Consider the following 57,671-nt stretch of genomic DNA (forward strand, 5'->3'; position numbering starts at 1 on the left):
GGAGCAGGAGCGGTTGAACAAGGAGATCGAGGAGCTGACCCGCATCCTGGAGTCGGACGCGGAGCTGCGCAAGCTGGTCTCGGCCGAACTGGCCGCGGTGGCCAAGAAGTTCGGCAACGACCGCCGCACGGTCCTGCTGGACGCGTCCGCCGCCCCGGTCGCCGCCGTGCCGCTTCAGGTGGCGGACGACCCGTGCCGGGTGCTGCTGTCCGACACGGGCCTGCTCGCCCGTACGGCGAACGCGGAGCCGTTCCCCGAGGGCGCGCACGCCAAGCGGGTCAAGCACGACTTGATCGTCTCGGCGGTACCGGCCACGGCCCGCGGCGAGGTGGGGGTGGTCACCTCGGCGGGGCGCCTGCTGCGGGTGAACGTCATCGACCTCCCACAGCTGCCGGAGTCGATGCCGACCCCGAACCTCTCGGGTGGGGCGCCGATTTCGGAGTTCGTCTCCCTGGAGGACGGCGAGCGGGTGGTCTGTCTGACGACGCTCGACGAGTCGTCGCCGGGCCTCGCTCTCGGTACGGAGCAGGGCGTCGTCAAGCGGGTGGTGCCCGACTACCCCTCCAACAAGGAGGAGCTGGAGGTCATCACCCTCAAGGAGGGCGACCGGATCGTCGGCGCCGTCGAACTGCGCACGGGTGAGGAGGACCTGGTCTTCATCACGGACGACGCTCAACTGCTGCGTTATCAGGCCGCGCAGGTCCGTCCGCAGGGCCGCCCCGCCGGCGGTATGGCGGGCATCAAGCTCGCGGAAGGCGCGAAGGTCATCGTCTTCACGGCGGTCGATCCGGCGGTGGACGCGGTGGTGTTCACGGTCGCGGGCTCACGCGGCACGCTGGACGACTCCGTCCAGACGACGGCCAAGCTGACCCCGCTCGACCAGTATCCGCGCAAGGGCCGGGCCACCGGCGGGGTGCGCTGCCAGCGGTTCCTCAAGGGCGAGGACTGCCTGTCCCTGGCCTGGGCCGGTCCCGCTCCGGCCCGCGCTTCGCAGAAGAACGGCGCTCCGGTCGACCTGCCGGAACCCGACCCGCGCCGCGACGGCTCGGGAGTGCCCATGCCGAAGACGGTGGCGGTGGTGGCGGGACCGGCCTGACCCCGCCGACCGGCACCGGCGGGGTGTCCTAACCCCGCTGGTCGTCGGGCTCCTGCACATAGCGCAGAACGCCCCACATGCCCTGCTCGTCGGCGTGCGGGACGTCGGCGACGCAGGCCTCCAGCTCCTTGCGGAGCGTGACGGCGTCGATGCCGGTCCCGATGAGCACCAGCTGCGTCAGCCGCTCCGCGCCGGCCGGCCAGGCTTCCGGGTAGAACCGCAGGAACCGGCCGACGGCGTGCACGGCGTACCGGTTCCCGGTGTCGTACGGCCCGAAGTCGAGGTACCCCTTGATCCGGTAGAGCCCCTCCGGCCGGCTGTCGAGGAACCGGATCAGCCGCCGGGGGTCGAGGGACGCGGCGGAGACGAAGGACAGGCTGTCGTACGCGGCGTGCAGGTGCCCGGTGTGCTCGTCGGCGTCGGCGGGCCCGTGCCGGGGCAGGTCGTCGAAGGAGAGCTGCCCGACGCGTTCCTCACTGGGCCTGCAGTCGAAGAGGAACTCCGGATCGACACGGCCGTGCGTGGCGGGAACGACGGCGGCGCGGTCGACGAGCGACCGCACGACGTCGAGCACGCGCTCCGCGTCCGCCGCCCGGTCGAGTTTGTTCACCACTACCAGATCGGCCAGGCCCAGATGCCGGTCGATCTCGGGGTGCCTGGCGCGTGTCCGCGCGAACTCGGCGGCGTCCACGACCTCGACGAGCCCGCCGTACACGATGCCGGGGTGCTCGCTGGCGAGCACCATCCGTACGAGCTCCTGCGGCTCGGCGAGACCGCTGGCCTCGATGACGATGACGTCGATCCCGGCGGACGGCCGTGCCAGCCGCTCGAGATAGACGTCCAGCTCACTGCCGTCGACGGCGCAGCACAGACACCCGTTTCCGAGCGAGAGGGTCGAGTCGCCGAGCGCGCCGGCCACGGCCATGGCGTCGATCTCGATGGCACCGAAGTCGTTGACGACGGCCCCGATACGGCTGCCGCCGCTGTGGTGGAGGAGGTGGTTGAGCAGGGTGGTCTTTCCGGATCCGAGAAACCCGGCCAGGACGACGACGGGAATCTGCCGACCGCTGCTGCGCTCCACTCCGCGACCCCTCTCACACCCTCGCGCACACCGGCTCGCGCCTCGGGCCGTGTCCGCGAACCGACTGACCCGCCAGGATATGCGCGGCCGGCCGCCCCCTGCTCTGCCGCTGCCGGAACGGGGTACCCGTGAGCCGGAAAGCCACCTCGGAACAGCTCAGGTTAGGCTCACCTCTGTGAGTACGTGCTCAACCGTGTCCCGCGAGCTCGACGAGCCCGTCGCGGGAACCGCGGCCATCGCTAGGACCTGGCTCCTGCTGGAGCAGCCCGGCCCGTGGGGCGCCAAGGCTCTCACGTCGAGCCACCTCGACCCCGCTCTGGGCCGCGCCCTGGAGGCCGCCACGAAGGGCACCGGAGTGCGGATCGCCCTCATCCGGCACCCGGGACGACACGCGGACCCCCGGACGCCCGCCACCCGCCGGGTGTACGCGGCCCACACCGTTCCGGGCAACACGTGGCTGCACGCCGCCGCGACCACGGACCCCGAGCGGCTGCTCGACCTCGACTTCGCCGCTCTCGGCAAGGGGCAGAGCGACACCTTCGACGCGGCGCTCGGCGGACGGCCGCACGGCGGGGACCCGCTCGCCCTCGTCTGCACCAACGGCAAACGCGATCGCTGCTGCGCGCTCCTCGGACGGCCCCTGGCGGCCGAACTCACCGCCTCCGGGGTCCAGGACGTCTGGGAGGTCACCCATCTGGGCGGACACCGGTTCGCGCCGACGGTGCTCGTGCTGCCCCACGGCTACGCGTACGGCAGGGCCGGGGCGCATGCCGTCAAGGAGGCGCTGCACGGCGCGCGGGAGGGCCGGATCGTCGTGGAGGGGTGCCGCGGGAGCTCCGCCTGGGAGCGCCCCGGCCAGGCGGCCGAGCTGGCCGTGCGTACCGAGGTGGGCGAGTACGCCGCCGAGGCACTGACCGTCGTACGGACGGACGGCGCGGCACCACGCTGGCAGGTGCTCGTCGCGCACGTCGACGGGCGTCGATGGCGGGTGGAGGTGGCGCAGGGCGCGTCCCTGCCGCCCCGCGCGGAGAGCTGTGGCACGTCGGTGCTGGGCTCACCCGCGCGGATGGACGTGGTGGCGGTGCGCGAGGTGACCGTGACGGCACTCGCGAGCTGACCGGCCGCGCGCGATCGTTCACGGACGACGGCCCCTCCTCGCAGGGGCGACGGCCCCTCCTCGCGGGGGCAGCGGCCCCTCCTCGCAGGTGCGAGGCGATCCGCGCCACATCCGCGCAGCCCCGGTGCCCGCCCACGTACCGTCATGGACATGCGTACCACCCCCCTCACCCGCCGCCTGCGCCTCGGCCTGCCCCGGCGGGTCTTCTCGCAGGTCCTGCTGATGCAGTTGGCGATCGCCGCGGGAGTCGCGGTGCTCGCGACCGGGCTGTTCCTGGCGCCGCTCGGTGCCCAGCTGGACGACCAGGCGATGCGCCGCGCGCTTGCCATCGCCCAGACCACCGCCCAGCAGTCACAGGTCGCGCGGGACCTGCGGAGCACGTCGCCCACGCCGGACGGACCGGTGCAGCAGGAGGCGGAACGGATCCGGAAGGCCACCGGCGCCGAGTACGTGGTGGTGCTGGACCGCCGGGGCGTGCGCTGGTCGCACACCGACCCCCGCAGGATCGGCGCCCCGGTCTCGACCGATCCCGGCGAGGCCCTGGCGGGGCGTGAGGTCATGGAGATCGACAACGGCACGCTGGGGCGCTCCGCACGCGGCAAGGTCCCGCTGCGCGACGACGACGGCGAGATCATCGGGGCGGTCTCGGTCGGCATCGCCTACGACAGTGTCCGGGCCCGGCTGATCCACGCGATCCCGGGGCTCTTCGCGTACGCGGGCGGGGCGCTGGCCGTGGGCGCGCTCGCGGCCTGGCTCGTCTCCCGGCGGGTGCAGCGGCAGACCAGGGACCTGGCCTTCTCCGACATCGCGGCGCTGCTCGCGGAACGCGAGGCGATGCTGCACGGCATCCGGGAGGGCGTCGTCGCCCTCGACCCCACCGGCCGTGTCCGCCTCCTCAACGACGAGGCCCGGCGCCTGCTGGACCTCGGTGACGAGGCCGTGGGCCGCTCCCCCGACGAGGCGCTCGGCACCGGCCGGACGGCCGACGTGCTGGCCGGCCGGGTGACCGGCACCGACCTGCTCACCGTCCGCGGGCAGCGCGTCCTGGTCGCCAACCGTATGCCGACCGGCGACGGCGGCGCCGTGGCCACCCTCCGCGACCGTACGGAGCTGGACCGGCTCGGCCGGGAACTGGACTCCACGCGCGGGCTGATCGACGCGCTGCGCGCCCAGGACCACGAACACGCCAACCGCATGCACACCCTGCTCGGGCTGCTCGAACTCGAGATGTACGACGACGCCGTGGAGTTCGTCGGCGAGGTCGTCGGCGATCACCGGGCGACGGCGGAGCAGGTCACCGAGAAGATCCGCGACCCGCTGCTCGCCGCCCTGCTGGTGGGCAAGGCGACGGTCGCGGCCGAGCGGGGCGTGGCCCTGTGGATCTCGGACCGGACCCGGCTGCCGGACCGGCTGATCGACCCCAGGGGCCTGGTCACCGTCGTCGGGAACCTGGTGGACAACGCGCTCGACGCCGTCGCGGGCGCACCGCACGCGCGCGTGGAGGTCGAACTGCGCGCCGAGGGACGTACGGCGGTGCTCGGCGTACGCGACACCGGGCCTGGAATTCCCGCGGAGCAACGCGAGTTGATCTTCACTGAGGGTTGGTCCACCAAGAAGCCGCCGGACCACCGCGAGCGGGGCATCGGGCTCTCCCTCGTCCGCCGGCTCGCCGAACGCCAGGGTGGCACCGCGACCGTGGACGAGGCGGACGGCGGGGGAGCGGAGTTCACCGTGATCCTGCCCGAGGCACTGACCGAGCCGGGCCCGCAGGCAGCCCTCACCGGGGCGTCCGTCCCCGTGTCCGTCCCGCTGGCCGCCCCGCAGACCATCAAGGAGGAGCCATGATGATCGAGGTCCTGGTCGTGGACGACGACGTCCGGGTCGCACACGTCAACGCCGCCTACGTCGAGAAGGTGCCCGGTTTCCACGTGGCCGGCCAGGCGCACAGTGCGGCCGAGGCGCTCACCCTGCTGGAGACGCTCCCCCGGCTGGATCTGGTGCTCCTGGACCACTGTCTGCCCGACCGGACGGGCCTCGAAATCGTCCAGGAGATGCGCGGGCGCGGCCACCAGACCGACGTGATCATGGTGACGGCGGCGCGCGACGTGTCCACCGTGCAGGCGGCGATGCGGCAGGGCGTACTGCAGTACCTGGTCAAGCCGTTCGCCTTCGCCGGGCTGCGCACCAAGCTGGAGGCCTACGCGGAACTGCGCCGCACCCTGGACGGCGGCGGCGAGGCGGAACAGGCCGAAGTGGACCGCATCTTCAGCATCCCGTCGGCCTCGGCGTCGGCGTCGGCGGAGCCCGGCCTGCCCAAGGGGCACTCCCCCACCACCGCGGAACTGGTACGCCAGAACCTGATGAACGCCGACGGCCCGCTGTCGGCCCAGGAACTCGCCGACCGCACAGGGGTGAGCCGCCAGACCGCGCAGCGCTATCTCAAGCTCTTGGAGCGCACGGGGCGGGCCACGCTGACCCTCAAGTACGGCGACGCGGGCCGCCCGGAGCACCGTTACGTGTGGGCGGGCCGCACCTGAGGGCGCGGGAGCCCCCGGCGCCCGGGCGTCACACCGCCCCCGCGCCGGTCAGCGACCGCACCTCGGTCTCCGCGTGCTTGGCCTCGTCGGGGGCCTCGGCCGAGGTGACCGTGCCGAGCCAGCCCGCCAGGAAGCCCAGCGGGATGGAGACCAGGCCGGGGTTCTGGAGCGGGAAGAGCTGGAAATCGACACCGGGGAACAGGGAATCGGGGCTGCCGGAGACCACCGGCGACAGCAGCACCAGCACCACGGCCGGGACCAGGCCGCCGTAGACGGCCCACACGGCACCACTGGTGGTGAACCCCCGCCAGAACAGGGAGTAGAGCAGCACGGGCAGGTTGGAGGAGGCGGCCACGGCGAAGGCCAGCCCGACGAGGAAGGCGACGTTGAGGTCACGGGCCAGCAGGCCGAGCGCGATCGCGAGCACGCCGATGCCGACGGCGGCCACCCGGGCCACGGCCACCTCACTGTGCGGCTTCCCGCGACGGCGCAGGGACGCGTACAGGTCGTGGGCGACGGACGCCGAGGAGGCGAGCGTGATCCCGGCGACGACGGCGAGGATCGTGGCGAAGGCGACCGCTGCGACGATCGCGAACAGCACTGTTCCACCGGTGGAGTCGGCGCCGCCGCCGAGGTCGAGCGCCAGCAGGGGGACCGCCGTGTTTCCGGCCGCGTTGGACCCGCGCACGGCATCCGGTCCGACGACGGCGGCCGCGCCGAACCCGAGGACGATCGTCATCAGGTAGAACCCGCCGATGAGCCCGATCGACCAGACGACCGAGCGCCGTGCCGCCCGCGCGGTCGGGACGGTGTAGAAGCGGGACAGGATGTGCGGCAGCCCCGCCGTACCCAGCACCAGGGCGAGCCCCAGACTGACGAAGTCGAACCGGGAGGTCCAGTCCCCGCCGTAGGCGAGCCCGGGGGCCAGGAACGCCTCCCCGTGACCACTGCGCTCGGCCGCCGTGAGCAGCAGGCGGTTGAAGTCGCCGTGGAACCGGAGCAGGACGAGGACGGTCAGCGCGATGGTGCCGCCGAGCAGCAGGACCGCCTTGACGATCTGGATCCAGGTGGTGGCCCGCATCCCTCCCATCGAGACGTAGACCACCATGAGCGCGCCGACCCCGACCACGGTCCAGGCCTGCGCCGCCTCGCTCCGGCCGCCGAGCAGCAGTGCGACCAGGCTGCCCGCACCCACCATCTGCGCCACCAGGTACAGAACGGACACGGTGACCGACGAAGTTCCCGCGGCGATACGCACGGGCCGTTCCCGCATCCGTGCCGCCACCACGTCGGCGAGGGTGAACCGCCCGCAGTTGCGCACCAGTTCCGCGACCAGGAACAGGACCACGAGCCAGGCCACCAGGAAGCCCACCGAGTACAGCATCCCGTCGTAGCCGAAGAGCGCGATCAGTCCGGAGATGCCGAGGAAGGAGGCGGCCGACATGTAGTCGCCCGCGATGGCAAAACCATTCTCCATCGGTGAGAAGAGCCGGCCACCGGCGTAGAACTCCTCGGCCGATCCCTGCCGCCGGCGGCTCACCCAGGTGGTGATCCCCAGTGTGACCGCGACGAACGCGCTGAACAGCAGCAGCGCCAGCGCCTGGTGATCCTCCGTCACGAGACACCGCCTCGCTCCCGCGCCAACTCCTGGGTGTCCCAACGGAGTTCCAACGCTGCCCGGTCCCTGCGCAGCCGCGCGTGCCGGGTGTAGGCCCAGGTGAGCAGGAAGGTGGTCAGGAACTGGCCGAGCCCGGCGAGCAGCCCCACGTTCACGGCGCCGGCCACCGGTCGGGCCATGAGGTCCGGCGCGGCCGTGGCGGTGACGACGTACGCCACGTACCAGGCGCAGAAGACGAAGACCGCCGGGACCACGAACCTCCGGTAGCGGCTGCGCACTTCCTGGAACGCCGCGCTGCGCTGCACCTGGAGGTACACGTCGGCCGCGGACGCGGCCCCCTCCTGCCGGCGTGCCGCCGGTTCCTCCGTCGGCCTCACCGCCGGAAGCGCCGGGTGCACCGCCGTCGGCACTCCGGTGCCGGCCGACTCACCCCAGCCCGAGGCGAGGGCGTCGTACCAGGGATCGTCGTACCCCACGTCTGCGGGACCGCCTCCACCCGGGTGGGGACGATCATTGCTTTGCTGCATGCCCAAGGATGGACAGAACGGGAAGATCCCCGACTCTTCTTCCCGTTCCACTTCACCCCATCAGGTGATGGTGTGCCCGCTACGCGTCGATGCGCGACCGGTCGAGCGTCGCCGCCGAGTTGGAGATGAACTCCTTGCGCGGAGCGACGTCGTTGCCCATGAGCAGATCGAAGATCTGCTCGGCGGACTCCAGATCGGTGAGGTTGATCCGGCGCAGGGTGCGGTGGCGCGGGTCCATGGTGGTCTCGGCCAGCTGGTCGGCGTCCATCTCACCGAGGCCCTTGTAGCGCTGGATCGAGTCCTTGTAGCGGATGCCCTTGGCCTGGAAGTCCATCAGCTTGTCGCGCAGTTCGCGGTCCGAGTACGTGTAGACGTACTTCTCCTGCCCCTTCTTGGGCTGGACGAGTTCGATGCGGTGCAGCGGGGGCACCGCGGCGAACACCCGGCCGGACTCGACCATGGGCCGCATGTAGCGGTGGAACAGCGTCAGGAGCAGGGTGCGGATGTGGGAGCCGTCCACATCGGCGTCGGTCATCATGATGATCTTGCCGTAGCGGGCCGCGTCGATGTCGAAGGTCCGCCCCGATCCAGCCCCTATGACCTGGATGATCGCACCGCACTCCGCGTTCTTCAGCATGTCCGTCACGGACGACTTCTGAACGTTGAGGATCTTGCCGCGGATCGGCAGCAGCGCCTGGAACTCGGAGTTCCGGGCGAGCTTGGCCGTACCGAGCGCGGAGTCCCCCTCGACGATGAACAGCTCACTGCGCTCGACGTCGTCGCTGCGGCAGTCGGCCAGCTTCGCGGGCAGGGAGGAGGTTTCCAACGCGGTCTTGCGGCGCTGGGCGTCCTTGTGCTGGCGGGCGGCGATACGGGTACGGGCCGCGGCGACGGCCTTCTCCAGGACGACCCGGGCCTGCTGGGCGTCGTCGCGCTTGGTGGAGGTCAGGAAGGCCTTGAGCTCCCGGGAGATCACCGTGTTCACGATGCGGCGGGCCGCCGAGGTGCCGAGGACCTCCTTGGTCTGGCCCTCGAACTGCGGCTCGGCCAGGCGGACGGTGACGACGGCCGTGAGGCCCTCCAGGGCGTCGTCCTTGACGATGTCGTCCTCGGCCACGCGCAGCAGCTTCTTCGTGCGCAGCACCTCGTTCACGGTCTTGGCGACGGCCTGCTCGAAACCGGCGACATGGGTGCCCCCCTTGGGGGTGGCGATGATGTTGACGAACGACCGGAGCGTCGTGTCGTAGCCGGTCCCCCAGCGCATCGCGACGTCGACACCGAGTTCACGGGTCATCTCGGTGGGTGTCATCTGGCCGTGCTCGTCCAGAACCGGGACCGTCTCCTTGAAGGTGCCCTGGCCCGTGAAACGGAGGGTGTCGCAGACGGCCTTGTCGGTGGCCAGGAACTCGCAGAACTCGCTGATGCCGCCGTCGAAGCGGAAGGACTCCTCGCCTTTGCTGTCGCCGTCGCCGAGCCCGTACTCGTCACGGACGACGATGGTCAGGCCGGGCACCAGGAAAGCGGTCTGGCGGGCACGCTGGTGCAGGGTCTCCAGGGTGAGCCTGGCGTCCTTGAGGAAGATCTGGCGGTCGGCCCAGTAGCGCACGCGGGTGCCGCTGCGGGTCTTGGGGATCTTCTTGGCCTTGCGCAGTCCGCTCCCGGCTTCGAACTTCGCGTCGGGGCCCGCGGCGGCGAAGGCGCCGGGGACCCCACGGCGGAAGCTGATCGCGTGGGTGTGCCCGCCGCGGTCCACCTCGACGTCCAGCCGCGCGGACAGCGCGTTGACGACGGATGCGCCGACACCGTGCAGTCCGCCGGACGCGGCGTACGAGCCGCCGCCGAACTTGCCGCCGGCGTGCAGCTTGGTCATGACGACCTCGACGCCGGAGAGGCCGGTCTTGGGTTCCACGTCGACCGGGATGCCGCGGCCGTTGTCCCGGACCTCCACCGAGCCGTCGTCGTGGAGGACCACCTCGATGTGGTCGCAGTGGCCCCCGAGGGCCTCGTCCACCGAGTTGTCGATGATCTCCCACAAGCAGTGCATCAGACCGCGGCTGTCGGTCGATCCGATGTACATCCCGGGGCGTTTCCGCACGGCCTCGAGCCCCTCGAGGACGAGCAGGTGCCGCGCGGTGTAGTTGGAACCGTCCCGGTCTGCTCCTGCCAGCAGCGCTGTGGACGGCACGGACGTCTCGGCGGTCACGCGGTTCGCTCCTCGCTGAATTTCAGATGGGGCCCTCACGGGTAAGGGCACGTCACTTGTCACCGGTGAGAGGGTACCGAGGCCTGGTAGAGCCGTTGTAACGCCACCCTCGTCTGAAACGTAGACTAGTCGAGAGTCGTATACCTGTTCGATCTCTCGATGGAGTGAAGCACACATCACGTTCCCTTCCAGGCATGAACCATTTAGGCTCCGGGCACGTCCTCAAGAACAACCGGCAACCCAGCCGGGAGGGCCGACCACCACCGATCCGACGCGAATCCGTACGACGACACAGCCACGCGATACGGCACATTCGCCCCCAACCGGCAACACCCAGCCACCTCGGAAAGAATTTTTCGAGAAGAAGCCACGAGCGGGAACGTTTTGGGGCTGGTTGGATGTTGACCCTGGTACGACAGCTCGTCGAGCTAGAGAAGAGGCGACGTGACTACTGTTCTGACCCCCGCGAGCCCGCTGACGGCCGCCGATCGCTGCGACCGCTGCGGCGCCCAGGCATACCTGCGCGTCGTCCTGCTGAGCGGCGGAGAACTGCTCTTCTGCGCCCACCACGGCCGCAAGTTCGAGCCGGAACTCAAGAAGATCGCCGCCGAGATACAGGACGAGACGGAGCGGCTCACCTCGCCTTCGGCGAGTGCCGCCGAGGAAGAGCGCTGACGCCTCGCGCACCACGACGGGCCGGCCCCTCACGGGTCGGCAGGGAGGGCGGCCGTCCCCGAAACGGAAGCGGCCGCCCTCCCTGTACACGAGAAGTATCGCGAGGAGCACCCGGTAAGCACCCGAGGACCGCTCCCCGCGAGCCGTCCGGGGCCGGCCTCAGGGCCTTCCAGGCGCCTTGGGGCGCCTTTTCAGGATTGTCATGTTCACGACCTTCATGCCGACGCTCAGCCGAGAGTCCGCACGACCTCGGACACACGCGTGTAGACCCCCGGGCGGCCCTCCCAGCCGCAGCCGCTCCCCCAGGACACCAGGCCTATCAGCCGTCCCCGGGCCACCAGCGGCCCCCCGCTGTCCCCCTGGCAGGCGTCCGGCCCGCCGGCCTTCTCACCGGCGCACAGCATGGCCCCCGTGCGGTACTCGCCTTCGTCACCACCCGGGTACGCGTTCTCGCACAGGGCGTCGCGCAGGACGCGCACACGTGCCGCGTGCAGGCTGCCGGCGAAGGAACCGGCGCCCGTGGTGTCGCCCCAGCCGTAGACGGTCGCGGCCGTGCCGACCTGGTACCCGGGGTCACCCGCGGCGGCCATGCCTATGACCGACTCCGAGGGCAGCGCTGCGGCCAGGGTGAGTACGGCGAAGTCGCCGGAGTTGCTGGCCGGGTCGTAGTCCGGGTTCACCCAGGTCTTCCGGACGGCTATCTCCTCCCCCCGGTCCGAGAGCAGGTCCGTACGGCCCGAGATCACCCTGAGGTCGGGCACCCGGTCCGGCGCAGCCCCCAGGATCTCCTTGTCCATGCAGTGGGCAGCGGTGAGCACGGTGGTCCGGCCGACGGCCACACCGCCGCAGAACTGTCCCGCCCGGGTACCTCCGAACCGGTCACGGCTGGCCAGTGCCACCGTCCACGGACTCTCGGAGACATCGACCGGGAATCCTCCGACGACGACACCGCCCGGGACCGCTGGAGCCGCCGGAGCGGCCGCTGCCAGCGGTATCGCGGTCGCTGCGGCGGCGAGGGCCAGTGGTCGGGCCAGAATCCGAGCTAGGCGACGACGCATGCGCACTCCTCACACTGGGGCGTTGATGGGACACCCAGAGTGATCCAGCTCGTCGCACCACGCACCCTCGGAACACCGCTGAGGCCCGGTCCCGAGAACGGGACCGGGCCTCAGCGGACACGTGGCTCGACGCCCGGGCGGACGGCCTTCCCCGGCTGCCCGCCCGGGCGCGACGACCGTCCGGGCGGCCTGGGCGACCTAGTCGAGGTAGTCGCGCAGCACCTGGGAACGGGACGGATGGCGCAGCTTCGACATGGTCTTGGACTCGATCTGGCGGATGCGCTCGCGTGTGACGCCGTACACCTTGCCGATCTCGTCGAGGGTCTTCGGCTGACCGTCGGTGAGACCGAAGCGCATGGAGACGACGCCCGCCTCGCGCTCGGACAGGGTGTCCAGGACGGAGTGCAGCTGCTCCTGCAGAAGCGTGAAGCTGACCGCGTCGGCCGGGACGACCGCCTCGGAGTCCTCGATGAGGTCGCCGAACTCGCTGTCGCCGTCCTCGCCCAGCGGGGTGTGCAGGGAGATGGGCTCGCGACCGTACTTCTGGACCTCGATGACCTTTTCCGGGGTCATGTCGAGTTCCTTGGCCAGCTCCTCCGGGGTGGGCTCACGGCCCAGGTCCTGGAGCATCTGGCGCTGCACGCGCGCGAGCTTGTTGATGACCTCGACCATGTGCACCGGGATACGGATGGTGCGGGCCTGGTCGGCCATCGCGCGGGTGATCGCCTGACGGATCCACCAGGTGGCATAGGTGGAGAACTTGTAGCCCTTGGTGTAGTCGAACTTCTCCACCGCGCGGATCAGACCGAGGTTGCCCTCCTGGATGAGGTCCAGGAAGAGCATGCCGCGGCCGGTGTAGCGCTTGGCCAGGGAGACCACCAGACGGAGGTTGGCCTCCAGGAGGTGGTTCTTGGCACGGCGCCCGTCCTCGGCGATGATCTCCAGCTCGCGCTTGAGCTTCGGTGCCAGCTTGTCGGAGTTGGCCAGCTTGTCCTCGGCGAACAGACCGGCTTCGATCCGCTTGGCGAGCTCGACCTCCTGCTCGGCGTTGAGCAGGGGCACCTTGCCGATCTGCTTGAGGTAGTCCTTGACCGGGTCGGCGGTGGCACCGGCGGCAGCGACCTGCTGGGCGGGCGCGTCGTCCTCGTCCTCGTCGGACAGGACGAAACCGGCGCTCTCCGTGCCCTCCGGCTCCTCCGTCGCCTTGGTCTCCTCGACGGACTCTTCGTCCGTCGCCTCGATGTCGTCCTTCTTGGCCGCGGTCTTCTTGGCGGCCGCCTTCTTGGCGGTGGTCTTCTTGGCGGCCGCCTTCTTGGCGGTGGTCTTCTTGGCGGCCGCCTTCTTGGCGGGCGCCTCCTCCTCGGCGACGGCGTCCGCGGCGGGTGTGGCTGAGGCGCTGGCCTTCCGGGTGGTCGTCGCCTTCGTCGCGACCGTCTTGGTGGCGGTGCGCTTGGCGGGACTCTTCGCTGCGACGCTCTTTCGGGTGCGCTTGGGCTCCGCGGCACTGACCATCAGCGTCACACCCTCTTCCTCGAGGATCTGGTTGAGGCTGCGCAGTACGTTCTTCCACTGAGTGGCCGGAATCTGGTCAGCTTCGAAGGCCCGACGCACGTCATCGCCGGCGATCTGCCCCTCAGCCTTTCCCCGCTCGATGAGCGCCATGACAGAGACGGATTCGGCGATCTCCGGCGGGAGCGTACGGGATGTGCTGGCCGACACGAACAACCTCTCGGAACGTTGAATAACGGCTTCCGGCCCCGTCCACGACGGACAGGAGCCGACCGCCGACTTGGGGATGGGCCGACGGTGCGGGCGGGAGCCGGGGAGGTGCACAGCGCCGTGAACGGCGTCCGTATTCCCTCCGCGACTGCCACCTCTTAGGTCATCGCGTTCTTTCCAGGAGTGTTACGCCCAATCCGCGTGGCCCGAGTCACACCCCGTAAGTGTCCAGAATCGATCAGACCGGGACAGAAACGGTCGCTCGGGGTGACAGCGGCACGGTGCCGGACCTTACGGCCCCTTCACCACTGTAGGACCCCGCGGGATCAAAGGTGATCCCGCGGGGTCCGGCAGGAGACGGCTCGCCGATCGGACGCTGCCACAGGAGGGGGGTGGCACGCCGGACCCGGCCGCCTCCGGAACGCGGTCAGTGCTCGCGCGGGGGCGTTCGGTGCGCGGGGGTTTCAGTGCTCGCGCGGGGCGGGCACCACGGGGTGGACCATCAGCAGCTGGCTCATGGCGGCCTCGGCCGCCTCGCCGTCACCACCGGCGAGGGCGTCGACGATCTGGCCGTGGTGTGCGAGCGATGTCTCGTTGGGCCGCTCACAGCCCGTGGCCGGCCCACCCGAGACCTGCAGCGCGGCGGACACGATCCCGGAGAGGTGCTCCAGCATGCGGTTGCCGGCGACCTGGATGAGCAGCGAATGGAACTCGGAGTCGGCCCGGGCGAAGGTCAGCGCGTCACCCTGCCCCATCGCGTGGCCCATGATCTCCACCATGTCGGACAGACGCTGCTGAACGTCCTCACGTCCGTGCCCGGCGGCGAGGCGGGCGGCCAGCGGCTCGATCGTCCAGCGCAGCTCGCAGAGCTCACGGCGCTGGTCGTCCCGCTGGGGGCCGAAGGCCCGCCACTCGATGATGTCCGGATCGAGGAGATTCCAGTCGCTGACCGGGCGCACGCGCGTACCGACGTTCGGGCGGGCGCTGACCAGGCCCTTGGCCTCCAGGACACGGAGCGATTCACGGACGACGGTGCGGGAGACCTCGAAACGCTGGCCGATCTCCTCGGGAACCAGGGGGCGGTCGGCTCCCAGATCACCCGAAACGATCATCTGACCCAGCTGCTGGACGAGTTGGCCGTGCAGCCCGCGTCCGCGGCTGCCCGCGGCGCGGCGGCCCGTGCGGCCCAGTTCGGACTCGGTGTCCCAGGCAGGCGCCCCGGCACGGCCGCCGACGGGCGTGTCGGCATAGGGGTAGCGGTCGATTTCACCCGGGTTCGCGAGGCCGGAGTCTGCGGAGCGGGCGGTGGTCATCATGGTGTGCGCAAGGGTACTCACGCATCTTTTGTCGGCGCTGTTGCCAACTCCCTTGAGGAGTTTGGTGAAAAGCACACGAAAGGGTGATCGCTCACCCCGTCGCAATTGACGCCTTATCGGAAAGAAGTGGGCTCCCTCCGGGGAGTTGTCGGCACGAACGGACCCATTGAGTCACGGTCGGTCGTCAACGGGCCCTGTTCCGCAAGGATGTGAGCAGATACGCGCAGAGCAGCACCACCAGCGACAGCGCCAGGGCGCCGCCCACAGGTTGGGCGAGCATCCGCAACGCGCCCTCCAGGTACCGCTCGCTCCCGAAGGGCCACTGGAACGGGAACATTTCACGCAGCCGCAGCGTCAACCCCGCCGCGCTCCGTACCGACGGCCCGCTCACCGCCTCCCGCACCAGGGGCACGACGAGGAGGGGCACGGCGACGACCACGGCGAGCCCGGCGGTGGTGGACCGGAAGACCCCCGCCGCCAGCACCCCGGTCCAGGCGCACCCGATCGCGAGTCCGAGCCAACTCACCCCGAGCGGGAACCAGTCGCCGGGGACTTCGACGAGCTCCCGCCCGTACACGAGATAGAGCACTTCGGCGTCGCACCCGATCGTCAGCACGGCCAGCACCAGCGCGGTGGCCGAGGCGACGAGGAGTTTCGCGGTCAGCAGCCCCAGACGCCGGGGCACGCTGCCCCGGTCCGCCGCCAGAGCGGGGTGGCGGAACTCGTCGCCGGAGGCCAGCGCGCCGAGCAGCCCCGCCCCGAGGGCCGCGGGCGGCAGGGGCAACTCCCTGGGCCACGCTGCGAGCAGCCGCGGCTGCGGGGTGTGCCCGGTGCGGGCCAGCAGTACCGCGGTGAGCATGGACAGCGCGAGCACGACGGCGCCGACGAGAAACCCGGTACCGACGCCGGTGACCCGACGGATCTCGTAGCGCACCGGACGGAGGGGGCGGGGAGCGGGACGGACGGAGATGGGAGGCGGCAGACCGACCGAGGACTCCGGGAGACGGTCTCCGCCACCGGCGCGGGGCCCGGCCAAGTTCTCGGCGGCGGAGGGCAGCGGGTCAAAGGACGGTCCGACGGCGGGGGGCGGCTCGACGGCAGGGGGCGGCGTGGCTGCAGGGGTAGGCGTGGCGGCGGAGGGCGGCTCGCCCGAGAGGGCCGACGGCTGCTCGGCGTGCGGCGCACCCGCGCCGGGCCCCATCTCCCCTACCTCGTCCGCGAGTTGGTGTACGACGACGCCGTTCCGGAACGCGATCTCACCCACGTCGGCACAGGTACTGCCGTAGACGGAGATGCGGTTGCCGCCCTCCTGAGCCACCTCCACGGAACGCCGGTCGGCACGGGCCTCCTTGGCAAGCAGCGCGGACAGACGGGCGGCATGCGGTGTGCGGACGGCGACGCGGGGGCGAAGCCGGGTACGCGAGAAGTCCGCGGCCGGCTGGTCGGCCACGACCCGGCCCAGCTCGAGGGTGACCACCCGGTCCGCGAGGCGCGCCGCTTCCTTGGGGTCGGCCGTCGCACTCAGGACGGTGCCGCCCCGGGCCGCGTAGGCCCGGAGCATGCCGTGGAGCCAGCGGTTCTCACCGGCGGAGAGCCCGCGGGCGGGTTCGTCGAGCACGAGGGTGTGCGGGTCCGCCAGCAGCGCGCAGGCCAGCCCGAGGTGTCGGTCCATACCGCGCGAGAGCGTGCCGAGACGTTCCTCGCACAGGCTCACCAGCCCGACGGCTTCGAGGACTTCGTCGGCCCGGCGGACCGGGACTCCCGCGGCGGCGCACAGCATGCGCAGGTGTCCGCGGACCGTGCGTGCGGGGTGACCCGGCACTTCACCCAGCAGCACGCCGACTTCACGGGACGGGTGGCCGATGCGGTGCAGGGGACGGCCCCTGAAGTAGGTGACCCCACGGCCCGGTTGGAGTTCGAGCATGAGTCTGAGCACCGTCGTCTTGCCTGCGCCCGGTGCTCCGAGCAACGCGGTGACATGGCCTGCGTGTGCTTCGAAGGAGACGTCGTCGACGGCGGGCGGAAGCTCTTTGCGAGGGTTGCTGGTCAGTCCGAAGGCCTGGATCACCCGAAGCAAGATAGCGCGCCATATCGGGTTTTTCGGGCATCACCAGGCCTGCCGGGGACGGGGAATCAGCCGTGCGGGATGCGTGCCGTGCCCCCCTGTGTCACACCTCGGGGCGCAGCATCGGCGGATTGAGCAGGGTGGCTCCACCGGCTCGGAAGAGCTGAGCGGGGCGACCGCCCTGCCGGGTGGTCGTGCCGCCCGTCGGAACCAGAAAGCCCGGTGTTCCCGTCACCTTGCGGTGGAAGTTGCGCGGGTCCAGCGCCACCCCCCACACAGCCTCGTAGACGCGGCGCAGCTCACCGACGGTGAACTCGGGCGGACAGAAGGCCGTGGCCAGCGACGAGTACTCGATCTTGGAGCGGGCGCGCTCCACTCCGTCCGCCAGGATCCGGGTGTGGTCGAAGGCGAGAGGCACCACCGGCTCGTCGCCTCTGCCGTACCCCGCCTGTTGCAGCAGTTCCTCGACCGGGGCCCAACGTGCGTTGCTGGCGTCGCCGCCCGCCCTGGGTGCGGGCAGGTCCGGAGCGAGCGCGAGGTGCGCGACACTGACGACACGCATCCGGGGGTCGCGCTCGGGATCGCCGTAGGTGGCGAGCTGTTCCAGGTGCGCGCCGTCGGCCTGGGCGGGGGCAGCGGGGTCGTGCACCCGCAGCCCGGTCTCCTCCGCCAGTTCACGCGCCGCGGCCTGGGAGAGGTCCTCGTCGGCCCGCACAAAACCGCCCGGCAGCGCCCAACGCCCCTGAAACGGGGGTTCGCCCCTGCGCACCGCCAGCGCGCACAGGGCATGGCGGCGCACGGTCAGCACGACCAGGTCCACGGTGACGGCGAAGGGCGGAAAGGCTGACGGATCGTAGGACATGCGGCGATCATAGTCGTCTCCTTGACGATAAGCACTCTCTTCACCAACTCGTCGGCTCGCCGACCCACCCGCTCACCTGCGCGGCGGGGCTCGGAGGGCGCACCGCCCGCCGACGGCATCGCCCTCCCCCGCTCAGTCGCTGAGCTCGGTCACTTTGCTCCCGCACTCCCCCGGCCACGAGGCCGCGCACCTTCCGGCGAGGCCGTGCGACGAGAACGCGTGGTGCCCGGCCCTTTGTGCCCGGTGCGCGCCCCACCCGGACGCGTGCCACCGATCGCGGTACGGGGATCACGGAAATTACGCGGATTGCGGGGATCGCGCGGATCACGGGGCTCGCGGAGATACGGAATCCGCGCGCTCGGCCGGTGCCCGTCCGAACGCGGCCGGCTCGGGGACCCGCCACCGGTACCGGAGACATGCGTGCGCCGTCGGCGACGCGGGGACGTCTCGTGCCGTACGGATGTCGCCTCCGCGGAAGGCGTGGCCCCCTCTCCGGCGTCCGGCACCCGTACGCCCGGCGCTCCGGCGCCCTCCCCCACGCCGGTTCCGGCGGCCGGGTCGGTGGCGGGAGCGGTCGGAGGAGCGGCGGCCGGACCGCCGTGGCCCGTCTTCCCGTGGTTCTCACGTTCCGCCCGCAGGCATCGGCGGATCGATTCCGGGTCGAGGCCCTCGTTGCAGGCCTGGTGCAGAAGACGGGCGAAGAGGTAGTCGGGATCGGCTCCCAGGGCCATGGCAAGGGCCTCCCTGGCTTCCAGTTCGTCGCCGGTGGACCACGCGACCCAGCCGGCGAGCGTCAGGGGCGCCGCGGCGTGTTCGCCGTACGAACCGACACAGCGGCGCGCCAGGGCCCGCCACAGCCGGAGCGCGGGACCTGCTTCCTCGCCCTCCATCCACGCGGCCGCGCGGTCCCGGGTCGTCCGGTCCTGCAGACCGAGGATCAGCGTCGCCGCCTCGTCGTGCCGGAGCAGTTCGTCGTCCCGCAGATCCGCCGGGAGCATTCCGGGCACGGGCGGGACGCCGGCGAGCCGGCCCATGATCTGCTCGGCCAGTTCCAGCGTCCTTTCAGCGACCTGGCATCGGCCCGCCACATCGAGGATCCGGGGGATCAGCGCCTTGCTGGCGGCGTCCAGGGCGGTTTCCTGTTCGAGGGCGGCGGCGTTCTCCCGCGGGAGGAACCTCGCCCTCAGCTCCCGCAGCGTGCCCCGGACCTGAAGCCCGGCGTAGGTCGCGGCGGCGGCCAGCACCGAGGTGCCGGGCAGCCCCATCGGCGTCCCCTCCGGCGGACAGCATGCCTCGTCGTCACAGCAGTACGACCAGAAGCGGCCGTCCGACAGACACAGGGCCTCCACCACGGGAACGTCGAGGGCACCGCACTCGACGCGCAGCGCGTGAGCGAGCGGGCCCAACCGCTCCTTGACCTGCGCTCCGGGTCCGCGGCCGCCCGGTTCCTGGCAGAGGAAGACAACCATCTGCTCGGGCTTGGCGCCTCGGCGCTCGCTGCCCGTCACCAGCCCCTGGGCCAGTTGCCGGGCGGCCGCGGGCCAGTCGTCCTCGTTCGCGGGGATACCGAGCCTGGCACGACCGCCGAACCGGCTCCGCCCGTCCTTGTCGTACAGGGCGACCAGGACGATGCTGTCCTCGGGCCGGTAGCCGAGGAGGTAGGGCAGTGCGTCGGCGAGTTCGGCGGGGGTGCGCAGCGTGACCTGCTGTGCGTCACCGTGGTTTCCGTAGGCGGTGCAGGCGATGTCCTTTGTGCGCCGTGGGTGCGTGTACTCGCCGTCGTGTGTCCTCTGCGGTGGGAGCCCGGTGGGGTGGGCGACGCCCTCGGGGTCCGGAAGGCCGGCGTGAGCGTCCTGCTTCCGCCCGGCGATGCCGTCATTTTCGGGGGATCCGTTCGTTTCGCTGCGGTTCGTCATGAGAAGAAGATTTCGCGGATCGGGAAACTCCGCTCGCCCTGTGGACAACTTCCGCCGGGGACACGTCACGCACCCTCCTGACCTGCGCTTTCGCTTCCACTGCGACCCGATTACCACACAAGGCCCACCCTCTCACCGCCCCGCACCGCCACCCGGCTGTCCTTGCCGTCCTGTTGTATGGGACTCATGGAGCACACGAACAACGCGGATCTCCGGACAGCGGCGGACGCCGTCCTCGCCCGGCTCGTCGGGGACGCCTCGGGAGAGGCCCGGCTGCGCGAGGACCAGTGGCGAGCGATCGAGGCGCTGGTCGCCGACAAGCGCCGGGCCCTGGTCGTCCAGCGCACGGGCTGGGGCAAGTCCGCGGTCTACTTCGTGGCCACATCTCTGCTACGGGCCCGGGGCAGCGGCCCCACAGTGATCGTCTCCCCCCTCCTGGCGCTGATGCGCAACCAGGTCGAGGCCGCGGCCAGAGCCGGTATCCACGCCCGCACCATCAACTCCTCCAACAGCGAGGAATGGGACACCATCCAGACCGAGGTCGCCGCGGGCACGGTCGATGTCCTGCTGGTGAGTCCGGAGCGGCTGAACAACCCCGATTTCCGTGACCACGTGCTGCCCAAACTCTCCGCCGCGACCGGACTCCTCGTGGTGGACGAGGCGCACTGCATCTCCGACTGGGGCCACGACTTCCGCCCCGACTACCGACGGCTGCGCACCATGCTCACCGATCTCCCACCCGGCGTGCCCGTCCTGGCCACCACCGCCACCGCCAACGCCCGGGTGACCGCCGACGTCGCGGAGCAACTCGGCACGGGAGGCACCTCGGACGCCCTGGTGCTGCGGGGGCCGCTGGACCGGGAAAGCCTGAGCCTGAGTGTGCTGCGCCTGCCGGACGCCGCACACCGGATGGCCTGGCTCGCCGATCACCTCGACGAACTGCCGGGCTCCGGGATCGTCTACACCCTCACCGTGGCAGCCGCCGAGGAGGTGACCGCCTTCCTGCGGCAGCGCGGCCACACCGTCGCCTCGTACACCGGCAAGACGGAGAACGCGGAACGGCAACAGGCGGAGGAGGACCTGCTCGCCAACAAGGTGAAGGCCCTGGTCGCCACCTCCGCCCTCGGTATGGGCTTCGACAAGCCGGACCTGGGATTCGTGGTCCACCTCGGCTCACCGTCCTCTCCCATCTCCTACTACCAGCAGGTCGGCCGCGCCGGCCGTGGTGTGCGCCACGCCGAAGTCCTGCTCCTCCCGGGCAAGGAGGACGAGGCGATCTGGACGTACTTCGCGTCCCTCGCCTTCCCCCCGGAGGAGCTGGTGCGCCGCACACTCGACGTCCTCGCCCGTGCGGACCGGCCCATGTCGTTGCCCGCCCTCGAACCCCTGGTCGAGCTGCGCCGCTCCCGGCTGGAGACCATGCTCAAGGTCCTCGATGTGGACGGGGCGGTGCGACGGGTCAAGGGGGGCTGGATCGCGACCGGTCAGCCATGGACGTACGACGCCGAGCGGTACGCGTGGGTGGCCCGCCAGAGGGGGGCCGAACAGCAGGCGATGCGCGAGTACGCGACGACCGCGGACTGCCGGATGGAGTTCCTCCAGCACCAGCTGGACGACGCGGGCGCGAAGCCCTGTGGCCGCTGCGACAACTGCGCGGGCGCGCGCTACCTCCCCGAGGCCTCTCCCACGGCGCTCGAGGCGGCCCGCGTGGATCTCGACCGGGCAGGGGTGGAGGTGGAACCGCGGCGCATGTGGCCCACCGGGCTTCCGGCGATCGGCATGAACCTCAAGGGACGTATCCCGGCCGGGGAACAGAGCGCTCAGGGCCGGGCGTTGGGGCGCCTGTCGGACATCGGCTGGGGCAACCGGCTGCGTCCGATGTTCGCGCCCCAGGCCCCGGACGGGCCCGTGCCCGACGACGTGGCGAAGGCCGTGGTGGATGTGCTGGCCGACTGGGCCAAGGGGCCCGGCGGCTGGGCGTCGGGAGCGCCGGACGCCCAGCCCCGGCCGGTCGGTGTGGTCACCCTCCCCTCCCGCACCCGCCCCGCCCTGATCCACTCGCTGGGAGCGCACATCGCGGAGGTCGGACGCCTGCCCCTGCTGGGTTCCGTGCAGTACACGGACGAGGCCCGGCCGGCCTCCCGGAGCAACAGCGCGCAGCGTCTGAAGGCCCTCGACGGGGCACTGGCCGTCCCCTCCTCTCTCGCCGAGGCCCTCGCCGAGGCCCGGGGGCCGGTGCTTCTGGTGGACGACCACACGGAGACGGGCTGGACCCTCGCGGTCACGGCACGCCTGCTCCGGCGGGCCGGCGCCGGGGGGGTGCTGCCCCTGGTACTGGCCGTACAGGGCTGACGCTCCGCGGGGACCGCACCCGGCCCACCGGGCAGGGATATAAGCCGCTGATCATGAGATACCGGTCCCCTCGTGTGATTGCTCGTTGCCGCATCCAGGTTCGACGGGAAGAATTGAGGTCCGCACCCGCACGGTTCTTCCGCCGATCAGGTTGGGCTCTGTTGCGTGCGCGCTCCCCGAAATCCGCCCCCGCCCGCAGTCCGGGCGTAGCCGAAGGGAGGACCGTGACCTTCGGATTCGCTTCGTCCTCGGCCGCATCACTGTCGACGCCCGCCACTCGCGTGCTCGAACCCGCGGAGTGGGCCGCCGCGGGAATTCCGCTGCTGCGCAACCCGCGTGAGGTCGTCAGCGGTCTGCACGCCCGGCATCGCCCCGGGCCGACGACCGCGGTCGTCGCCGTACTCGACCCGGACGAACGACTGCGGGCGAGCGCTTCGTTCACCCGCCGCCCCGCCCCGGCGGACGGCTGGATGTTCCGCAACGCGCTGCTGTCCCAGTTGCGCCGGATCATCCCGCACGATCTGCGGCGCCGCACCCCGGTGCGTACCGCCGTGCTGCTCTACTGCCGTGACGGCGACGCGCGTTGGACCGAGGAGGACGGCGCGTGGATGTGGGGGCTGCGGGACGCCTGCACGTTGCACGGGCTGCGCTGCGGGGCGTACATCACGCTGACCCGTGACGGCTGGCAGGTGCTCGGCGAAGGGCGCGGGGGGCGCCGGCCCACCGCCGACTCGGCTCCGGAGCCGTTCGCCACGGCCGAGGCACCACCGCGGATACCGCGCACCGGCGGTGTCGCGTCCGAGGTCCTGCGCCGCGCGGCGGCACGCTGAGGGCCGACGGCGCTCCCCGGAACCGGGACCTGGCGCCCGTACCGACGGGCGCCAGGGCGTCGGCTCAGACGCCCGCGGTCATCACCGAGTTGATCCGCTTCGGGTCGCCGCAGACGATCAGCAGAGCGGTGGCCTTGGCATGGGCGACGGACAGGGCCGACGCGGCCACCGACTCGGAACCGCCGTTGACGGCGACCACGACGACGGGCCGCACCCCGGCACGCTCCGCACCGGCGACGTCCGTGTGGAAGACGTCGTCACCGGCGTCGTGCAGAGCCCAGTAGGACGCTTCACCGAAGGACAGCTCGTGGGCTGCCCACGGGTGCGGCTCGCCGGTGGTGATCACCAGCACGTCGCCCGGGGAACGGCCCGAGTCCAGCAGCAGGTCCACGGCTTCCTCGGCGGCGTCAAGCGCCCCCTGGACCGAGGCCGGAATGAGCTGGATCTGGGTGCCGTCCGCGGCAGCGGCGGCCGGCTTCGGAGGGACGGGTTTGGCCGCCGCAGTGGCATCGCGCGGCGTGCGCTGCGCCGGGGGCGCCGGCCGGGCCGGGCCGGGACGACCGGGACGCGGCGGAGCCGCAGGACGGGGACCGGGTACGGGGCGGGGGGTCGGCGCGGTACGGCTGCTGGCCGAAGTGGCGCGGGGACCCTGGGCACTCTCGTGAATCTGAGGCTCCTCGGGAATGAGAGGCATGGGCTGATTTTTATCAAACATTGGCACGGCTCGCGCCGCCGGGGGGCACATGAGTGCGAACGGAACCGTCAGAAGTCGAAGCCGAGCTGACCCTCGACCTCCGGAACGCTTCCGTCCGCCCAGCCGCGGACCTTCTTGAGATGCCGCCACTGGGGCAGCGCATCAAGATACGCCCACGACAAACGGTGGTAGGGGGTGGGTCCCCGGACCTCCAGCGCGGCCCTGTGTACGGGTGACGGATACCCGGCGTTGTCCGCAAAACCGAAGTCTGCATGGTCGGCACCCAGTTCGGCCATCATTTTGTCGCGGTGCACCTTGGCGATCACCGAGGCCGCCGCGACCGCCACGCACGACTGATCACCCTTGATCACGGTTCGGACCCGCCAGGGCGCCCCGAGATAGTCGTGCTTGCCGTCGAGTATCACCGCGTCGGGCCGGGCCGGCAGCGCCTCGAGCGCGCGTACCGCCGCCAACCGCAGCGCGGCCGTCATCCCCAGCTGATCGATCTCCTCGTGGGACGCGTGCCCCAGGGCGTACGACGTCACCCAACTCCTCAGCGTCCGGTCGAGTTCGGCGCGCCGCTTGACGGTGAGGAGCTTGGAGTCGGTGAGACCTTCAGGGGGCCGACGCAGTCCGGTGATCGCCGCACAGACGGTGACGGGACCGGCCCAGGCGCCGCGCCCCACCTCGTCGACACCTGCGACGATCTTCGCCCCGGTCGTGGCGCGGAGAGAGCGCTCGACGGTGTGAGTTGGTGGTTCGTACGGCATGGCGCCCTTAGCGTACGCCGCCCCGAACGGCCCGCGACACCCAGGTTCCCCGAACGATGTCACGGTCCACGACGACCCGGCCCAGGAGCCGCTCGGCCCGCGTGGAATCGCATTCGTGAATCACTGGGCGTGAGGCACCCAACTCGGCAGCGCCTCGACTCGCTCGGTCCACCCGGAAGGCGGCACCCCGGCCTTCCCCGCCGCGACCACCCCGCCCACGATGGCGCACGTCGTGTCCACGTCTCCGCCCGCCTGGGCCGTCGTCCAGAACGCCTGCTCGTAGTCGCCCAGGGACCGCGCGGCCGACCACAGCGCGAAGGGCACGGTGTCGTGGGCCGTCGTACGCCGTCCGCAACCGAGGACGGCGGCGACGGTGGCCACATCGCCGAAGTCGAGCATGTCCCGGGCCCTGCGCAGCCCCGCACCGACCGCGCTCCTCTTGGGCACCAGTGCGACGACCCCGTCGAGGAGGGCTTCCGGAGCGGGCGTCCCCCCGGGGGCGGCGACGAGCGCGGCTGCCGCGGCGACGGCCATCGCACCGACCACGGCCTCACGATGCTGGTGGGTGGGGTAGGCCGAGATCTCGGCCTGGTGGACGGCCTGCTCCGGATCGTCCGCGTACCAGGCACCCAGCGGTGCGATGCGCATCGCCGCCCCGTTGCCCCAGGAACCCTGACCGTTGAAGAGCCCGGCGGCGAGTTCCCGCCAGTCGCCGCCCTCACGGACCAGCCGCAGCAGCCGGCCGACCGCAGGCCCGTAGCCCCTGTCGAAGTCGTGGTGCCCGGCGAAGGACTGCGCGAGGGCCTCCTGGTCGACCCGCCGGTGAGCGGCCAGGACGGCGACGACCGAGCAGGCCATCTCCGTGTCGTCCGTCCACTGCCAGCGGCCTGGGGGCAGCTCACGGCACATGAGCAGCGGATAGTTCCCGGGGACGAAGAACTGCGAGCCCAGCGCGTCCCCCACCGACAGTCCGCGCAGGCTGGCCAGGGCGCGGTCCAGGCGCCCGGCAAAGGAGAAGTCAGCGGTCATCGCCCTGCCACTCTATCCGGTGGATCCCATACGGTTCCGGCTCACGCCAGCGTTCGAAGGGCCGGTCGAGCGTGTACTTGCCGTCCTCGCCCAGAACGAGCATCCGTGTCTCGGCGTTCCCCGGGTTCGACAGGGATTCGAACTCCGCCACGGTCCAGTGGAACCACCGCATGCAGAACAGCCGCATGGCCAGACCGTGCGTCACGATGAGGACGTTCGGCGGATGGTCGGGGGCGTCGAAACTGCGGAAGAGGCTCTCCAGGAAGCCGTCGACCCGGTCGTAGACGTCGGCCCCGGACTCTCCCTGGGCGAAGCGGAAGAAGAAGTGGCCGTACGCGTCCCGGCGTTCCTTCTGCAGGCGTACGTCCTTCTGGTCCTGCCAGTTTCCCCAGTCCTGCTCGCGCAGTCTCGGCTCCTCACGCACACGTATGAGCCCCGGGTCGAGCCCGAAGGCGTCCAGCGTCTGGTGCGTACGGCGGTAGGGGGACACGTACACGCTGACGCGCTCGCGGCCGAACAGGTCGCGCAACCGCTTACCCGTCTCCTCCGCCTGCCGCCGGCCCCGCTCGGTCAGGGCCAGCGCGTGATCGGGTTCGCGTTCATAAACGGAGTCGTCAACATTGCCCGTTGATTCACCGTGCCGGACAAGGATGATGCGCCGTGGTCGTGCCATGCCGAAACCCTAGAACGGGGGACGACCGGCCGAGCACCCGTACGCACCCCGTACGGCACAGGTCACACACTTCTTGCACCACGGACAGTGCCACGACCCACGCCCCACGGGGCACACAAGCCACATGGGTCGCACACGCCACATAAAGGGCGACGCTCTCGGTGCACGTGGTCGTCAGACCGTCCAGACCGGCTCCATGTCGACGACGTCCCCCGTCAGGGCCGCTATGTCGGCCTCCGTCTGCGCCCTCAGGGCGAGACGTTCCACGCGCTCGGTGCGGTACTTGCCGTGCTCGGCCGCCGACCACCACATCGACAGCACCAGGAACTCGTTGCCGGGAGCCTCACCGAACAGACCTCGCACCATGCCGGGCGAGCCCGCCATCGCCGGGTTCCAGACTTTCTCGTGCATCAGCACGAAGTGCTCCGCCCGCTCCTCGTGGACCCGGCACAGCGCCACTCTCAGCAGGTCCACGTCCGTGAAACGCGGTTCGAAGCCCGTCTTCACGTCGAAGCGGTGGTCGAAGAGCCGGACCTGGGCGTCCTTGAAGGTGCCCGCCTGAGCCGAGGCGAGCCGATCATGGGAACGCGCCATGAACGAGTCGTAGAAGGCGCGGCTCTCCCAGAAGGAGAAGACGTGCGCCACATCCTGCCGTGCACGGCTCCATCCTCCGCCCTGTCCACGAAATCCCGGCTCCCCCAGAAGCCCCGCCCACTTCCGCTGTCCCCGTTCGAACCCCCGGCGGTCCACCACGGTGCAGCGAATCCACTTGACCAGCACCGCGCCATCGTAAGGCCGCGGAGCGTGGCGTCGGTCACCCTCGCCCGGACTGCTTCACCGCACTTACCCGGCCGAGCATGACAGGATGGACAACCTGCCGGAGTTGCCCGGCAGTTGGGCGGAAAGGGCAGGATGGTCGCGCAGGGAAGGGGAAATGGGTGAACGGCGTCAACAAGGGCATCGACAAGGTCGAGATCGCGCTGAGGTGGGACCCGAGTCCCGCGGGACAACCGTCCACCGATCTCGATCTCGTCGCCGCGCCCTACCCGGCAAGCGATCCACACGGCGATCCCTCCTATGTGGTGCACTTCGACAGCCGCTCCCCCGACGGCACCATCACACTGAACCGGGACAGCAGGGACGGCTTGGGCTTCGGCTTCGACGAGGTCATGACGCTGGAGCTGAACCGGCTCGACGCGCGGTACGCGCGCGTGGTGGTCGGTGTCGTCATCCAGCAGCATCAGACGCGGCGGACCTTCTCCGGCGTGGCTCACCCCGGTCTGCGCATCCGCCAGGGGTACACCGTCCTGGCCGAGGACGACTTCGGCGGTGTCCCGGGAGCCACGGCGGCCGTCGTCGCCGAGTTCACCCGGGGCGACACCGGCGCATGGGACTTCCGCCCCGGTGTCGAGGGCTTCCTGGACGACCCGGTGACGTTCACCCGCGCGATGGGGGCGATCCGCCGGGCGTGACCCGACCCCTCAGCGGCTCGGTCGCCCCGGGGCTCGGGAACCATCGGGAGAAGAGACAAGAAAAGACAAGAAGAGACAGAGGAGTGGGGCACCAGTCCATGGACTGGTGCCCCACTCCCGCACTCCGCACCACTCAGTCACCGGACGGACGCACCGGTGCCGGCGGTGTCAGGCCCTGTCTCAGCTGCACCCGCTGGTCGAGCCGCAGCCCTCGCAGATGTAGCAGGAGCCGGCCCGCTGCATCTTCGTGCCGCAGGAGAAGCAGAGCGGAGCGTCGGCCTGGATGCCCAGCTGCATCTCGACCAGCTCGGCGCTGGTGTGCGCCTGCTGCGGGACGGGCTTGACCGCCTCGGCCTCGACCTTCGGCGTGGCGACCGCCTTCAGCTCCTGGGTCCGCGGCGCGGACTGGGCCAGGCCCTCGACGTCGAGCTCGGCATCGTCGATGGCCTGCTCGTAGGAGCCGGTCTCGAGGTGGCGCTGACGCTCCTCGGCGGAGTGGATGCCGAGCGCGGAGCGCGTCTCGAAGGGCAGGAAGTCCAGCGCCAGCCGGCGGAAGATGTAGTCGACGATGGACTGCGCCATCCGCACGTCCGGATCGTCCGTCATACCGGCCGGCTCGAAACGCATGTTGGTGAACTTCGAGACGTACGTCTCCAGCGGGACGCCGTACTGGAGGCCGACGGAGACCGCGATGGAGAAGGCGTCCATCATGCCCGCGAGGGTCGAGCCCTGCTTGGACATCTTCAGGAACACCTCGCCGAGTCCGTCGTCCGGGTAAGAATTGGCGGTCATGTAGCCCTCGGCGCCACCGACGGTGAAGGAGGTGGTGATACCGGGACGCCCCTTCGGGAGACGCTTGCGGACCGGGCGGTACTCGACCACCTTCTCGACCGCGGCACGGATCGTCTCCTCGGCCTTCTCGGTGACCTCCGCCTTCTCGTCCTTCTTCTTGGCGGAGAGCGGCTGCCCCACCTTGCAGTTGTCGCGGTAGATGGCGAGCGCCTTGACGCCCAGCTTCCATGCCTCGAAGTAGATCTCCTCGACCTCTTCGACGGTCGCCGTCTCCGGCATGTTGACCGTCTTGGAGATCGCGCCGGAGATCCAGGGCTGGATCGCGGCCATCATGCGGACGTGGCCCATGGGGGAGATGGCCCGCTCGCCCATGGCGCAGTCGAACACCTCGTAGTGCTCGTGCTTGAGACCGGGGGCGTCGATCACATTGCCGTGGTCGGCGATGTGGGCGACGACCGCCTCAATCTGCTCCTCCTGGTAGCCCAGGCGGCGCAGGGCCTGCGGGACGGTGCCGTTGACGATCTGCATCGAACCGCCGCCGACGAGCTTCTTGAACTTGACCAGGGCGAGGTCGGGTTCGACACCGGTGGTGTCGCAGGACATCGCCAGACCGATGGTGCCGGTCGGGGCGAGCACGGACGCCTGGGAGTTGCGGAAGCCGTTCTTGTCGCCGAGGCGCACCACGTCCTGCCACGCCTCGGTGGCGGCGGCCCACACCGGGCTGTCCAGGTCGTCCATGCGCACGGCCGCGCCGTTGGCGTCGAAGTGCTGCTTCATGACGCGCTTGTGGGCGTCGGCGTTACGGGCGTAGCCGTCGTACGGGCCGACCACCGCGGCCAGTTCCGCGGAACGCCGGTAGGCCGTGCCGGTCATCAGCGAGGTGATCGCACCCGCGAGGGCGCGGCCGCCGTCCGAGTCGTAGGCGTGACCGGTGGCCATCAGCAGGGCGCCGAGGTTGGCGTAGCCGATGCCGAGCTGGCGGAACGCGCGCGTGTTCTCGCCGATCTTCTGGGTCGGGAAGTCCGCGAAGCAGATCGAGATGTCCATCGCGGTGATGACCAGCTCGACGACCTTCTGGAAGCGCTCGGTCTCGAAGGACTGGGTGCCCTTGCCGTCGTCCTTGAGGAACTTCATCAGGTTCAGCGAGGCCAGGTTGCAGGACGTGTTGTCCAGGTGCATGTACTCGCTGCACGGGTTCGACGCGGTGATCCGGCCGGACTCGGGGCAGGTGTGCCAGTTGTTGATCGTGTCGTCGTACTGGATGCCCGGGTCGGCGCAGGCCCAGGCGGCCTCGGCGATCTTGCGGAAGAGCTCCTTGGCGTCGACCTCCTCGATGACCTCACCGGTCATCCTGGCCCGGAGACCGAACTGGCCGCCCTGCTGGACCGCGTTCATGAACTCGTCGTTCACGCGGACCGAGTTGTTGGCGTTCTGGTACTGGACGGAGGCGATGTCGTCGCCGCCCAGGTCCATGTCGAAGCCCGCGTCGCGCAGGACGCGGATCTTCTCCTCTTCCTTGACCTTCGTCTCGATGAACCCCTCGATGTCGGGGTGGTCCACGTCGAGGACGACCATCTTGGCGGCCCGGCGGGTGGCACCGCCGGACTTGATGGTGCCGGCGGACGCGTCGGCGCCGCGCATGAAGGAGACCGGACCCGAGGCGTTGCCGCCGGAGGAGAGCAGTTCCTTGGAGGAGCGGATGCGGGAGAGGTTCAGGCCGGCGCCGGAGCCGCCCTTGAAGATCATGCCCTCTTCCTTGTACCAGTCGAGGATCGACTCCATGGAGTCGTCGACGGACAGGATGAAGCAGGCGGAGACCTGCTGGGGCTGCTTGGTGCCGACGTTGAACCAGACAGGGCTGTTGAAGCTGAAGATCTGGTGCAGAAGGGCGTAGGCCAGCTCGTGCTCGAAGATCTCGGCGTCGGCGGGCGACGCGAAGTACCTGTGGTCCTCGCCCGCCTTCCGGTACGTCTTCACGATGCGGTCGATCAGCTGCTTGAGGCTGGTCTCGCGCTGCGGGGTGCCCACGGCACCGCGGAAGTACTTGCTGGTGACGATGTTGACCGCGTTCACCGACCAGAACTCGGGGAACTCGACGCCGCGCTGCTCGAAGTTGACCGAGCCGTCGCGCCAGTTGGTCATGACGACGTCACGGCGCTCCCAGACCACCTCGTCGTAAGGGTGGACCCCGGGAGTGGTGTGGATGCGCTCGACACGCAGTCCCTTGCCGGCCTTGGTGCTCTTGGCCCGGGAACTCCGTGTCGGACCGCTCGCCGTCTCTGTCATGCCGCCTCCCTGTACGGGCAAAAACGCCCTGAAGTGCCCCGATGTTCCCGTGGCACGGTGTTTGTCCAACGCTGCGGGCGCCCCACTGGCATCACCCGCAACAGATCTTCTCGTCGCCGCCGTCCGGCCGCGCCCGGCCGTCGGCCGGGCGGGACCACCGGTCAGTCGGCGGCCGGAGCGGGTTCCGGGACCTGGGCAGTCCCTCCGGACCCGCTGCCGTCTTCCCGGCTCCCCACGACAACCCCTTCGCGGTCTCCGTCGTCCGCGCCGGAGCGCTCCACCTGCCTGAGTTCCGCGACCGCGGCCTCGAAGTCCTCCAACGACTCGAACGCCCGGTAGACGGACGCGAACCGCAGATAGGCGACGAGGTCGAGTTCCTGCAGCGGACCGAGTATGGCCAGCCCCACGTCGTGGGTGGTCAACTCGGCGCTCCCGGTGGCCCGCACCGCCTCTTCGACCCGCTGGCCGAGCTGCGCGAGCGCATCCTCGGTGACGGGACGCCCCTGGCATGCCTTGCGCACACCGTTGATGACCTTGGTGCGGCTGAACGGTTCGGTGACTCCGGACCGCTTGACCACCATGAGCGAGCACGTCTCCACGGTCGTGAAACGACGGGAGCAGTCAGGGCACTGGCGGCGCCTGCGGATCGACGTGCCGTCGTCGGTCGTACGACTGTCGACGACCCGGCTGTCGGAGTGCCTGCAGAAGGGGCAGTGCATGAAATCCCAACCCTCCCTCACAGCAGACTCCATGGCCCCACGAGGCCTGTCCGGCCCCGCGAAGCTGCTCCAGCATAAGCGATCTCCGAGGGCCTCAAGACCGGGGGACCACAACTTCTGGGTAGCGAGTGCAATCCAACCACTAGATGTGGGGATTGGCTCATACACGCACTCCAGCACGCGTGTCACTCGAATCCGGGCAGCCGACCCCCGACCGAGCCCTCCCACAGGCACTCGCACGGCCTCCGCGCGGCCTCACGACGCCCCCCGTACGGGCGCCTCACCGCGTCCCGCGCGGGACCCTTCGGCGGGCCCGCGCGGGACGCCTTCCCCGTCACCGAGTCTTGCAGTCGTGTGCCACCGCGACACACGGGGAGATGTCGTGCAGCAGAAAAAGAGAGCATGTGGTCCCCGAAGAGACCCGGAGCCACCCCCGCGCCGCGAGACACCCGGTGACAGACTGGCCCGGCGACCGGTAGGCCGCCACCTCGACGGCGAGAGGCACAACCGAGCAGCGCAACCGAGGAGCACAACCCGGCCGCGCCCGTCCCACGGAAACGTCGCCGCCAATACACCTCAGCACGCGATCGCATAACGTAATTCGCGTTTTTTCACTCGAACGTGTGTTTGGCGCAACCTTTCGAAAGCTACTACCGTTGTCCTGCAGGGAGACCATCGAGAGGGGCCGACGTGACCACCACCGCCGACAGCGCCAGCATCGCTGCCCAGGACCGCTCCCAGGGCCGGCTCGAGCCGGTGCATGCGATGAGCGAAGCCACGCATCCTGAGGGACCCAAGCGCTCCTTGCCGGGCCGACCTCCCGGCATCCGGGCGGACAGCTCCGGGCTCACCGACCGCCAGCGCCGGGTGATCGAAGTCATCAGGGACTCGGTGCAGCGCCGCGGCTACCCCCCGTCGATGCGCGAGATCGGCCAGGCGGTCGGCCTCTCCAGCACGTCATCCGTGGCGCACCAGCTGATGGCTCTGGAGCGCAAGGGATTCCTGCGTCGCGACCCGCACCGCCCCCGCGCCTACGAGGTGCGCGGCTCCGACCAGGTCGCCTCCGTGCAGCCCACGGACACCACGGGCAAACCGGCCGCGTCGTACGTACCCCTGGTGGGCCGTATCGCCGCCGGTGGCCCCATCCTCGCCGAGGAGTCGGTCGAGGATGTCTTCCCTCTCCCCCGGCAACTCGTCGGTGACGGCGAGCTGTTCGTCCTGAAGGTGATCGGCGACTCCATGATCGAGGCCGCGATCTGTGACGGCGACTGGGTCACGGTCCGACGCCAGCCCGTCGCCGAGAACGGTGACATCGTGGCGGCGATGCTCGACGGCGAGGCCACCGTCAAGCGCTTCAAGCGCGAGGACGGCCACGTCTGGCTCCTCCCGCACAACGCGGCCTACGAGCCGATCCCGGGCGACGACGCGACCATCCTGGGCAAGGTGGTGGCCGTTCTGCGCCGCGTCTGAGTTCGGTGCGGGGCCGGTCCGGCCCCGCCCTCCGACCGGGCCCCGGGACCCCTGCGCCGGTTCCGGGGCCCTGTGCTGTCCGGCTTCGTGGCCGCGGTCCGTGACAGACCGCCCCGCCGTCACTCCGCCTCCACCGGTGCTTCCGTCTCGGCCCGCTTCGCCACCGCGTCGATCGCGGCCAGGGATTTCCTGGCCTGATTCCGGTCCGTGGTGAACCAGAAGTCGGGCAGCGAGGCCTTCAGATAACTTCCGTAGCGGGCCGTCGCCAGCCGCTGGTCCAGTACGGCGACCACACCGCGGTCGCCCGTGGCCCGGACCAGACGGCCGGCACCCTGCGCCATGAGCAGCGCCGCGTGGGTGGCGGCGACCGCCATGAAGCCGTTGCCGCCCGCCTCCTCCACGGCCTTCTGGCGGGCGCTCATCAACGGGTCGTCCGGGCGCGGGAACGGGATCTTGTCCATGACGACCAGTTGGCAACTGGGGCCGGGGACGTCGACGCCCTGCCAGAGCGACAACGTGCCGAACAGACAGGTCTTCGGGTCGGCCGCGAAGTTCTTGATCAGTTCGCCGAGCGTCTCCTCGCCCTGGAGGAGAATCGGGAACTCCGGGATCCGGGAGCGCAGCTCCTCCGCGGCGAGCTGGGCGGCCCGCATCGAGGAGAACAGGCCCAGCGTACGGCCGCCCGCCGCCTGGATCAGCTCGGTGAGTTCGTCGAGCATGTCCGCGCGGTCGCCGTCACGGGCCGGGCGCGCCAGGTGCTTCGCGACGTAGAGGATGCCCTGCCTGGGGTAGTCGAACGGAGAGCCGACGTCGACGCCCTTCCACCGCGGCAGGTCGTCTCCTTCGGCGCCCTCGGGGCCGAGGCCCAGGGAGGCTCCCACGCCGTTGAAGTCGCCGCCCAGTTTCAGGGTCGCGGACGTCAGGACGACGGAGCGGTCGGTGAAGAGCTTTTCGCGCAGCAGACCGGAGACGGACATGGGGGCGACGCGCAAAGAAGCGCCGCTGTGCCGGTATGCGGCTCCGCCGCGGGGCTCGTGGCGCTCGTACCAGACGACGTCCCATTCGGAGCCGTTGGTGATCCGCTCCGCCACGTCGTGCACGCTCTCCACCGAGGCGAGCGCCTGTTTGCGGACCGCGTCCTCGTCCTGGACGGACTTGTCGCGGGTGTTCCCGAGGGCGGAGACGACGGTCCGGCAGGCGTCGCGCAGTGCCATCAGCGCGTACCCGAGGTCCTCCGGGATCTCCTCGAGACGGCCGGGGAGGGCCAGCTCCATCAGGCGTTCGAAGCCTTCGGCCGCGGTCTGCAGTTGGTCGGCGGCCTTCTCGTCGACGAGCTTCGCGGCACGCCGCACCGCTCGGTTGACCTGGCCGGGGGTGAGCTCCCCCGTGGCGACCCCGGTGACCCGGGAGACCAGTTCGTGGGCCTCGTCGACGATCAGCACCTCGTGCTGCGGAAGCACCGGAGCGCCCTCGATCGCGTCGATCGCGAGGAGCGCGTGGTTGGTGACGACGACCTCGGCCAGTTTGGCCCGCTCACGGGCCATCTCCGCGAAGCACTCCGCGCCGTAGGCGCACTTCGTGGCGCCCAGGCACTCCCGGGACGACACCGACACCTGGGACCAGGCCCGGTCGGAGACGCCCGGCGTGAGGTTGTCCCGGTCTCCGGTCTCCGTCTCGTCCGCCCAGTCACGCAGGCGCAGCAGGTCCTGGCCCAGCTTGCTGGTGGGGGCGGCCGCCTCGAACTGGTCGAAGAGGCCCTCCTCCTCGTCCTGCGGCACGCCTTCGTGGAGACGGTGCAGACAAAGGTAGTTGGACCGGCCCTTGAGCATCGCGAACTCCGGGCGGCGGCGCAGCAGCGGATGCAACGCCTCCACCGCGCGCGGAAGGTCACGCTCCACGAGCTGGCGCTGCAGGGCCAGCGTCGCCGTCGCCACGACGACTCTCTCCCCCTGGGCGAGCGCGGGCACCAGATAACCGAGCGACTTTCCGGTGCCGGTGCCGGCCTGGACCAGCAGATGGGAGGCGTCGTCGATCGCTTCGGCGACGGCTTCGGCCATGGTCACCTGGCCGGGGCGCTCCGTGCCGCCGACGGCGGTGACGGCGGCATGCAGGAGTTCAGGGAGTGAGGGCTTCGTCATAGCGCGACCACCCTACGGCCCGGCACCGACAATCATGCCCTCCGTGGCCGCCGGGGGAGGCGCCGACGACGGGCCGGGCGGAGCCGTTCCATCGCGAAGTCCGGGGGACCCGGAGGTCGTTGCTCGTCACACGAGGGGCCACAGGCCGTGTCCGGTGAGGCGTCACCGTGGTGGGCCGCGGAGACCGACCAGGTCAGAACGCTCGTAGCGAAACCGTTGCCGTTCCGTCGGTCGTCCCCCACGGCGAGCGCATAGTGTGTGGTGCCGTTCCCGGTGGTCGTGTGTTCGCTCCGGACTCCGTTCGAGTTCAGGAGGTGAACACGGCCGAAGCACCACGTTCGTCCACAGCAGGGGGAGTCAGATCATGCGATCCATACGGCCGTCGTCCACCACTCGCCGAAGCGGGAGGACGCGCCGCGGAACCTCCCCCGTGCTGACCGCCGTCGCGCTCGCCTCGGTGCTCGCGCTCACGGCGACCGCCTGCGGTTCGAGTGACGACACCGCGGGCGGCGACGCCGCCGCGACCGCCGCGGCCGGCGACGGCAAGATCACGATCCCGGACGACATCAAGGACCAGCTCAAGGAGCACGGCATCGATGTCGACAAGTGGCGGAACGGCGAGTGGAAGAACTGGGACAAGGACGACTGGCTGCGCGAGGCCAACGACTACATCAACCCGATCATCGAGGGCCTGTGGGATCCGGACCGCATGCGGGAGGCGGAGGAGCCGGAGCAGGAAGTCGACGAGAGCGACATCTCCGGTGACCAGGGTGTGACCGACCCGACGCCGGAGCCGGTGCAGGCGCAGGACGTGCCGCCTTCCTACCACGCCAACGCCCCCACGGCCGGCAAGGTGTTCTTCGACTCCCCGGAGGGCACCATGGTGTGCTCCGCCACCGTGGTGCAGGACCCCGCCAACCCGGGCAAGTCCAACATGGTGTGGACGGCCGGCCACTGTGTGCACGCCGGCAAGAAGGGCGGCTGGTACCGCAACATCGCCTTCGTGCCGTCGTACAACGACGCGGGCAAGCCGACGGCGGAACTCGAGGGCGCCGCCAAGGAGGAGGTCGCTCCGTACGGCGTCTGGTGGGGTGACTGGGCGCAGACCTCCGACCAGTGGATCGAGCAGGGCGGTTCGACCGGCGGCGACGGCGCCTCGTACGACTTCGCGGTCATCCACGTGACGCCGGAGAAGGGCGGTGACGGCAAGTCGCTGGAGGAGACGGTCGGTTCGGCGCTGCCGGTGGACTTCAACGCTCCGGCGGTGCCCGACATGGAGAGCGTGACCGCCACCGGTTACCCGGCCGGAACTCCGTACGACGGCCAGAAGCTGTTCAGCTGCGAGGACCGGCCGGGTCGGCTCTCGCTCAACACGTCCGAGCCGACGATGTACCGGATCGGGTGCAGCATGACCGCCGGTTCGTCCGGTGGCGGTTGGGTCTCGGCGGGCTCGGACGGCAAGCCCGCTCTGGTGTCCAACACCTCCATCGGCCCGGTGACCTCGGGCTGGCTGGCCGGCCCCCGGCTGGGCGACGAGGCCAGGGGCGTCTACGACGCGGTCAGCGACAAGTTCGCCGGACAGTGACCGACGTGTCCGTTCCCGCGCGCTCCGCGCACCCGGGGACGGGCACATGTCCAGCAGGGCGTTCACGGGATTCAACGGGGGTCTCGCATCATGCGTTCCGCAGGTACGTCCGCGCCACGCCGGCTTCGGCCCCGGCGTCGCAGAGTTCTCGCCGCCACCGGGCTCGTCGTCGCCCTGACGCTCCCCTCGACCGCGTGCGGCGGTCCCGGGTGCTGAACGGCGGGACCGTGCCGGTGTCGAACGCCTCGACCGGTCCGATCGACAACACCTGGCTCGCGGGCCCGCAGTCGGGCCGGGACGCCGAGTTGCTGTACCGGAACACGAGCAGGTTTTACGGCGGCCGGTGACCGCGCACGCCGACGGCCCGCCCCCTGCCGGAGCAGGGGGCGGGCCGTCGCGTCACACTGCGGGCCGCCGACTCAGTGGGCGGCCGACGTGAGCAGGTACGGCGTGAGTTCCGCCGCCAGTTCCTCATGCACCCGCACCTTGAGCAGGGTGCCCTCCGGGGTGTGCTCCTCGGAGATCACCTCGCCCTCGTCATGGGCGCGGGCGACCAGCTTGCCGTGCGTGTACGGCACGAGCGCCTCGATCTCCACCGCCGGGTGGGGCAGCTCGACGTCGATGAAGGCGAGCAGTTCCTCGATGCCCTGACCGGTGCGGGCCGAGACCGCGATGGAGCGCTTCTCCGTCCGCAGCAGCCGCTGGAGCGTCAGCGGGTCGGCCGCGTCGGCCTTGTTGATCACGACGATCTCGGGTACGTCGGTGGCGCCGACGTCCCTGATCACCTCGCGCACGGCAGCCAGCTGCTCCTCCGGAACGGGATGCGAACCGTCCACCACGTGCAGGATCAGATCGGCGTCGCCGACCTCCTCCATGGTGGAGCGGAACGCCTCGACCAGATGGTGTGGCAGGTGCCGGACGAAACCGACGGTGTCGGCCAGCGTGTACAGCCGTCCGCTCGGCGTCTCGGCCCGGCGCACGGTCGGGTCGAGGGTCGCGAACAGGGCGTTCTCGACCAGTACGCCCGCGCCCGTGAGGCGGTTGAGCAGCGAGGACTTGCCCGCGTTGGTGTAGCCCGCGATGGCGACGGACGGCACCTTGTTGCGCCGGCGTTCCTGGCGCTTGATGTCGCGGCCGGTCTTCATCTCCGCGATCTCCCGGCGCATCTTCGCCATCTTCTCGCGGATCCGGCGCCGGTCGGTCTCGATCTTGGTCTCACCGGGGCCACGGGTGGCGAGCCCGCCGCCCTTGCCGCCGCCCATCTGCCGGGACAGCGACTGACCCCAGCCGCGCAGCCTCGGCAGCATGTACTGCATCTGCGCGAGCGCGACCTGCGCCTTGCCCTCTCGGGACTTGGCGTGCTGGGCGAAGATGTCCAGGATCAGGGCCGTACGGTCGACGACCTTGACCTTGACGACGTCCTCGAGGTGGATCAGCTGGCCGGGGCTCAGCTCACCGTCGCAGACGACCGTGTCGGCGCCCGTTTCGAGGACGATGTCACGCAGCTCCTCGGCCTTGCCGGAGCCGATGTAGGTCGCCGCGTCGGGCTTGTCACGGCGCTGGATCATGCCGTCGAGCACGAGGGCGCCCGCCGTCTCCGCGAGGGCCGCGAGCTCCGCGAGGGAGTTCTCGGCGTCCTGCACGGTTCCCGATGTCCACACGCCGACGAGCACGACCCGCTCCAGACGGAGCTGTCGGTACTCGACCTCGGTGACGTCCTCGAGCTCCGTGGAGAGGCCTGCGACGCGGCGCAGGGCCGCGCGCTCGGAGCGGTCGAACTGGTCGCCGTCCCGCTCTCCGTCGATCTCGAGGCTCCAGGCGACGTCCGCTTCCATCAGGGCATCGGCCCGGAGGCCCTCGGGGTAGGTCTGCGCGAGGCGCTTGGTGTCCTGGGAAGGGGAAGAAGAGGAGGTCATTGGGTCCTTACGTCGATGGGATGTCGCAGGTGGCGACGGAATGCGGCCGTCACCCTTCACAACGCGCGGGCCTGCCGGGAGATTCCCGCCGCCCGTGCCGTGGCGACCTGACGATGGTGACACGGCACGGGGCGTCTCGTCATCGTGTTTGTTCCCGGTTCCCACCCGGTCGATGCTCCACCGGCGCGCGCGGTCTCGTGGACTGGGCGCCGGGCCCGGCCGTGGACTTCCAGTCCGGGTGGCCGGGCATCGGCGGGGTCCTGGAGTCGTAGAGCCAGGCCTCCAGGAATCCCGTCAGGTCCCGTCCCGCGACGTCGGAGGCGAGCCGGACGAAGTCGGCGGTGGTGGCCGTGCCGTTCCGGTGGTGGGTCACCCAGAGGCGTTCCAGACGCTCGAAGGCGGTGCGGCCGATCTCCTCGCGCAGGGCGTACAGCACGAGCGCGGCTCCGGCGTAGACGCTCGGCCTGAAGATGCTGATCTTCTGACCGGGTTCCGGGGCCTTGGGGGCGGCGGGCGGCCCGCCCTGCGCACGCCAGCGGTCGGAGGCCTCGTAGGCAACCTTCATCCGGGCGTCGAGGGACGGACCGGACCTCTCCTGCGCGTACAGCGCCTCGTACCAGGTGGCGTGGCCCTCGCCGAGCCACAGATCGGACCAGGTGCGAGGGCTGACGCTATTGCCGAACCACTGGTGGGCGAGCTCGTGCATCATGATCGACTCGACGTACCACGCGGGGAAGCCGGACTCGGTGAAGAGATCCCGTTCGAAGAGGGACAGCGTCTGGGACTCGAGTGCGAAGCCGGTGGAGGCGTCGGCCGCGAGCAGGCCGTACGTCTCGAAGGGGTAGCGGCCGACCCTGGCCTCCATCCAGGCGATCTGGTCGGGAGTCTTCGCCAGCCACGGTTCGAGCTTCTCGCGGTGCTTCGTGGGGACGACGTCGCGCAGTGGCAGCCCCTGCGGACCGGTGCGGTGCAGGACCGTGGAGCGGCCGATGGACACCTGGGCGAGTTCGGTGGCCATGGGGTGCCGGGTGCGGTACGTCCAGGTGGTCGCTCCGCCTGTGCGGTCGACACCGGCCGGCAGGCCGTTGGCGACGGCCGTGTGCCCCTCGGGGGCGGTGATGCGGAAGGTGAACAGCGCCTTGTCGGACGGATGGTCGTTGCACGGGAACACCAGGTGCGCGGCGTCGGCCTGGTTGGCCATGGCGAGACCGTCCGCGGTGCGCACCCAGCCGCCGTCGCGGTCCTCGGCCGACACCGGTTCGCTGGTGTGCCGCACGGTGATGCGGGTCCGTTCGCCCGCGTCCAGACCGCCCTCGGGCGTGATCACGAGGTCCTCCCCGGCGGTGGTGAAGGCGGCCGGGGCCCCGTCGACCTCGACCGACTGGACCGTGCCGTGGGCGAAGTCGAGGTTGATCCGGTCCAGGTCCGCGGTCAGCCGGGCGACGATCGTCGTGGCGGCCCGCAGCGCCTTGTCGTTGGTGCCGGGGTAGCTGAGGGCGAGGTCGTACGACGCCACGTCGTATCCGGGGTTGCCCAGGTGCGGGAAGAGGCGGTCGCCGATGCCCAGCGGCGTGGCCGGGGCGCTCGCGGCGAGGAGGCAGACGGAGACGGCCGACGCGAGCAGCGCGGCGGACGTCCGCCGTCGACGGCCACGAGGCACCACCGCGCGGGCGGTCGCGCCGTGGGCGGACGGACCGGGGACGGCCGGACGGTCGGATGCCGGGCCGGGAGCGGTCGGGCCGGGAGCGGTCGGGCCGTGGGGAGTGAGCAGCATGGCCCACGGCTACCAGCGCGCGCGGGCGCCTCGGCGACGGCGCGCTCCCGGCCCACCCGATCGGGTGGGCCGGGAGAGGGGCATTCGGACGGTGGGGCCGCCGCGCGGCGGGCGCTCACGGCCGGGCGGTGTTCCGCACCCGCGTGTACCGTCAGGCGCCCTGGGTCTGCGGCTTGGTCCGGCTCACGTCGTACACACCGGCCACGTTGCGCATCGCGCGCATGAGGGCGGGCAGGTGCGCGGCGTCGGGCAGCTGCACGGTGTACGTGTGCCGCACCTGCTGATGGGTCGGGGGCTCGACGGTCGCGGAGACGATCTCGGCACCTTCGAGGGCCATGGCCTCGGTGAGGTCCGCGAGCAGGTGAGGCCGGACGAACGATTCGGCGACGAGCGTGACCCGGCATTCGGCTCCCTCCCCCCAGTGCACGCCGACCTCCGCGCGCCCCGCGTTCTTCATCCGCGCCACGGCGGCGCACTCGACCCGGTGCACGGTGACCGCTCCCCCGCGCACGGCGAAGCCCGTCACCTCGTCGGGCGGTACGGGCGTACAGCAGCCGGCCAGCCGTACGGTCGCGCCCGGCCGGTCGGCCAGGACCTGGGCGCCGGTGAAGGGGCCGGACACCGCCCCGGGTGCCTGGGCGGCGGGCCCGTCGGCGGGGCGGGGAGCCCACCGGGCTTCCTCGGGCCGGGCTTCCTCGGGCCGGGCGGCCGGCGGGTCGCTCCGCTCGGGGTGGGCGGTCAGCCAGCGCTGGATGGCGATCCGCGCGGCGGGCGTGTGGGCGTGCTCCAGCCACTGTCTGGAGGGCTCGGAGGCGGGGTCCTGTCCCATCAGGAGCTGGACGGTGTCCCCGTCCTTCAGGGTGGTGCTCAGCGTCGCCAGACGGCCGTTGACGCGGGCGCCGATGCACGCGTGCGCGTCCTCCCCGTACTGCGCGTACGCGGCGTCCACACAGGTCGCCCCGCCGGGCAGGCCGATCGTGCCGCCGTCGGGGCGGAACACGGTGATCTCACTGTCCTGGGCGAGGTCCTCGCGCAGGGTCGACCAGAAGGTGTCGGAGTCGGGTGCGCCGCGCTGCCACTCCAGGAGCCGGGAGAGCCAGCCGGGCCGGGTCGGGTCGACGCGCTCGCCGTCGCTCGCGGACTGCTCCTCGGCCGGGGCGGCGTACGGGTTTCCCAGAGCGACGACACCGGCCTCGGCGACCTTGTGCATCTGGTGGGTCCGGATGAGGACCTCGACGACCTGGCCGTCGTCCCGGGCGACCGCGGTGTGCAGCGACTGGTACAGGTTGAACTTGGGTACGGCGATGAAGTCCTTGAACTCCGAGACCACCGGCGTCAGGCAGGTGTGCAGCTCGCCCAGGACCCCGTAGCAGTCGGCGTCCTCGTTCACCAGCACCAGCAGACGGCCGAAGTCGGCGCCGCGCAGCCGACCGCGTTTGCGGGACACCCGGTGCACGGAGACGAAGTGGCGGGGACGGATGCGGACCTCGGCCGGGATGTCCGCCTCGCGCAGCACCTCGCGCACCTCGTCGGCGACCTCGGCGAGCGGATCGTCCGCGCGGGAGGCGTTGCGGAGGATCAACTCGCGCGTGTGCTCGTTCTCCTCCGGGTGCAGGATCGCGAAGACCAGGTCCTCGAGTTCCGTCTTGAGCGCCTGGACCCCGAGCCGCTCGGCGAGGGGGATGAGCACGTCCCGGGTCACCTTGGCGATGCGCTCCTGTTTCGCGGGGCGCATGACGCCGAGGGTGCGCATGTTGTGCAGCCGGTCGGCGAGTTTGATCGACATCACGCGGACGTCGTTGCCGGTGGCGACGAGCATCTTGCGGAAGGTCTCGGGCTCGGCCGCGGCGCCGTAGTCGACCTTCTCGAGCTTGGTGACGCCGTCGACGATGTAGCTCACTTCCTCACCGAACTGCTCACGGACCTGATCGAGCGTCACCTCCGTGTCCTCGACGGTGTCGTGGAGCAAGGATGCCGTCAAGGTCGTGGTCTCGGCGCCGAGTTCGGCGAGGATCAGGGTCACGGCGAGCGGGTGGGTGATGTACGGCTCGCCGCTCTTGCGCATCTGGCCGCGGTGCGAGGACTCGGCCAGGAGATAGGCCTGGCGCAGGGGTTCGAGAGCGGCGTCGGGATGGTGGGCGCGATGGGCGTCGACCACATGGCCGATGGCGTCGGGGAGCCGGTCGCGGGAGGCGGGGCCGAGCAGCGCGGCACGGCCCAGTCGGCGCAGGTCGAGCCGGGGGCGGGCCTTCCTGCGGGCCCCTGTGGGCGCGACATGCCCCGATGTCGCAGGACCTGGGGTCGCAGGATTCACGGCCTCCGCGTTCATGGGCACCTCCGGCTGCGTCGACCGGCGGACGGGCGTGCCCCAGGGCGGACTCGGGCTCAGGGGACGGCGTTCGTCCCCCGTCCGGGCCGGTGCTTGATGCTACCGACCCCAACACGTGCGACCGACCGCCTCCCGCCGAGCGTGAAACGGATCACCCCATCGAGCGAAGCCCGGCACTGCGGCGGTTTCACGCCACGGGACCGGTGGCTCGCCGTCCTCTCGAAGCCGAAACCCGCCCCCGCACCCCGCGGATGCAGGTCTCCCGCCCCGCGCATCTGGGATACCGAGCCGGTACGGACTTCAGCGGGGCAGGTTCTCCAGCCACCCCTCCTCGATCACTCCCTCGGCGACGATCACCGCGGGTCCGGTCATCTCGATCTCGCCGTCGGGCCGTTCGGTGATCACCAGGGTGCCGCCGGGCACATCCACGGTGTAGGTCACCGGGGTTCCGGTGACGCTCGGGTCGACGCCGTCCCGGCGGGCGGTGGCCACCGCGACCGCGCAGGCACCCGTGCCGCACGAGCGGGTCTCGCCGGCCCCGCGCTCATGGACGCGCAGCGCCACGTGCCGCGGGCCCAGGTCGGCCACGAACTCGACGTTGACGCCGTCCGGATAGGCCGAGGCGGGGCTGAAGGAGGGTGCGGTGAACAGATCACCGGCGTGCGCGAGGTCGTCCACGAAAACCACGGCGTGCGGGTTGCCCATGTTCACGTTCCGCGCCGGCCGGCTGCGCCCGTCGACGCTCACGGTGACGTCGCCCTCGGGGAGCAGTGCCCGGCCCATGCCGACGGTGATGTCACCCGCGGCGGAGCCGCTGTCGGACCCGGTCTTGGCGATGTGCACCGTCTTCACGCCCCCGCGCGTGGCGACCGCGACATCCCCTTCGGCCACATGCCCTGCCCGCTGGAGGTAGCGCGCGAACACCCGTACTCCGTTGCCGCACATCTCGGCGATCGAGCCGTCGCCGTTGCGGTAGTCCATGAACCACTCGGCCTCGGCGGCCAGGTGCCGCGCCTCGGGATGCGCCGCGGACCGGACCACGTGCAGCAGTCCGTCGCCGCCGATGCCCGCGCGGCGGTCGCACAGGGCCGCGACGACGGCGGGGGGCAGGTCGATGGCGTTCTCGGGGTCCGGGACGATCACGAAGTCGTTCTCGGTGCCGTGCCCCTTGAGGAAGGCGATCCGCGTGCTCATCCCTCGATCGTACGGGGTGGCCACGGCAGCGCGTCCCCGCCACGGCCCCGCGCGGGCGTCAGCGGAGGCGGGCCACCCGCCAGACGGCCAGCGCCACCACCGCGGCGACCAGCACGGCGTAGGCGGTCACGACCCGCCAGTCGGGTCTGCGTCCGGTGCTCCGGGCCGGCAGTCCTGGCCAGGTGTGGCCCACCCTGCGGGCGGCCACCATGCCCCAGCCGGCCGCGCAGGAACAGATCAGCAGGCCCAGCATGGCGATCACGGCACCGCTGTCGCCGAAGTCGAAGGCGAGCGGGAACGCGAACATCAGCGAGCCGACCGCGGCCAGGCCGACGATGGGTGCGAGCTGCCAGAGGCGCAGTCGGCGCTGCGGGCGCAGCTCGACCTCGACCTCGTCGCCGCCCGCGAACATCTCGTCCGGCTCGGGGCCGTCGTCGGTCACTCCACTCTGCGTCTCGTCCGGCCCGTCGGGGCTGAGGCGGTCGGGGTCGAGACGGTCGGGTTCCCGCTCCGGTGCACCCCGCTCGGTGGTGAGGTGCTCGGTACCGTGTGCGGTGTCGCGAGGGCCGGCCTCCATCGCCACGCGCCCTCCCAACTTGGACTCCACTTGGTCGATCGAAGCTCGATGATGGCACGGCGTCAGAGGCCCGGATGACGGCCTGGGCGTCCCGATGCCATGACGTGATCAGGCTGTAACCGGTCGTTCGACCAACGACAGCGCGAGCTGCGGAAGTTCCCTGAGGTCCGCCGCGGCCCCACTCAACCAGTGCACCCGCGGATCGCGCCTGAACCACGAATCCTGACGGCGCGCGAAGCGCTTCGTGGCACGCACGGTCTCCGACCGCGCCTCCTCCAGGGTGCACTCCCCGGCGAGCGCCGCGAGGACCTGCTGGTAGCCGAGCGCACGCGAGGCCGTACGCCCCTCGCGCAACCCCTGCGCCTCCAGTGCGCGCACCTCGTCCACGAGACCCGCCTCCCACATCCGGTCGACCCGGCCGGCGATGCGCCCGTCGAGTTCGGGGCGGGCCACGTCGACGCCGATCTGAAGGGTGTCGTAGACCGAGTCGTGGCCGGGAAGGTTGGCGGTGAAGGGCAGGCCGGTGATCTCGATCACTTCGAGCGCCCGGACGATGCGGCGGCCGTTGCCCGGCAGGATGGCCCGCGCGGCCTCGGGGTCCGCGGCGGCGAGACGGGCGTGCAGCGCGCCGGAGCCGCGCAGGGCGAGCTCCTCCTCCAGGCGCGACCTGACGTCGGGGTCGGTGCCGGGGAACTCGAGGTTGTCGACGGCCCCGCGGACGTAGAGGCCGGACCCCCCGACCAGGACGGGCCAGCGCCCGTCGGCGAGCAGGGCGTCGATCCGCTCCCGGGCCAGACGCTGGTACTCGGCGACGGACGCGGTGACGGTCACGTCCCAGACGTCCAGGAGGTGGTGCGCGACTCCCCCGCGTTCCTCGGGCGTCAGCTTGGCGGTGCCGATGTCCATCCCGCGGTAGAGCTGCATGGAGTCGGCGTTGACCACCTCACCGCCGAGCTGCCGGGCCAGGAACACGCCCAGATCGGACTTTCCTGCTGCGGTGGGACCGACGACGGCGATGACCCGGGGGGCGGAGGATGCGCTGCTCACCGGTCCAGTCTCGCAAACGCCGCAGCCGGGCGGGACAGCCTCCACCCGAGTACCGTATGGAGTGGATATGGGCGTTTTCGCACATGAACCGCACCGCGAGGAAGGTGGACCATGGGTCTCCTGAACAACATGAAGGCCAAGCTGGGTCCTGCCAAGGACAAGGTCTCGCACCTCGCGCAGCAGCACGAGGGCAAGATCCAGCACGGGCTGGAGAAGGCCGCGAAGACCGTCGACGAGCGGACCAAGGGCAAGTACAGCGACAGGATTCACACGGGCACGGGCAAGGCCAAGCACGCCATGGACCGGCTCGCTCACAGGAACGACCACGGTCCGGACACGGGTGGCACCACGCCGCAGGCCGGGCCGCCGCCCACTTCCTGAGCGCGGTACGGCGAGGGACGGCCGGGAGTGCGAGGCACATGAGATGTGCCTCGCACTCCCGGCCGTCCCTCGTCTCGGACCGTTCGTCGTTTCCAGGCCGACCTCGCACCCGGTCGGCGGCTACGACCAGGCGGCCACGATGTAGCCCACCCCGTACGGAGCGTCCTCGTACAGCAGGCTGCCCTCCAGGACGGTGCCCTCGGCCGCGCCCGCGAGAACCTGCCAGGGTGCCCGGCCGGACACCATGAGTTCGCGCGCCAGGCCGCTGTCCAGTGCCCGCAGGGCCGCCGTGTCGGCCGTTCCCAGCGCCCGGGCGGCCTCCGCGTCGAAGGGCGCCGCCCGCTCGTCGAGGTAGCCAGGGGCCTTGAGCGTGCGGCAGGCGCTGGCGTCGCCCATCACCAGCAGCGCCACCCGCTCCGTACCGGCGACGATGTCCCTTCCCTCCTGGACGCACCGCTCGGCCTCGAGAGGTTCCCCCACGCCGAGTCCCTCGACCGGGACGCCCGCCCAGCCGGTCCGCTCCAGCAGCCAGGCGCCCACCGCAAGCCCGGGGGGAAGTTCCCGTCCGGTCGCCGCGCCCCGGCCCGCGCCGAGCCGTACGCCGAGATCGACCCCGAAGCCGCGGAAGGACCCCGCGCTGCCCTCCGGGTAGCGCTCGGGCCCCGCGTCGCCCTGCAGCGGGCCGACGACCACGAGCCGGTCGGGACGGGCGGCGGCGAGCACACCGACCGCGTCCCTGCACGCAACCCGCGCGGCGTCCAGCTCGTGGGCGGCGCCCACGGCGACCTCGGACACGAGGAGCGGCGGGCAGGGGCAGACTGCGGCGGCGACCATCATGATCGGCAGCGTAGCCCGCGCGGGCCGCCCGCGAGTCCCCGGCCGGTCGCCGTCAGTCGCAGCCGCAGCCGCCCGCCGCGACCGGCAGGGGTTCGGGCGCACCGATCTTCGGCAGGCCCAGCATCACGCCCGCCGGCCGCGCCGCCTTCTCGGCGTTCCGCTTCTCCCAGGCGTCACCCGCGCGCGTGCGGCGCACGCTCAGGGCGGGGCCCTCGGCGAGAAGGTGGTGGGGGGCCGCGTACGTGATCTCGACGGTCACGACGTCGCCGGGGCGGACCTCCTGCTCCGGCTTGGTGAAGTGCACCAGGCGGCTGTCCCGGGCGCGGCCGGACAGGCGGTGGGTGGTGCCGTCCTTGCGGCCCTCCCCTTCGGCCACCATCAGTTCCAGGGTCCGGCCGACCTGCTTCTTGTTCTCCTCCCAGGAGATCTCCTCCTGGAGGGCGACGAGCCGCTCGTAGCGCTCCTGGACGACCTTCTTGGGGATCTGGCCGTCCATCTCGGCGGCCGGGGTGCCCGGCCGCTTGGAGTACTGGAAGGTGAAGGCCTGCGCGAAGCGGGCCTCGCGCACCACCTGCAGGGTCTGCTCGAAGTCCTCCTCGGTCTCCCCGGGGAAGCCCACGATGATGTCGGTGCTGATCGCCGCGTGCGGGATGGCGGCGCGGACCTTCTCGATGATGCCGAGGTAGCGCTCCTGCCGGTACGAACGGCGCATCGCCTTCAGCACCGTGTCCGAGCCGGACTGGAGCGGCATGTGGAGCTGCGGCATCACGTTGGGCGTCTCGGCCATGGCGGCGATGACGTCGTCGGTGAAGTCGCGCGGGTGCGGGGAGGTGAAGCGGACGCGCTCCAGGCCGTCGATGCTCCCGCAGGCCCGCAGCAGCTTGCTGAACGCCTCCCGGTCACCGATGTCGGAGCCGTACGCGTTGACGTTCTGGCCGAGCAGGGTGATCTCCGAGACGCCCTCGGCGACCAGGGCCTCGACCTCGGCGAGGATGTCACCGGGACGCCGGTCCTTCTCCTTGCCGCGCAGCGCCGGGACGATGCAGAAGGTGCAGGTGTTGTTGCAGCCGACGGAGATGGACACCCAGGCCGCGTAGGCGCTCTCGCGGCGGGTCGGCAGCGTGGACGGGAAGGCCTCCAGCGACTCGGCGATCTCGACCTGCGCCTCCTCCTGGACGCGGGCGCGCTCCAGGAGGACCGGCAGCTTGCCGATGTTGTGCGTGCCGAAGACGACGTCCACCCAGGGGGCCCGCTTCACGATGGTGTCGCGGTCCTTCTGCGCGAGGCAGCCGCCGACCGCGATCTGCATGCCGGGGCGCTGCGCCTTCTTCGGGGCGAGGTGGCCGAGGTTGCCGTAGAGCTTGTTGTCGGCGTTCTCCCGCACGGCGCAGGTGTTGAAGACGACGACGTCGGCGTCGCCGTCGGCGCCGTCGGGGGCGCGGACGTAGCCCGCGTCCTCCAGCAGCCCGGACAACCGCTCGGAGTCGTGGACGTTCATCTGGCACCCGTAGGTGCGGACTTCGTAGGTGCGCGTGCCGCCCACTGACTGGCTCCGGTCGATGCTGCTCATGCCCTACAGGGTATGCGCTCCCCACGACACGCCGGGACGGCGGAGCGGGCTCCGCCCGGGCCCCGGCTCAGGCCTCCGCGCCCGGCGTCCATCCCTGCCGGCGCAGCACCCGGGACACGTCCGGGGCCTCGTAGTGGTCGCCCTTGAGGACCTTGCCGTCGGAGCGGCGGGTGATCCGGCCGTCGGGGCCGCGCTTGGTCATGTTGGAACGGTGGATCTCGGAGATCACCGCGTCGAGGTCGATGCCGTGGACGAGTGCCGTGCCGTAGGCGACGTAGACGACATCGGCCAGTTCGTGTGCGAGCCGGTCGAGCGGGCCGTGCACCGCCACCTCCGCGACCTCGGCGGCCTCCTCGGCGAGCAGTTCGCCGCGGTGGGCGGCGAGTGCCGGGGAGACCTCGGTCGGTGTCTCGCGCGCGTCCAGCCCGAAGGCGCGGTGGAACTCACGGACCAGGTCGGCGGGCGAAGCGCTCATGCCGTGACTGTAGCGGCCGCCCCCGACAGTCCCGACGGTCCCGGCTGCGTCGTCCGGTCCGTCGCCCTGCCCGACTTCCGCCCGGATATGTGCGCTCTGCCCTGGTCAGCGGGGCGTACGGACTGGCAGGATCGCGCCATGTCCAACGCGCTGTCCCGTATCGGCAGGCGCCGGGTCCTGCGGGGCGCGGTCGCCGGTTTCGTGGCGCTCGGACTGCTGCTGTGGTGGCTGGCTCCCTGGAGCGAGGAGCCGCCCCGTGGGACGGTCACCCTGAGTACGGGGACACGCGCGGGGGTGTACCAGAAATACGGTGAGCTTCTGCGCACCTCGCTCAGCAAGCACATGCCGGACCTCGAAGTGCGGCTGCTGACGAGCGACGGGTCGCAGGAGAACGTACGCCGGGTGGCGACCGGAGAGGCCGACTTCGCGATCACGGCGGCCGACGCGGTGGAGACGTACCGACTGAGCGACCAGCGCGGTGCCGACCAGCTGCGCGGGGTCGCCCGTCTCTACGACGACTATGTGCAACTCGTGGTCCCGCCCGGCTCCGACATCCGTTCCGTCGCCGATCTGCGGGGCAAGCGGGTCGCCATCGGGCCGCCCAAGTCGGGGGTGCGGCTCATCGCGAACCAGGTGCTCAGGGCGGCGGGCATCGATCCGGAGCAGGACATCAGACCCTCCGCGGACGGCATCGACACCGGCCCGGGGCGGCTCGGGCACGGGCTGGACGCGTTCTTCTGGTCGGGCGGGCTGCCCACGGACGGCCTGCGGACGTTCTCCGAGGACTCCGGTCTGCGGTTCGTGCCGATAACGGCCGACCTGGTCGCCCAGCTCCATCGGCAGAGTGGCGCCACGCGCTACTACCGGGCCACCAACATGCCGGAGTCGGCCTACCCCCGCAGCCAGCGCGGTGCGACCGTCCCGACGATGGCCGTCTCCAATCTGCTGATCACACGGACGGACACGGACCCGCGGCTCACCGAATGGCTGACCCGGATCGTGCTCAAGAGCCGGGACCGCATCGGGAAAAACGTCCACTCCGCCCAGCTGGTCGACGTGCGCACCGCCATCTACACCGATCCGCTCCGGCTGCACGACGGTGCACGCCGGTACTACCGGTCCGTCAAGCCCTGACCGGTGGCCGCCCCCGCGGGAGCGCTCCGCGGCACCGTCACCGTCACCGTCAGCCCGTGCGGCTCGTGGCGGTCGTACGCGATCGAGCCGCCGCCCGCCGTGAGCAGGGCCCGGGCGATGGACAGGCCGAGGCCCGAGCCCTTGACGTTCTGGTGCCGCCCGCTGCGCCAGAAGCGGTCCCCGACGCGGGCCAGCTCCTCGTCGTTCAGACCGGGGCCGTGGTCGGTGACGACGACGGTGGAGGTGTCACCGTTGGAGGAGACGGCCACCTCGACGTTCTCGCCCTCCGGCGTGAACTTCACCGCGTTGTCGATGACCGCGTCCAGCGCGCTGGACAGGGCGACCGGGTCGGCCCACGCCGTGGTCGGCGGACAGTCCCCCGCCAGCAGGACCCCCTTGGCCGCGGCGGTGGGCGACCACGCCGCCACCCGTTCGGCGGCCAGGGCTCCGATGTCGGTGACCTGGAGCTGGGCCTCGCTGTGCTCGGCCAGCGCCAGGTCGAGCAGGTCGTCCAGGACGTGCGCCAGCCGCCTGCCCTCGGCCTGGACCGAGGCGATCTCCTCGTTGCCGTCGGGCAGCTCCAGGGCGAGCAGTTCGATGCGCAGCAGCAGCGCCGAGAGCGGGTTGCGCAACTGGTGCGAGGCGTCGGCGACGAAGGCGCGCTGCTGTTCCAGCACGCCCTCGACGTTGTCCGCCATCTCGTTGAAGGACCGGGCGAGCCGACGGAGTTCCGGCGGTCCGCCGGCCACCGCGACCCTGGACTTCAGCCGCCCGGTGGCGATGTCGTGGGTGGTGGCGTCCAGGACCCGTACGGGCTTGAGCACCCAGCCGGTCAGCCGCAGGGCCGCGCCGACGGCCAGCAGCATCGCCGCCCCCTCACCCACGGCGATGATCAGCCAGCCCTGGAGGATGCGTGAGCGCATCTGCCCGGTGGGCGAGTCGGTGACGACGACCGCGACGACGTCGCCGTCCCGGATGACCGGCGAGGCCACCACCAGGCTGCGCTGCTCCCAGGGCCACACCTGCTCGGGATCATGGCTGCGGCGGCTGAGCAGCGCCTCCCGGAAGGCCTCGCGCACCTCGCCCGTCCCGGGCAGGAACCAGTCGTCCGGCGCGTGCGCCATCGGGAGGTCGTTGCGGTAGAAGACGCCGGCCCGGATGCCGTACACCTCGTGGTAGCTGCGGAGCTCGCTGCTGAGGGTCTCCCGGCGCTCGTCGATGTCGTCGGTCACGGGGTCGACCGGCTCGGTGACGAACTGGGCGAGGGCCGCGAAGCGCGCCGTGTCGTCGATCCGGTCGACGACGACCTGTTGCTGCTGCGCACCCGCCAGACTGACGGCGAGCGGAACCCCGAGCGCGAGCAGCACGGCCGCCATCAGGACGATGAGCAGCGGCAGCAGACGTGTGTGCACCCGGCCACGCTATGCCGCGGGCTCGACGAGCCGGTAGCCGACTCCGCGTACCGTCTCGATGAGGGCCGGCCTGCGCAACTTGGCGCGCAGGGAGGCGACATGCACTTCCAGAGTGCGCCCCGTTCCCTCCCAGCTGGTGCGCCACACCTCGCTGATGATCTGCTCGCGGCGGAAGACGACCCCGGGCCGTTGGGCGAGCAGGGCCAGCAGATCGAACTCCTTGCGGGTCAGTTGGACGACCGAACCGTTCACGCTGACCCGCCGGGTCGGCAGCTCGATGCGCACGGAGCCGAGACGCAGCTCGGCCTCACCGGCGGCGACGGCGTCCTCCTGGACGGTGCGCCGGCTGACGGCGTGGATCCGGGCGAGCAGTTCGCCCGTGTCGTACGGCTTGACCACGTAGTCGTCGGCGCCGAGGTTGAGTCCGTGGATGCGGGAGCGCACGTCGGAGCGGGCGGTGACCATGATCACCGGAGTGCCGGTGCGTTTGCGGATCTTGCCGCAGACCTCGTAGCCGTCCTGATCGGGCAGGCCCAGGTCGAGGAGGACGACGCCGAAGCCGTCGGCCTCGGGGACGAGCGCCTGGAGTGCTTCCTCGCCGCTGCGCGCATGGGTGACGTCGAACCCGTGCCTCGCCAGAATCGCCGACAGGGCGGCGGCGACGTGGTTGTCGTCCTCGACGAGCAGCAGTCTCATCCGGTCCCCCTTCGGTTCATCGTCCGTACGATCCGCCTGTGTACAAAACCGTCTGTGCACGAAAACGTGTGGATGTGTGCGTGCATCTTGCAGTGACGCCGATGAACGGGGACGGCGTCAAGAGGGTTCCGGTTGCGCTTCAGTACCGTTATCCGGCCGAAATGAGCCCTGCTCACAAGTGCTACGACATGTATCCGATTGCTACCGGATCGTGATGCTCAGATTCCCCTCAGATGTAATGACGCGGATCTGAAGGATCACTACTGTCCTCCCAAACCGAGGAGGACGGAGCCTGAGAGCGATGACCGAAGTAACGGCGGCCAAGGAAGATGTGGTCGCGACCGACGAACTGGTCGTCCTGAAGAGCGTCAACAAGCACTTCGGCGCGTTGCACGTACTCCAGGACATCGACCTGACGGTCGCCCGCGGCGAAGTCGTCGTGGTCATCGGGCCCTCCGGGTCCGGGAAGTCCACCCTGTGCCGCACCATCAACCGCCTGGAGACGATCGACACCGGATCGATCACGATCGACGGGAAGCCCCTGCCCCACGAGGGCAAGGAGCTGGCGCGGCTGCGGGCCGACGTGGGCATGGTCTTCCAGTCCTTCAACCTCTTCGCGCACAAGACGGTGCTCGAGAACGTGATGCTGGGCCAGGTCAAGGTCCGCAAGAAGGACAAGAAGCAGGCCGAGGAGCGGGCCCGTGCCCTGCTCGACCGGGTCGGCGTGGGCGCGCAGGCCGAGAAGTACCCCGCGCAGCTCTCCGGCGGCCAGCAGCAGCGTGTCGCCATCGCGCGGGCCCTGGCGATGGAGCCCAAGGTCATGCTCTTCGACGAGCCGACGTCGGCTCTCGACCCAGAGATGATCAACGAGGTTCTGGAGGTCATGCAGCAGCTCGCCCGCGACGGCATGACCATGATCGTCGTGACCCACGAGATGGGATTCGCCCGGTCCGCCGCCAACCGCGTGGTGTTCATGGCGGACGGCCGCATCGTCGAAGCCGCTTCGCCGGACCAGTTCTTCAACAATCCGCGCAGCGACCGCGCCAAGGACTTCCTGTCGAAGATCCTGCACCACTGACGGCGCCCCCGCGCCCTGACGACTTGCGTCACCGGATGAACCGGGCCGCATCACTTCACCAGTCAAAAGGAAGTGCACCATGAAGCTCCGCAAGGTCACCGCCGCCTCGGCCGCCGTGTTCGCCCTCGCCCTGACCGCCACCGCCTGCGGGGGCGGCAACGACAAGGACAGCGGTTCGTCCTCCTCCGGAGGCGGCGGCGACAAGATCAAGATCGGCATCAAGTACGACCAGCCCGGTCTCGGCCTGAAGACGCCGGACGGCTCCTTCACCGGCTTCGACGTGGACGTCGCGACCTACGTCGCCAAGGAGCTCGGCTACGAGCCCGACCAGATCGAGTGGGTCGAGACCAAGAGCGCCGACCGCGAGAACGCCCTCGCGCGCGGTGACGTGAAGTTCATCGCGGCGACCTACTCCATCAACGACGAGCGCGCGCAGAAGGTCGACTTCGCCGGCCCGTACCTGCTGGCCCACCAGGACCTGCTGATCAAGAGTGACTCGGACATCAGCGACGCCACTGACCTGAACGACAAGAAGCTCTGCTCCGTGACCGGCTCGACCTCGGCGCAGAACGTCAAGAAGGACTTCGCTCCGAAGGCCCAGCTCAAGCAGCTCCCCACCTACTCGGAGTGCGTCGCCGCCCTGCAGAGCGGTGCCGTGGACGCGCTGACCACCGACGACTCGATCCTCGCCGGCTACGCCTCGCAGGACCAGTACAAGGGCAAGTTCAAGCTCGCCGGTCTGAAGCTGAGCAACGAGAACTACGGCATCGGCGTCAAGAAGGGCGACACCAAGACCGTGGACAAGATCAACGCGGCCCTGGAGAAGATGGTCAGCGACAAGTCCTGGGAGAAGGCGGTCGAGGCGAACTTCGGTCCGGCCGAGTACAAGAACGAGCCGGCGCCGAAGATCGGCGACATCGTCAAGTAAGCCCAGGACCGTCCGTAACGCGGGGTCTTGAAGGCGTGCCGCCGTCCGTCGCGATCAGGGCGGCGGCGCGCCGCGTCCGCCACGTACGCCACACACCCGGAAGCGCGGGAGATCGTGTTCGACTTCATTTCTGACTATAACGATCCAACCTTGTTGGGTGCCTTCTGGATGACGGTGAAGCTCACCGTGGTCTCGGGCATCGGCTCCCTGGTCTGGGGCACCCTGCTGGCGGCGATGCGGGTCAGCCCCGTCCCCCTGATGCGAGGATTCGGTACCGCCTATGTGAACATCGTCCGGAACATCCCCCTGACGGTCATCATCGTCTTCACCTCGCTCGGCCTCGCCGACATCTTCGGCATGACCATGGGCGCGCCCGACGACTTCGCACTCCAGGGCTTCCGCCTCGCCTCCCTCGGTCTGGCGGCCTACACCGCGGCCTTCGTCTGTGAGGCGCTGCGCTCCGGCATCAATACCGTGCCTGTCGGGCAGGCCGAGGCGGCCCGCGCCATCGGCCTGAACTTCTCTCAGGTGCTCAGCCTGATCGTGCTGCCGCAGGCGTTCCGCGCGGTCATCACGCCGCTGGCCAACGTGCTGATCGCGCTGACCAAGAACACGACGGTGGCAGCCGCGATCGGTGTGGCGGAGGCCGCTCTGCTGATGAAGGAAATGATCGAGAACGAGGCACAGACGCTGCTCATCGGCGCGATCTTCGCCTTCGGATTCGTGGTACTGACCCTGCCCACCGGCCTGTTCCTCGGCTGGCTGAGCAAGCGACTGGCGGTGAAGCGGTGACCTCCGTTCTGTACGACGCCCCCGGCCCCCGGGCCAAGCGGCGCAATGTCATCTTCTCGGTCGTGTTCGTCGCCCTCCTGGCCCTCCTCCTGTGGTGGGTCTACCGGACGATGGACGAGAAGAGCCAGCTGGAGTGGGCCCTGTGGAAGCCGTTCACCGAGTCCGAGGCCTGGACGACGTACCTGCTGCCCGGCCTCGGTGACACCCTCAAGGCCGCGGGACTGGCCATGGTCATCGCGCTTCCCCTGGGCGCGATACTCGGCATCGCCCGGATGTCCGACCACCGGTGGGTGCGAGCTTCTGCCGGCACGGTGGTGGAGTTCTTCCGGGCCATCCCGGTGCTGCTGCTGATGCTGTTCGCCAACGAGTTCTTCGCCCGCTCCACGGACGTCAGCACCACTGACCGGCCGCTGTACGCGGTCGTCACCGGTCTGGTGCTCTACAACGCCTCGGTCCTCGCCGAGGTCGTCCGAGCCGGCATCCTCGCCCTGCCCAGGGGACAGACGGAGGCGGCCCAGGCGATCGGCCTGCGCAAGAGCCAGACGATGTCGAGCATCCTGCTGCCGCAGGCGGTCACAGTGATGCTCCCGGCGATCGTGACCCAGCTGGTCGTCATCGTGAAGGACACGGCGCTGGGTGGCGTGATGCTCGGCTTCACCGAGCTGCTGAGCGCACGCGGCACGCTCGCGGCCAACTACGCCAACGTCATCCCGAGCTTCATCGTCGTGGCGGTCATCTTCATCGCTCTGAACTTCCTCCTCACCTCCTTCGCCTCCTGGCTCGAGGCACGGCTGCGCCGCAGCAAGCGCAGCACGGGTGCGGTTCTCGGCGCCGACGAGGTCGACGACCTCAACGCAGGCGAGGTCGGGGGCACCCAGAAGACCGGTGGGGACGGCATCGCCTGACGCACGCTCCGCTCTGTACCGACATGGCTGTGGCCCGCCCTCCCGGCGGGCCACAGCCATGTCGGGGTCCGGTACGGCGGGGTGGCGCGCGAAAATCATCTCGTTACAGGCCGGGCTTATGTGATGAGCAGTCAAGTGATGTGACGGAACCGCACCGGTTTCATGATCGTCGCCCGTGCCCGTCACTTGACGCAAGCACCGGCAGTGGGTTGCATACGTTCTGTGATCGCGCACCCTGCTCCATCGTCCTGTTCCGCCCTGTCCTCCGGGACGTCACTTCGAGCAGGGGGCACCGCACCGTGGACCCGGTGATCATCGTCGGAGCGGGGCCCGTCGGGCTCACGCTCGCCCTGGCGCTGGCGCGTCAGGAGGTACCGTGCGTGGTCCTCGACGAGGGGCCGGGCAAGGACGAACCGCGTCCTGCCCGGTCGGTGGTGCTGCGCGAGGACACCACGGCGCTGCTGGAGCGGCTGACCGGCGCGCCACTGGCCCGGGCCGGCTCCCGTTGGGCCGGATGGCGGTCGATGCGGCGCAAGCAGGTGACACACGAGGTCGCTTTCGACGCCACCGCACCCGCCCCCGTGCACATCGCCCAGCACGTCCTCACCGGTGCCCTGCGTGCGGCCCTCGCCCGTGAACGGCTCGTCAGGGTCGCCGTGGACAGCCGTCTGGACTCCCTCGAACAGGAGCCCTCCGGCGTCACCGCGCACACCCGCGGCCCCAGGAGCACCTGGTGGCGCGGCAGTTACCTGGTCGGCTGCGACGGCCCCCGCTCCACCGTGCGCAAGCTCCAGGACATCCGCTTCCCGGGCCGCACGGCGGTGGAACGTCACGCCGTGGCCGCACTGCGTACGGAACTTCCCTGGCCTGGCGAAGCGTTGCTGCACCGGACGCCGCCGTGGCGCTCCTCCGGCCCCTTTGCCGGGGAGGTCACCGCGCGTCCGCTGCCGGACGGCGTGTGGCGTCTGGACTGGCTGCTGCCACCGGGCAAGGAACTGGTCACCCCCGAGCTGCTGCTGGCCCGGATCCGGGAGACCCTCGCCGGCTGGGCCGGCGGCCCGACGCCACCGTACGAGCTGCTCGACACCGGGGTACACACCGTCCACCACCGGCTCGCCCGGCGCTGGCGGGCGGACCGCGTGTTCCTCGCCGGGGACGCCGCGCACCTGCTCGGGGCGCTGGGCACACACGGGCTGGACGAAGGGCTTCGCGACGCCGACAACCTCGCCTGGAAGCTGGCCCTGGCCTGGCACCACGGCCACCACGAAGCGCTGCTCGACAGCTACCAGGCCGAGCGGCGCGCGATCGTCTCCGCCCGGCTGCGCGCCGCCGATCAGGCGCTGCCGCTGCTGCGGGGCGGCGGAGGGCTGCGTTCCTACGTGCCCGGCTCCGCCCGCGGTCATGACGCGCTCCTGGTGGACGGCCACCTGGGGCAGGGGCCGCTGGGGGCGCCGGGCGGGCACGCCGGATCGCCCCTCGCGCCCCGGGACCTCGAGGGTGAGGTCCCCGTCGACACGCCCCTCGGGGCGCCGGTCACCGATGTGCGGGTCACGGCGGAGGACGGCACCTTCGTCCGGCTGCGGGACCGGCTCGGCCGGGGTGCGCTGCTGGTGGTGCTGATCGCGCCGGGCACCGGAGTGTGGGAGCGCAGGCACTGGGTGTCCGCCGGGATCATGCCCCGGCTGGCGGCGGCCGTGGCGGCGCTGCCGCATCCGGCCGAGCTGCTGGTCGCGGAGAGCTATCCGGGGGCGGCGGCCCACACCGTGCTGCTGGTACGCCCCGACGGTCACCTGGTCACGGCGCTCGGCGGGGTCCGTCCGGCTGACCTGTACGCGGCGGCCGAAACGGTGCTCGGCGGACCGGCGGATGCGGGAACAACGGGAACAGCGGGGACGGAGGCCCGGGCAGCGGCCGGAGCGGGATCGCGCTGAGGTGCTGGGCGCGGACGATCCGTTTCCGCATGTTTCCGGGTGGGTCCGCATGCTGACGGTGAGTTGATCCCGTGTGCGTCGTCGTGGTGTACTCC

General features: G+C 70.7%; 47 protein-coding genes (1 of these 47 only partly in view). 18 read left to right on the forward strand and 29 right to left on the reverse strand.

The genetic code is table 11. The annotated features are described in order from the left end of the window. Window positions 1-1,096, forward strand: partial view of a DNA topoisomerase (ATP-hydrolyzing) subunit A gene (locus JL475_RS12740; protein ID WP_202277698.1) — the 3' portion only. 1,361 nt of this gene lie to the left of the window's left edge; 1,096 of the gene's 2,457 nt are visible here — the last part of the coding sequence; the start codon falls outside the window, past its left edge; its stop codon occupies window positions 1,094-1,096. 28 nt (window positions 1,097-1,124) lie between these two features. Here JL475_RS12740 and JL475_RS12745 read toward each other — a convergent pair whose 3' ends face one another. After that, window positions 1,125-2,177 carry a GTP-binding protein gene (locus JL475_RS12745; RefSeq protein ID WP_202277699.1) on the reverse strand — a complete coding sequence of 351 codons (1,053 nt, stop codon included), beginning with the start codon at window positions 2,175-2,177 and terminating at the stop codon, window positions 1,125-1,127. A 175-nt stretch (window positions 2,178-2,352) separates the two neighbouring features. On the opposite strand from JL475_RS12745, the gene JL475_RS12750 reads away from it, so the two are divergent. From JL475_RS12750 to JL475_RS12760, 3 genes are all read left to right on the forward strand, one after another. Further along, window positions 2,353-3,294: a sucrase ferredoxin gene (locus tag JL475_RS12750; RefSeq protein WP_202277700.1), complete on the forward strand. Its 942-nt coding sequence runs from the start codon at window positions 2,353-2,355 to the stop codon at window positions 3,292-3,294. Window positions 3,295-3,444: 150 nt separating this feature from the next. Beyond that, window positions 3,445-5,139, forward strand: coding sequence for a sensor histidine kinase (locus JL475_RS12755; protein ID WP_202277701.1), 1,695 nt, complete (start codon window positions 3,445-3,447; stop codon window positions 5,137-5,139). Beyond that, a complete protein-coding gene (locus JL475_RS12760) occupies window positions 5,139-5,831 on the forward strand; it encodes a response regulator (protein WP_202277763.1) in 693 nt (230 codons plus the stop codon). The genes JL475_RS12755 and JL475_RS12760 overlap by 1 nt, the downstream gene beginning before the upstream one ends. 28 nt (window positions 5,832-5,859) lie before the next feature. Here the strand turns inward: JL475_RS12760 and JL475_RS12765 are convergent, their stop codons facing one another. From JL475_RS12765 to JL475_RS12775, 3 genes are all read right to left on the reverse strand, one after another. After that, a complete protein-coding gene (locus JL475_RS12765) occupies window positions 5,860-7,449 on the reverse strand; it encodes a cation acetate symporter (protein ID WP_202277702.1) in 1,590 nt (529 codons plus the stop codon). Beyond that, a complete protein-coding gene (locus JL475_RS12770) occupies window positions 7,446-7,976 on the reverse strand; it encodes a DUF485 domain-containing protein (protein ID WP_202277703.1) in 531 nt (176 codons plus the stop codon). Before JL475_RS12770 ends, JL475_RS12765 begins: the two co-directional genes overlap by 4 nt. A gap of 79 nt (window positions 7,977-8,055) precedes the next feature. Beyond that, on the reverse strand, window positions 8,056-10,179 hold the full coding sequence (locus JL475_RS12775; protein ID WP_202277704.1) for a type IIA DNA topoisomerase subunit B: 2,124 nt from the start codon (window positions 10,177-10,179) through the stop codon (window positions 8,056-8,058). Between the two features lie 444 nt (window positions 10,180-10,623). Between JL475_RS12775 and JL475_RS12780 the strand changes: the two genes are divergently transcribed. Continuing rightward, the gene (locus JL475_RS12780; protein ID WP_109380133.1) at window positions 10,624-10,854 is read left to right on the forward strand and encodes a hypothetical protein; all 231 of its coding nucleotides are present in this window, start codon (window positions 10,624-10,626) and stop codon (window positions 10,852-10,854) included. A gap of 227 nt (window positions 10,855-11,081) precedes the next feature. Here JL475_RS12780 and JL475_RS12785 read toward each other — a convergent pair whose 3' ends face one another. The 6 genes from JL475_RS12785 to JL475_RS12810 all read right to left on the reverse strand — a co-directional run bounded on the left by JL475_RS12785 (window position 11,082) and on the right by JL475_RS12810 (window position 19,790). Continuing rightward, window positions 11,082-11,912 (reverse strand): trypsin-like serine protease, encoded by an 831-nt coding sequence (locus JL475_RS12785; RefSeq protein WP_202277705.1) that lies wholly within the window; start codon window positions 11,910-11,912, stop codon window positions 11,082-11,084. 198 nt (window positions 11,913-12,110) lie between these two features. Continuing rightward, window positions 12,111-13,631 (reverse strand): RNA polymerase sigma factor, encoded by a 1,521-nt coding sequence (locus JL475_RS12790; protein WP_202277706.1) that lies wholly within the window; start codon window positions 13,629-13,631, stop codon window positions 12,111-12,113. Between the two features lie 464 nt (window positions 13,632-14,095). Continuing rightward, window positions 14,096-14,968, reverse strand: coding sequence for a FadR/GntR family transcriptional regulator (locus JL475_RS12795; protein ID WP_202277707.1), 873 nt, complete (start codon window positions 14,966-14,968; stop codon window positions 14,096-14,098). A 163-nt stretch (window positions 14,969-15,131) separates the two neighbouring features. After that, on the reverse strand, window positions 15,132-17,015 hold the full coding sequence (locus JL475_RS12800; RefSeq protein ID WP_202277708.1) for an ATP-binding cassette domain-containing protein: 1,884 nt from the start codon (window positions 17,013-17,015) through the stop codon (window positions 15,132-15,134). Window positions 17,016-17,115: 100 nt separating this feature from the next. After that, window positions 17,116-17,874, reverse strand: coding sequence for an NUDIX domain-containing protein (locus JL475_RS12805; protein WP_202277709.1), 759 nt, complete (start codon window positions 17,872-17,874; stop codon window positions 17,116-17,118). A 149-nt stretch (window positions 17,875-18,023) separates the two neighbouring features. Beyond that, a complete protein-coding gene (locus JL475_RS12810) occupies window positions 18,024-19,790 on the reverse strand; it encodes a DUF4192 domain-containing protein (protein WP_202277710.1) in 1,767 nt (588 codons plus the stop codon). Between the two features lie 186 nt (window positions 19,791-19,976). Here JL475_RS12810 and JL475_RS12815 point away from each other — a divergent pair, with 186 nt between their 5' ends. Together JL475_RS12815 and JL475_RS12820 are read left to right on the forward strand one after the other, a co-directional pair. Continuing rightward, window positions 19,977-22,142: a RecQ family ATP-dependent DNA helicase gene (locus JL475_RS12815; protein WP_202277711.1), complete on the forward strand. Its 2,166-nt coding sequence runs from the start codon at window positions 19,977-19,979 to the stop codon at window positions 22,140-22,142. A gap of 224 nt (window positions 22,143-22,366) precedes the next feature. Continuing rightward, window positions 22,367-22,972: a hypothetical protein gene (locus JL475_RS12820; protein ID WP_202277712.1), complete on the forward strand. Its 606-nt coding sequence runs from the start codon at window positions 22,367-22,369 to the stop codon at window positions 22,970-22,972. Window positions 22,973-23,036: 64 nt separating this feature from the next. Here JL475_RS12820 and JL475_RS12825 read toward each other — a convergent pair whose 3' ends face one another. The 5 genes from JL475_RS12825 to JL475_RS12845 all read right to left on the reverse strand — a co-directional run bounded on the left by JL475_RS12825 (window position 23,037) and on the right by JL475_RS12845 (window position 26,918). Beyond that, on the reverse strand, window positions 23,037-23,666 hold the full coding sequence (locus JL475_RS12825; protein ID WP_202277713.1) for a hypothetical protein: 630 nt from the start codon (window positions 23,664-23,666) through the stop codon (window positions 23,037-23,039). Between the two features lie 68 nt (window positions 23,667-23,734). Continuing rightward, window positions 23,735-24,436, reverse strand: a complete 702-nt coding sequence (locus tag JL475_RS12830) for a ribonuclease HII (protein WP_202277714.1) — start codon at window positions 24,434-24,436, stop codon at window positions 23,735-23,737. Window positions 24,437-24,556: 120 nt separating this feature from the next. Then, window positions 24,557-25,465 (reverse strand): ADP-ribosylglycohydrolase family protein, encoded by a 909-nt coding sequence (locus JL475_RS12835; protein ID WP_202277715.1) that lies wholly within the window; start codon window positions 25,463-25,465, stop codon window positions 24,557-24,559. Further along, entirely contained in the window at window positions 25,455-26,138 is a 684-nt protein-coding gene (locus JL475_RS12840; protein ID WP_202277716.1) for a histidine phosphatase family protein, read from the reverse strand. The genes JL475_RS12835 and JL475_RS12840 overlap by 11 nt, the downstream gene beginning before the upstream one ends. Window positions 26,139-26,312: 174 nt before the next feature. Further along, window positions 26,313-26,918, reverse strand: a complete 606-nt coding sequence (locus JL475_RS12845) for a YdbC family protein (RefSeq protein ID WP_202277717.1) — start codon at window positions 26,916-26,918, stop codon at window positions 26,313-26,315. 158 nt (window positions 26,919-27,076) lie between these two features. Between JL475_RS12845 and JL475_RS12850 the strand changes: the two genes are divergently transcribed. Continuing rightward, the gene (locus JL475_RS12850) at window positions 27,077-27,610 is read left to right on the forward strand and encodes a TerD family protein (protein ID WP_202277718.1); all 534 of its coding nucleotides are present in this window, start codon (window positions 27,077-27,079) and stop codon (window positions 27,608-27,610) included. Window positions 27,611-27,790: 180 nt separating this feature from the next. On the opposite strand, the gene JL475_RS12855 is transcribed toward JL475_RS12850, so the two are convergent. Together JL475_RS12855 and nrdR are read right to left on the reverse strand one after the other, a co-directional pair. Further along, window positions 27,791-30,688: a vitamin B12-dependent ribonucleotide reductase gene (locus tag JL475_RS12855; RefSeq protein ID WP_202277719.1), complete on the reverse strand. Its 2,898-nt coding sequence runs from the start codon at window positions 30,686-30,688 to the stop codon at window positions 27,791-27,793. A 161-nt stretch (window positions 30,689-30,849) separates the two neighbouring features. Then, window positions 30,850-31,407, reverse strand: coding sequence for a transcriptional regulator NrdR (gene nrdR, locus JL475_RS12860; protein ID WP_202277720.1), 558 nt, complete (start codon window positions 31,405-31,407; stop codon window positions 30,850-30,852). A 690-nt stretch (window positions 31,408-32,097) separates the two neighbouring features. Here nrdR and lexA point away from each other — a divergent pair. Beyond that, complete coding sequence (gene lexA, locus JL475_RS12865) at window positions 32,098-32,877, forward strand: transcriptional repressor LexA (protein WP_202277721.1); 780 nt, start codon at window positions 32,098-32,100, stop codon at window positions 32,875-32,877. Window positions 32,878-32,996: 119 nt separating this feature from the next. Here lexA and JL475_RS12870 read toward each other — a convergent pair whose 3' ends face one another. Continuing rightward, a complete protein-coding gene (locus JL475_RS12870; RefSeq protein ID WP_202277722.1) occupies window positions 32,997-35,015 on the reverse strand; it encodes an ATP-dependent DNA helicase in 2,019 nt (672 codons plus the stop codon). Window positions 35,016-35,379: 364 nt separating this feature from the next. Here JL475_RS12870 and JL475_RS12875 point away from each other — a divergent pair, with 364 nt between their 5' ends. Together JL475_RS12875 and JL475_RS12880 are read left to right on the forward strand one after the other, a co-directional pair. Further along, window positions 35,380-36,600 carry a serine protease gene (locus tag JL475_RS12875; RefSeq protein ID WP_202277723.1) on the forward strand — a complete coding sequence of 407 codons (1,221 nt, stop codon included), beginning with the start codon at window positions 35,380-35,382 and terminating at the stop codon, window positions 36,598-36,600. A gap of 194 nt (window positions 36,601-36,794) precedes the next feature. Beyond that, window positions 36,795-36,947: a hypothetical protein gene (locus tag JL475_RS12880; RefSeq protein WP_202277767.1), complete on the forward strand. Its 153-nt coding sequence runs from the start codon at window positions 36,795-36,797 to the stop codon at window positions 36,945-36,947. A 72-nt stretch (window positions 36,948-37,019) separates the two neighbouring features. On the opposite strand, the gene hflX is transcribed toward JL475_RS12880, so the two are convergent. The 6 genes from hflX to miaA all read right to left on the reverse strand — a co-directional run bounded on the left by hflX (window position 37,020) and on the right by miaA (window position 45,437). Then, window positions 37,020-38,516, reverse strand: coding sequence for a GTPase HflX (gene hflX / locus JL475_RS12885; protein WP_202277724.1), 1,497 nt, complete (start codon window positions 38,514-38,516; stop codon window positions 37,020-37,022). 139 nt (window positions 38,517-38,655) lie between these two features. Beyond that, window positions 38,656-40,290, reverse strand: coding sequence for a M1 family metallopeptidase (locus JL475_RS12890; protein ID WP_202277725.1), 1,635 nt, complete (start codon window positions 40,288-40,290; stop codon window positions 38,656-38,658). 151 nt (window positions 40,291-40,441) lie between these two features. Continuing rightward, window positions 40,442-42,619 carry a bifunctional (p)ppGpp synthetase/guanosine-3',5'-bis(diphosphate) 3'-pyrophosphohydrolase gene (locus JL475_RS12895; protein WP_202277726.1) on the reverse strand — a complete coding sequence of 726 codons (2,178 nt, stop codon included), beginning with the start codon at window positions 42,617-42,619 and terminating at the stop codon, window positions 40,442-40,444. A 300-nt stretch (window positions 42,620-42,919) separates the two neighbouring features. After that, window positions 42,920-43,813 (reverse strand): diaminopimelate epimerase, encoded by an 894-nt coding sequence (gene dapF / locus JL475_RS12900; RefSeq protein ID WP_202277727.1) that lies wholly within the window; start codon window positions 43,811-43,813, stop codon window positions 42,920-42,922. Window positions 43,814-43,871: 58 nt separating this feature from the next. Next, window positions 43,872-44,390, reverse strand: coding sequence for a hypothetical protein (locus tag JL475_RS12905; RefSeq protein ID WP_202277764.1), 519 nt, complete (start codon window positions 44,388-44,390; stop codon window positions 43,872-43,874). A 108-nt stretch (window positions 44,391-44,498) separates the two neighbouring features. Next, window positions 44,499-45,437, reverse strand: a complete 939-nt coding sequence (gene miaA, locus JL475_RS12910; RefSeq protein ID WP_202277728.1) for a tRNA (adenosine(37)-N6)-dimethylallyltransferase MiaA — start codon at window positions 45,435-45,437, stop codon at window positions 44,499-44,501. 111 nt (window positions 45,438-45,548) lie between these two features. Here miaA and JL475_RS12915 point away from each other — a divergent pair, with 111 nt between their 5' ends. Continuing rightward, window positions 45,549-45,818 (forward strand): antitoxin, encoded by a 270-nt coding sequence (locus tag JL475_RS12915; RefSeq protein ID WP_202277729.1) that lies wholly within the window; start codon window positions 45,549-45,551, stop codon window positions 45,816-45,818. Between the two features lie 120 nt (window positions 45,819-45,938). Here JL475_RS12915 and JL475_RS12920 read toward each other — a convergent pair whose 3' ends face one another. The 3 genes from JL475_RS12920 to JL475_RS12930 form a co-directional block, all read right to left on the reverse strand. Beyond that, window positions 45,939-46,655, reverse strand: a complete 717-nt coding sequence (locus tag JL475_RS12920; protein ID WP_202277730.1) for a class III extradiol dioxygenase subunit B-like domain-containing protein — start codon at window positions 46,653-46,655, stop codon at window positions 45,939-45,941. Between the two features lie 52 nt (window positions 46,656-46,707). Then, window positions 46,708-48,225 (reverse strand): tRNA (N6-isopentenyl adenosine(37)-C2)-methylthiotransferase MiaB, encoded by a 1,518-nt coding sequence (gene miaB / locus JL475_RS12925; RefSeq protein ID WP_202277731.1) that lies wholly within the window; start codon window positions 48,223-48,225, stop codon window positions 46,708-46,710. Window positions 48,226-48,292: 67 nt separating this feature from the next. Then, the gene (locus tag JL475_RS12930) at window positions 48,293-48,700 is read right to left on the reverse strand and encodes a MazG nucleotide pyrophosphohydrolase domain-containing protein (protein ID WP_202277732.1); all 408 of its coding nucleotides are present in this window, start codon (window positions 48,698-48,700) and stop codon (window positions 48,293-48,295) included. A 138-nt stretch (window positions 48,701-48,838) separates the two neighbouring features. On the opposite strand from JL475_RS12930, the gene JL475_RS12935 reads away from it, so the two are divergent. Further along, a complete protein-coding gene (locus JL475_RS12935; protein WP_202277733.1) occupies window positions 48,839-49,834 on the forward strand; it encodes a TAXI family TRAP transporter solute-binding subunit in 996 nt (331 codons plus the stop codon). Here the strand turns inward: JL475_RS12935 and JL475_RS12940 are convergent. Together JL475_RS12940 and JL475_RS12945 are read right to left on the reverse strand one after the other, a co-directional pair. Beyond that, window positions 49,813-51,246, reverse strand: coding sequence for a HAMP domain-containing sensor histidine kinase (locus tag JL475_RS12940; RefSeq protein WP_202277734.1), 1,434 nt, complete (start codon window positions 51,244-51,246; stop codon window positions 49,813-49,815). The two genes, JL475_RS12935 and JL475_RS12940, sit on opposite strands and share 22 nt — an antisense overlap. Before the next feature lie 9 nt (window positions 51,247-51,255). Then, complete coding sequence (locus tag JL475_RS12945; protein ID WP_202277735.1) at window positions 51,256-51,942, reverse strand: response regulator transcription factor; 687 nt, start codon at window positions 51,940-51,942, stop codon at window positions 51,256-51,258. Between the two features lie 301 nt (window positions 51,943-52,243). Here JL475_RS12945 and JL475_RS12950 point away from each other — a divergent pair, with 301 nt between their 5' ends. The 5 genes from JL475_RS12950 to JL475_RS12970 all read left to right on the forward strand — a co-directional run bounded on the left by JL475_RS12950 (window position 52,244) and on the right by JL475_RS12970 (window position 57,576). Then, on the forward strand, window positions 52,244-53,020 hold the full coding sequence (locus JL475_RS12950; protein ID WP_202277736.1) for an amino acid ABC transporter ATP-binding protein: 777 nt from the start codon (window positions 52,244-52,246) through the stop codon (window positions 53,018-53,020). 79 nt (window positions 53,021-53,099) lie between these two features. Continuing rightward, window positions 53,100-53,948, forward strand: a complete 849-nt coding sequence (locus JL475_RS12955; RefSeq protein ID WP_202277737.1) for a glutamate ABC transporter substrate-binding protein — start codon at window positions 53,100-53,102, stop codon at window positions 53,946-53,948. 114 nt (window positions 53,949-54,062) lie between these two features. Then, window positions 54,063-54,740: an amino acid ABC transporter permease gene (locus JL475_RS12960; RefSeq protein ID WP_202277738.1), complete on the forward strand. Its 678-nt coding sequence runs from the start codon at window positions 54,063-54,065 to the stop codon at window positions 54,738-54,740. Beyond that, window positions 54,737-55,645 (forward strand): amino acid ABC transporter permease, encoded by a 909-nt coding sequence (locus JL475_RS12965; RefSeq protein ID WP_202277739.1) that lies wholly within the window; start codon window positions 54,737-54,739, stop codon window positions 55,643-55,645. Before JL475_RS12960 ends, JL475_RS12965 begins: the two co-directional genes overlap by 4 nt. Before the next feature lie 299 nt (window positions 55,646-55,944). Next, window positions 55,945-57,576 carry an FAD-dependent monooxygenase gene (locus JL475_RS12970; RefSeq protein ID WP_202277740.1) on the forward strand — a complete coding sequence of 544 codons (1,632 nt, stop codon included), beginning with the start codon at window positions 55,945-55,947 and terminating at the stop codon, window positions 57,574-57,576. Window positions 57,577-57,671 lie beyond the last annotated feature (95 nt).

It is taken from the genome of Streptomyces sp. M2CJ-2 (assembly GCF_016757295.1).
Taxonomy (GTDB): domain Bacteria; phylum Actinomycetota; class Actinomycetes; order Streptomycetales; family Streptomycetaceae; genus Streptomyces.

Coding starts and splice junctions, on each gene's coding strand:
- JL475_RS12755 (WP_202277701.1), top strand. CDS start 3,445: ATGCGTACCACCCCCCTCACCCGCCGCCTGCGCCTCGGCCTGCCCCGG.
- JL475_RS12760 (WP_202277763.1), top strand. CDS start 5,139: ATGATCGAGGTCCTGGTCGTGGACGACGACGTCCGGGTCGCACACGTC.
- JL475_RS12770 (WP_202277703.1), bottom strand. CDS start 7,976: ATGCAGCAAAGCAATGATCGTCCCCACCCGGGTGGAGGCGGTCCCGCA.
- JL475_RS12785 (WP_202277705.1), bottom strand. CDS start 11,912: ATGCGTCGTCGCCTAGCTCGGATTCTGGCCCGACCACTGGCCCTCGCC.
- JL475_RS12805 (WP_202277709.1), bottom strand. CDS start 17,874: ATGTCCTACGATCCGTCAGCCTTTCCGCCCTTCGCCGTCACCGTGGAC.
- JL475_RS12810 (WP_202277710.1), bottom strand. CDS start 19,790: ATGACGAACCGCAGCGAAACGAACGGATCCCCCGAAAATGACGGCATC.
- JL475_RS12815 (WP_202277711.1), top strand. CDS start 19,977: ATGGAGCACACGAACAACGCGGATCTCCGGACAGCGGCGGACGCCGTC.
- JL475_RS12825 (WP_202277713.1), bottom strand. CDS start 23,666: ATGCCTCTCATTCCCGAGGAGCCTCAGATTCACGAGAGTGCCCAGGGT.
- JL475_RS12830 (WP_202277714.1), bottom strand. CDS start 24,436: ATGCCGTACGAACCACCAACTCACACCGTCGAGCGCTCTCTCCGCGCC.
- JL475_RS12835 (WP_202277715.1), bottom strand. CDS start 25,465: ATGACCGCTGACTTCTCCTTTGCCGGGCGCCTGGACCGCGCCCTGGCC.
- JL475_RS12840 (WP_202277716.1), bottom strand. CDS start 26,138: ATGGCACGACCACGGCGCATCATCCTTGTCCGGCACGGTGAATCAACG.
- JL475_RS12855 (WP_202277719.1), bottom strand. CDS start 30,688: ATGACAGAGACGGCGAGCGGTCCGACACGGAGTTCCCGGGCCAAGAGC.
- nrdR (WP_202277720.1), bottom strand. CDS start 31,407: ATGCACTGCCCCTTCTGCAGGCACTCCGACAGCCGGGTCGTCGACAGT.
- JL475_RS12870 (WP_202277722.1), bottom strand. CDS start 35,015: ATGACGAAGCCCTCACTCCCTGAACTCCTGCATGCCGCCGTCACCGCC.
- JL475_RS12875 (WP_202277723.1), top strand. CDS start 35,380: ATGCGATCCATACGGCCGTCGTCCACCACTCGCCGAAGCGGGAGGACG.
- hflX (WP_202277724.1), bottom strand. CDS start 38,516: ATGACCTCCTCTTCTTCCCCTTCCCAGGACACCAAGCGCCTCGCGCAG.
- JL475_RS12890 (WP_202277725.1), bottom strand. CDS start 40,290: ATGCTGCTCACTCCCCACGGCCCGACCGCTCCCGGCCCGACCGCTCCC.
- JL475_RS12895 (WP_202277726.1), bottom strand. CDS start 42,619: ATGAACGCGGAGGCCGTGAATCCTGCGACCCCAGGTCCTGCGACATCG.
- dapF (WP_202277727.1), bottom strand. CDS start 43,813: ATGAGCACGCGGATCGCCTTCCTCAAGGGGCACGGCACCGAGAACGAC.
- JL475_RS12905 (WP_202277764.1), bottom strand. CDS start 44,390: ATGGAGGCCGGCCCTCGCGACACCGCACACGGTACCGAGCACCTCACC.
- JL475_RS12915 (WP_202277729.1), top strand. CDS start 45,549: ATGGGTCTCCTGAACAACATGAAGGCCAAGCTGGGTCCTGCCAAGGAC.
- JL475_RS12920 (WP_202277730.1), bottom strand. CDS start 46,655: ATGATGGTCGCCGCCGCAGTCTGCCCCTGCCCGCCGCTCCTCGTGTCC.
- miaB (WP_202277731.1), bottom strand. CDS start 48,225: ATGAGCAGCATCGACCGGAGCCAGTCAGTGGGCGGCACGCGCACCTAC.
- JL475_RS12930 (WP_202277732.1), bottom strand. CDS start 48,700: ATGAGCGCTTCGCCCGCCGACCTGGTCCGTGAGTTCCACCGCGCCTTC.
- JL475_RS12935 (WP_202277733.1), top strand. CDS start 48,839: ATGTCCAACGCGCTGTCCCGTATCGGCAGGCGCCGGGTCCTGCGGGGC.
- JL475_RS12945 (WP_202277735.1), bottom strand. CDS start 51,942: ATGAGACTGCTGCTCGTCGAGGACGACAACCACGTCGCCGCCGCCCTG.
- JL475_RS12950 (WP_202277736.1), top strand. CDS start 52,244: ATGACCGAAGTAACGGCGGCCAAGGAAGATGTGGTCGCGACCGACGAA.
- JL475_RS12955 (WP_202277737.1), top strand. CDS start 53,100: ATGAAGCTCCGCAAGGTCACCGCCGCCTCGGCCGCCGTGTTCGCCCTC.